General features: G+C 73.6%; 40 protein-coding genes. 24 read left to right on the top strand and 16 right to left on the bottom strand.

From position 1 onward, the window contains the following. Positions 1–92: 92 nt before the first annotated feature. Entirely contained in the window at positions 93–677 is a 585-nt protein-coding gene (locus ABD466_RS35955; protein ID WP_344661727.1) for a TetR/AcrR family transcriptional regulator, read from the bottom strand. Positions 678–797: 120 nt separating this feature from the next. Here ABD466_RS35955 and ABD466_RS35960 point away from each other — a divergent pair, with 120 nt between their 5' ends. The 3 genes from ABD466_RS35960 (at position 798) to ABD466_RS35970 (ending at position 4,808) form a co-directional block, all read left to right on the top strand. Then, on the top strand, positions 798–1,955 hold the full coding sequence (locus tag ABD466_RS35960; protein WP_344661728.1) for a PorA family protein: 1,158 nt from the start codon (positions 798–800) through the stop codon (positions 1,953–1,955). 89 nt (positions 1,956–2,044) lie between these two features. After that, entirely contained in the window at positions 2,045–2,695 is a 651-nt protein-coding gene (locus tag ABD466_RS35965; protein WP_344661729.1) for a class I SAM-dependent DNA methyltransferase, read from the top strand. Between the two features lie 10 nt (positions 2,696–2,705). Continuing rightward, the gene (locus tag ABD466_RS35970) at positions 2,706–4,808 is read left to right on the top strand and encodes a S9 family peptidase (RefSeq protein WP_344661730.1); all 2,103 of its coding nucleotides are present in this window, start codon (positions 2,706–2,708) and stop codon (positions 4,806–4,808) included. Between the two features lie 70 nt (positions 4,809–4,878). Here ABD466_RS35970 and ABD466_RS35975 read toward each other — a convergent pair whose 3' ends face one another. From ABD466_RS35975 to ABD466_RS35990, 4 genes are all read right to left on the bottom strand, one after another. Next, a complete protein-coding gene (locus ABD466_RS35975; protein WP_344661731.1) occupies positions 4,879–8,190 on the bottom strand; it encodes a trypsin-like peptidase domain-containing protein in 3,312 nt (1,103 codons plus the stop codon). A 384-nt stretch (positions 8,191–8,574) separates the two neighbouring features. Next, positions 8,575–8,835: a DUF6289 family protein gene (locus ABD466_RS35980; RefSeq protein WP_344661732.1), complete on the bottom strand. Its 261-nt coding sequence runs from the start codon at positions 8,833–8,835 to the stop codon at positions 8,575–8,577. A 197-nt stretch (positions 8,836–9,032) separates the two neighbouring features. Continuing rightward, complete coding sequence (locus tag ABD466_RS35985) at positions 9,033–9,917, bottom strand: hypothetical protein (protein WP_344661733.1); 885 nt, start codon at positions 9,915–9,917, stop codon at positions 9,033–9,035. Between the two features lie 60 nt (positions 9,918–9,977). Further along, on the bottom strand, positions 9,978–10,505 hold the full coding sequence (locus ABD466_RS35990) for a SigE family RNA polymerase sigma factor (RefSeq protein ID WP_344661734.1): 528 nt from the start codon (positions 10,503–10,505) through the stop codon (positions 9,978–9,980). A gap of 210 nt (positions 10,506–10,715) precedes the next feature. Here ABD466_RS35990 and ABD466_RS35995 point away from each other — a divergent pair, with 210 nt between their 5' ends. After that, positions 10,716–11,678, top strand: a complete 963-nt coding sequence (locus ABD466_RS35995; protein WP_344661735.1) for a hypothetical protein — start codon at positions 10,716–10,718, stop codon at positions 11,676–11,678. 13 nt (positions 11,679–11,691) lie between these two features. Here the strand turns inward: ABD466_RS35995 and ABD466_RS36000 are convergent, their stop codons facing one another. The 7 genes from ABD466_RS36000 to ABD466_RS36030 all read right to left on the bottom strand — a co-directional run bounded on the left by ABD466_RS36000 (position 11,692) and on the right by ABD466_RS36030 (position 18,519). Then, on the bottom strand, positions 11,692–12,564 hold the full coding sequence (locus ABD466_RS36000) for a maleylpyruvate isomerase N-terminal domain-containing protein (RefSeq protein ID WP_344661736.1): 873 nt from the start codon (positions 12,562–12,564) through the stop codon (positions 11,692–11,694). 37 nt (positions 12,565–12,601) lie between these two features. After that, positions 12,602–13,519 carry an LLM class flavin-dependent oxidoreductase gene (locus ABD466_RS36005; protein WP_344661737.1) on the bottom strand — a complete coding sequence of 306 codons (918 nt, stop codon included), beginning with the start codon at positions 13,517–13,519 and terminating at the stop codon, positions 12,602–12,604. Positions 13,520–13,523: 4 nt separating this feature from the next. After that, on the bottom strand, positions 13,524–14,822 hold the full coding sequence (locus ABD466_RS36010) for an MFS transporter (protein ID WP_344661738.1): 1,299 nt from the start codon (positions 14,820–14,822) through the stop codon (positions 13,524–13,526). A gap of 91 nt (positions 14,823–14,913) precedes the next feature. Then, positions 14,914–15,486 (bottom strand): thiamine pyrophosphate-dependent enzyme, encoded by a 573-nt coding sequence (locus tag ABD466_RS36015; protein ID WP_344661739.1) that lies wholly within the window; start codon positions 15,484–15,486, stop codon positions 14,914–14,916. Beyond that, complete coding sequence (locus ABD466_RS36020) at positions 15,483–16,007, bottom strand: thiamine pyrophosphate-binding protein (protein ID WP_344661740.1); 525 nt, start codon at positions 16,005–16,007, stop codon at positions 15,483–15,485. Before ABD466_RS36020 ends, ABD466_RS36015 begins: the two co-directional genes overlap by 4 nt. After that, a complete protein-coding gene (locus ABD466_RS36025; RefSeq protein WP_344661741.1) occupies positions 16,004–17,167 on the bottom strand; it encodes a GNAT family N-acetyltransferase in 1,164 nt (387 codons plus the stop codon). Before ABD466_RS36025 ends, ABD466_RS36020 begins: the two co-directional genes overlap by 4 nt. Further along, a complete protein-coding gene (locus tag ABD466_RS36030; RefSeq protein ID WP_344661742.1) occupies positions 17,164–18,519 on the bottom strand; it encodes a DUF6002 family protein in 1,356 nt (451 codons plus the stop codon). The genes ABD466_RS36025 and ABD466_RS36030 overlap by 4 nt, the downstream gene beginning before the upstream one ends. Before the next feature lie 436 nt (positions 18,520–18,955). Between ABD466_RS36030 and ABD466_RS36035 the strand changes: the two genes are divergently transcribed. The 5 genes from ABD466_RS36035 to ABD466_RS36055 are packed head-to-tail and all read left to right on the top strand — an operon-like array spanning position 18,956 to position 28,874. After that, positions 18,956–20,944 carry an ASPIC/UnbV domain-containing protein gene (locus ABD466_RS36035; protein WP_344661743.1) on the top strand — a complete coding sequence of 663 codons (1,989 nt, stop codon included), beginning with the start codon at positions 18,956–18,958 and terminating at the stop codon, positions 20,942–20,944. Then, positions 20,941–21,969, top strand: a complete 1,029-nt coding sequence (locus ABD466_RS36040; protein ID WP_344661744.1) for an enediyne biosynthesis protein — start codon at positions 20,941–20,943, stop codon at positions 21,967–21,969. The genes ABD466_RS36035 and ABD466_RS36040 overlap by 4 nt, the downstream gene beginning before the upstream one ends. Continuing rightward, a complete protein-coding gene (locus ABD466_RS36045; protein ID WP_344661745.1) occupies positions 21,966–27,887 on the top strand; it encodes an SDR family NAD(P)-dependent oxidoreductase in 5,922 nt (1,973 codons plus the stop codon). Before ABD466_RS36040 ends, ABD466_RS36045 begins: the two co-directional genes overlap by 4 nt. Position 27,888: 1 nt before the next feature. Further along, the gene (locus ABD466_RS36050; protein ID WP_344661746.1) at positions 27,889–28,368 is read left to right on the top strand and encodes an acyl-CoA thioesterase; all 480 of its coding nucleotides are present in this window, start codon (positions 27,889–27,891) and stop codon (positions 28,366–28,368) included. Next, the gene (locus tag ABD466_RS36055; protein ID WP_344661747.1) at positions 28,365–28,874 is read left to right on the top strand and encodes a flavin reductase family protein; all 510 of its coding nucleotides are present in this window, start codon (positions 28,365–28,367) and stop codon (positions 28,872–28,874) included. The genes ABD466_RS36050 and ABD466_RS36055 overlap by 4 nt, the downstream gene beginning before the upstream one ends. Positions 28,875–29,190: 316 nt before the next feature. On the opposite strand, the gene ABD466_RS36060 is transcribed toward ABD466_RS36055, so the two are convergent. Further along, on the bottom strand, positions 29,191–29,922 hold the full coding sequence (locus ABD466_RS36060) for a maleylpyruvate isomerase family mycothiol-dependent enzyme (protein ID WP_344661748.1): 732 nt from the start codon (positions 29,920–29,922) through the stop codon (positions 29,191–29,193). 131 nt (positions 29,923–30,053) lie between these two features. On the opposite strand from ABD466_RS36060, the gene ABD466_RS36065 reads away from it, so the two are divergent. Further along, entirely contained in the window at positions 30,054–31,517 is a 1,464-nt protein-coding gene (locus tag ABD466_RS36065; RefSeq protein ID WP_344661749.1) for an MFS transporter, read from the top strand. Positions 31,518–31,639: 122 nt separating this feature from the next. Here the strand turns inward: ABD466_RS36065 and ABD466_RS36070 are convergent, their stop codons facing one another. After that, complete coding sequence (locus tag ABD466_RS36070; protein WP_344661750.1) at positions 31,640–32,758, bottom strand: carboxymuconolactone decarboxylase family protein; 1,119 nt, start codon at positions 32,756–32,758, stop codon at positions 31,640–31,642. 182 nt (positions 32,759–32,940) lie between these two features. Here ABD466_RS36070 and ABD466_RS36075 point away from each other — a divergent pair, with 182 nt between their 5' ends. Next, a complete protein-coding gene (locus ABD466_RS36075; RefSeq protein ID WP_344661751.1) occupies positions 32,941–33,738 on the top strand; it encodes a TIGR03084 family metal-binding protein in 798 nt (265 codons plus the stop codon). Positions 33,739–33,802: 64 nt separating this feature from the next. Beyond that, positions 33,803–34,003 carry a hypothetical protein gene (locus ABD466_RS36080; RefSeq protein ID WP_344661752.1) on the top strand — a complete coding sequence of 67 codons (201 nt, stop codon included), beginning with the start codon at positions 33,803–33,805 and terminating at the stop codon, positions 34,001–34,003. A gap of 210 nt (positions 34,004–34,213) precedes the next feature. Here the strand turns inward: ABD466_RS36080 and ABD466_RS36085 are convergent, their stop codons facing one another. Then, the gene (locus ABD466_RS36085; protein ID WP_344661753.1) at positions 34,214–36,415 is read right to left on the bottom strand and encodes a molybdopterin oxidoreductase family protein; all 2,202 of its coding nucleotides are present in this window, start codon (positions 36,413–36,415) and stop codon (positions 34,214–34,216) included. Then, positions 36,333–37,949 carry an MFS transporter gene (locus ABD466_RS36090; protein WP_344661754.1) on the bottom strand — a complete coding sequence of 539 codons (1,617 nt, stop codon included), beginning with the start codon at positions 37,947–37,949 and terminating at the stop codon, positions 36,333–36,335. Before ABD466_RS36090 ends, ABD466_RS36085 begins: the two co-directional genes overlap by 83 nt. Before the next feature lie 322 nt (positions 37,950–38,271). On the opposite strand from ABD466_RS36090, the gene ABD466_RS36095 reads away from it, so the two are divergent. The 12 genes from ABD466_RS36095 (at position 38,272) to ABD466_RS36150 (ending at position 53,477) form a co-directional block, all read left to right on the top strand. Then, positions 38,272–39,057, top strand: a complete 786-nt coding sequence (locus ABD466_RS36095) for an FkbM family methyltransferase (RefSeq protein WP_344661755.1) — start codon at positions 38,272–38,274, stop codon at positions 39,055–39,057. After that, positions 39,054–40,406, top strand: a complete 1,353-nt coding sequence (locus tag ABD466_RS36100) for a cytochrome P450 family protein (protein ID WP_344661756.1) — start codon at positions 39,054–39,056, stop codon at positions 40,404–40,406. The genes ABD466_RS36095 and ABD466_RS36100 overlap by 4 nt, the downstream gene beginning before the upstream one ends. Positions 40,407–40,461: 55 nt before the next feature. Then, on the top strand, positions 40,462–41,832 hold the full coding sequence (locus ABD466_RS36105; RefSeq protein WP_344661757.1) for a condensation domain-containing protein: 1,371 nt from the start codon (positions 40,462–40,464) through the stop codon (positions 41,830–41,832). A gap of 19 nt (positions 41,833–41,851) precedes the next feature. Further along, a complete protein-coding gene (locus ABD466_RS36110; RefSeq protein WP_344661758.1) occupies positions 41,852–42,121 on the top strand; it encodes a phosphopantetheine-binding protein in 270 nt (89 codons plus the stop codon). Next, positions 42,118–42,978, top strand: a complete 861-nt coding sequence (locus tag ABD466_RS36115) for a phytanoyl-CoA dioxygenase family protein (RefSeq protein ID WP_344661759.1) — start codon at positions 42,118–42,120, stop codon at positions 42,976–42,978. Before ABD466_RS36110 ends, ABD466_RS36115 begins: the two co-directional genes overlap by 4 nt. A 48-nt stretch (positions 42,979–43,026) precedes the next feature. After that, the gene (locus ABD466_RS36120; RefSeq protein ID WP_344661760.1) at positions 43,027–43,440 is read left to right on the top strand and encodes an SgcJ/EcaC family oxidoreductase; all 414 of its coding nucleotides are present in this window, start codon (positions 43,027–43,029) and stop codon (positions 43,438–43,440) included. A 144-nt stretch (positions 43,441–43,584) separates the two neighbouring features. Then, complete coding sequence (locus ABD466_RS36125) at positions 43,585–44,346, top strand: SDR family NAD(P)-dependent oxidoreductase (RefSeq protein ID WP_344661761.1); 762 nt, start codon at positions 43,585–43,587, stop codon at positions 44,344–44,346. Positions 44,347–44,358: 12 nt separating this feature from the next. Beyond that, positions 44,359–45,750 carry an FAD-dependent oxidoreductase gene (locus ABD466_RS36130; protein WP_344661762.1) on the top strand — a complete coding sequence of 464 codons (1,392 nt, stop codon included), beginning with the start codon at positions 44,359–44,361 and terminating at the stop codon, positions 45,748–45,750. A 117-nt stretch (positions 45,751–45,867) separates the two neighbouring features. Next, positions 45,868–48,852, top strand: coding sequence for an amino acid adenylation domain-containing protein (locus ABD466_RS36135; RefSeq protein WP_344661763.1), 2,985 nt, complete (start codon positions 45,868–45,870; stop codon positions 48,850–48,852). Between the two features lie 56 nt (positions 48,853–48,908). Next, positions 48,909–50,531, top strand: coding sequence for a tyrosine 2,3-aminomutase (gene cmdF / locus ABD466_RS36140; protein WP_344661764.1), 1,623 nt, complete (start codon positions 48,909–48,911; stop codon positions 50,529–50,531). Between the two features lie 10 nt (positions 50,532–50,541). After that, positions 50,542–52,071 (top strand): 4-hydroxyphenylacetate 3-hydroxylase family protein, encoded by a 1,530-nt coding sequence (locus tag ABD466_RS36145; RefSeq protein WP_344661765.1) that lies wholly within the window; start codon positions 50,542–50,544, stop codon positions 52,069–52,071. A 143-nt stretch (positions 52,072–52,214) separates the two neighbouring features. After that, positions 52,215–53,477: an RNA polymerase sigma factor gene (locus tag ABD466_RS36150; RefSeq protein WP_344661766.1), complete on the top strand. Its 1,263-nt coding sequence runs from the start codon at positions 52,215–52,217 to the stop codon at positions 53,475–53,477. The last annotated feature ends 349 nt before the right edge of the window (positions 53,478–53,826 follow it).

The following is a 53,826-nucleotide window of genomic DNA, read 5'->3' on the forward strand; positions in this document are numbered from 1 at the left end:
TAGGTGGTGCGGAGGTGGTGCGGAGGTGGTGCGGAGGTGGTGCGGAGGTGGTGCGGAGGTGGTGCGGCTCGGAGGTAAGGGCGGGCTCCCGGTCAGGCGAGGTTCGCGAACGCGCCGTCGACGATCGCCCGCAGCACCCCTTCGTCCGGATGGGCCTTGCCCACGACCATCAAGCCCTGGCACGTCGCGACCAGCACGCGCGCCGCGGTCGCCGGGTCCAGGTCCCCGCGGACCTCGCCCCGCCGCCGCGCGTTGTCCAGTGCCGCGGTCATGTTCCGTTCGAGGCGGGCCAGGTGCCCGCGGACGACGGCGGCCGCCTCGTCGTCTTCGGCGGCGTTCTCGATCGCGGTGTTGACCAACAGGCAGCCCTGCCGGCCCTCGGGGGTCAGCAGGTCGGCGACCAGTCCGTCGAAGTACGCGCGCACCTCGGCCAGCGAGGCGTGCGGTCCTTCCAGTTCCCCGAGCTTCTGCGGGACGACGAGCCGCGAATACCGTTCCAGCGACTTGAGGAACAGCGTGTGCTTGCCGCCCGGGAAGGCGCTGTAGATGCTGCCGGGTTTGACGCCGGTGGCCTTCACCAGGTCCTCGATGGAGGTGGCCCGGTAGCCGCTCTCCCAGAACTTGTGCATCGCCGCGTCGACGACGGTGTCGGGTTCGAACTCGCGGGGTCGGGGCATGGCACCACCATAGTTGAATAGCCATTCAAGAACAAGCGGGCGCGGTGCCGTCGTGCTCGGATTCACCCGTTAGCGCCGTTCAGTGGCCTTGGCAGTGGTTTGGCATGGAAACTGGCGTTTATGACCAAGACCAGCATCACGTGCGCCGTAGTGGGCGTGATCTCCCTTGTCGCCGCGGCGCTGATGGCCTGGCTGGTCACGCCGACGTGGGTGGCGCGGGTACCGAGCGGCCGGGCGATCGACCGCAGCTACGAGGGGACGTTCCAGACGCTGCTCGACCCGGCCGCGCTGGCGCAGGGCAATCTGGCCGCGGCGATCAAGTCGAACGTGCCGATGACGGTGGACCAGCACGTGGACGTGGAGAAGACCTCCGGGAACAAGGCCCTGGTCAGCGACGCGCGGGTCACGACGGCAGCCGGGACCAAGGTCGAGCAGACCACGTGGGACTACGCGGTGGACCGGCAGTCGCTGGAGGCGGTGAGCAGCTACCCCTCCGACTGGGTCGTGATCCCGGCGCAGGGCCTGACCGTGAGCTGGCCGTTCGGCGCCGAGAAGAAGGCGTATCAGGGGTGGACGCCGGAGACGCGGACCACCGCCACGCTGACCTACCTCCGGGAGGAGGAGAAGCAGGGCATCACGACGTACGTCTACCAGGCCAAGGCCGCCCCGGCGAAGATCGTCGACGAACAGATCCTGGGGCCCCTGCCGAAGACGCTGCCGCTGACCCTGCTCAAGCAGCTCGGCCAGATCGCCCCGCTGCCGGCCGACAAGGCGGCGCAGCTCGCGCAGATCCTGCCGCAGCTGCCGCAGACGGTGCCGATGGCGTACGCGTTCCAGGACGAGTCCACGTTCTGGGTCGACCCGTCGACCGGCCTGGTCATCGACGTGCAGCGGAACCAGCAGCGGGTCGCCGAGATCGCCCCGCCGGCCGGCGCCGCCGTCCCGCTCCTGCCGGTGGCCGCCACCACGTACCACCTGACCTTGGCGAGCTCGCAGAAGGCGGCCAGCGACGCCAAGCACGGCGCCACCGTCATCCGCTGGCTGGGCGTCTACCTGCCGATCATCCTGCTGGCGTTGGGCGTCGTGCTGCTGGTGGTCGCCGCGCTGCTGTGGCGGCGGCCGGCCGGTGGGCGGCGCGCGCGGACGGCGGACGCCGGGGCGGGTCCGGGGCCGGGCGCGGGCCCGGGTGCCGGCCCGGGGAGCGGGACCGGGACCGGGACGGGTACCGGTACCCCCGGCACGGGCGCGGGCCCCGGCGAGAGCCCGGAGCAAGTCTGACCGCACCCTCCGCGTCCTCCGCGTCCCCCGATCCGGTGATCCTTCCGCGTTCCCGCCCCTGACGGCGACAGAACTCTGATAATCGGCTCGTGGGTGGAACCGACGCATGGGCCCGACGCCAGGCCGCCCAGGCCGGCGGCTTCGACGCCATCGGCGGCCGCTACGACGAGGCCTTCCCGCACAAGGAAGGCCAGATCGCGTGCGTCGAGCGGCTGCTCGCCGACCTGCCGGACGGTGCGCGGGTCCTGGACGCCGGTGCCGGCACCGGGCTGCCCGCCGCGCGCCGGCTGCTCGACGCGGGCTGCGCGGTGACGTGCGTGGACTTCTCGCCGGTCATGCTGGAACTGGCGCGGGCGAACGTCCCGGAAGCGGCCTTCGTGTTCGGGGACCTGGCGGACCTGCCGGAGGACCCCGCGCGGTACGAGGCCGTCACCGCGTTCTTCTCGCTGCTGATGCTGCCCCGCGCGCGGATCGGGACCGTGCTGCGCTCGTTCCACCGCACCCTGACGCCGGGCGGGCTGCTGGCCGTGGCGATGGTGGAGGCGGACGTCGACGACATGCCGATCCCGTTCCTCGGCAACTGGCTGCGGGTCACCGGCTATTCACGCGAGGCGTGGCGCGGGGTCCTGGAGGAAGCCGGGTTCGCCGTCGAGTGGGAGGACACGCTGACCTACGTTCCGGAGCAAGCGGTGATGCCGGAGGTCCAAATGTTCGCGCTTTGTCGGCGACTGCCTGTCTAGACTCGCCGTCATGAAACCTCCGGTCGCACCCGTCCGCCCGCACGAACGTGTCCGCCACGGTGACGTCGTCCAGGATCCCTACTACTGGCTGATAGATCGTGAGGACCCTGAGACGCTCGCGTATCTGCGTGAGGAGAACGCCTACGCCGACGAGTCCACCGCGGATCAGGCCGAGCTGCGGGAGGAGATCTTCCAGGAGATCAAGCGCCGTACGCAGGAGACCGACCTGTCCGTGCCCTCGCGCGAAGGCGACTGGTGGTATTACTCCCGGACCGAGGAGGGGCGGCAGTACGCGGTCCACTGCCGGGTCGCGGCGGACGGCGACGACCCGCCGGCGCTGTCCGAGGACGGTTCGGCGCTGCCCGGGGAGCAGGTCCTGCTGGACGGCAACGTGCTGGCGGAGGGGCACGACTTCCTGTCGTTGGGGGTCTTCGAGGTCTCGCCGGACGGCGGGCTCCTGGCCTACTCGGTGGACTTCGCGGGCAACGAGCGCTTCACGCTGAAGGTCCGCGATCTGGCGACCGGGCAGGACCTCCCCGACGAGGTCCCGAACACCGCCTACTCCGCAGCGTGGTCCGCGGACGCCACCCAGTTGTTCTACTCCACCACGAACGACGCCTGGCGGTCCGACCGCATCCTGCGCCACACCCTGGGCACCGAGGCCTCCGAGGACGTCCTGATCGTCGAGGAGCCGGACGAGCGGTTCGCGGTGGGGATCCACCTCACGCGCAGCCAGCGGTACCTGGTCCTGACCTTCGGCTCGAACGTCACCAGCGAGGTGCGGCTGCTGGCGTCGGACGATCCTCTGGGCGACTTCCGCGTGGTGTTCCCGCGGCGGCAGGGCGTGGAGTGCCGGGTGGACCACTGGGCGCATCCCACGGACCCGGCGCAGGACCGGCTGCTGATCCTGCACAGTGGCGACGGCAAGGTGAACTTCGAGCTGGCCACGGCGTCGCTGGACGCGCCCGAGGAGCTCAGCGTTCTGATTCCACACGACGAGGCCACGCGGCTGGACGCGGCCCAGGCGTTCGCGGACCGCGTCGTCGTGTACTACCGCCGCGACGGGCTCACGCACCTGGCCTCGCATCCCGTGACCGACGGGGTGATCTCCGCGCAGGGCGTCGAGTTCGAGATGCCGGAGCACATCCACACCGTGCGTCCGGGCGCCAATCCCTCCTTCCGGGCGGCGCGCTACCGCTTCTCCTACGTCTCGATGGTCACTCCGCCGAGCGTCTACGAGTTCGACCCGGCCTCCGGCGAGATGTTCCTGTTGAAGCAGACGCCGGTCCTCGGCGGCTACGACCCCGCGGACTACGTGCAGCAGCGCATCTGGGCCACCGCGCCGGACGGCGTGCGGGTGCCGATGACGATGGTCCACCGCAAGGGCGTCACCGCGCAGAGCCCGAACCCGTGTCTGCTCTACGGGTACGGCTCCTACGAGTACTCCGTCGACCCGGGCTTCTCCATCGCCCGGCTGAGCCTGCTGGACCGCGGCTTCGTCTACGTGATCGCGCACATCCGCGGCGGCGGCGAGCTGGGCCGGCGGTGGTACGAGGACGGCAAGCTGCTGGCGAAGCGCAACACCTTCACCGACTTCGTCGCCTGCGCGCGCCACCTGATCGACCAGGGCTGGACCGCCCCGGACCGGCTGGTGGCCCGCGGCGGCTCGGCCGGCGGCCTGCTGATGGGCGCGGTCGCGAACCTGGATCCGGCGGCCTTCTGCGGGATCGTCGCGGACGTCCCGTTCGTGGACGCCGTCAACACCATCCTGGACCCGAGCCTGCCGCTGACCGTCACGGAGTGGGAGGAGTGGGGCAACCCGATCGAGTCGGCGGAGGTGTACCAGTACATGAAGTCGTACACCCCGTACGAGAACGTCGCAGCGGTCGACTACCCGGCGATCCTGGCCGTCACCAGCCTCAACGACACCCGGGTCGGCTACCACGAGCCGGCGAAGTGGATCGCCCGTCTGCGGGCCACCGCGACCGGCGGCCGGTTCCTGCTCAAGACCGAGATGGAGGCCGGACACGGCGGCCGCTCGGGCCGGTATGACTCCTGGCACCAGGAGGCGTTCCGTCTGGCGTGGGTGATCGCGGTCGCGACTGAGGCGTGACCCGCGGCGGGGTGTAACCCGGGTCCGTACCTCCTTACGACAGATGTCGCTGTCGCTCCGGCGCGTCACCTCAGGCGGCGCGCCCCAGCGCCAGCTCCGCCTGGGCCGCGACCTCCGGATCAGGATCCTCGCGCAGGTCACGCAGCAGCGTGTCGGCGCGGGGCTTGTCGACGAGGCCGATCAGCAGGGCGGCGCGGACCCGGTTCGAGAGCAGGTGGTGCGGAACTTCCTGGGCCGGGGTGTCGTCCGGGAGCGCCAGGCCGCGCTCGCACTGGCGGTCGAAGGCCTCGCGGCGGTGGTGCCATTCGCGGCGGAGGTCCGAGCGCTCGCGGTCGGCGAGGGTCGCGTCGGCCACCGGGTCGGCGCTGACGGCGGCGAGGGCGGCGGTGCCCCGGTCGACGTCGAGGCCGCTGAGTTCGAAGGCCGCCCGGACCCTGAGCTCGCCGGCGATGGCGGGGTCGGCGGCCACGGCCTCCAGCAGTTCGGCGCTGCCCGACTCGACCGCGCAGTAGAAGCGGGAGGCCTCCGGCAGCGACGCGTCGCCGACGAGGTCGGCGAAGGCCGCCGCGCCGCGGACCTCGTCGATCGCGTGGAGCTCGTCGGCGGCGGCTATCCGGTCGGGGCTCGGGACGGTCGCGTCGGCGGCGATGCCGGCGAGCGGGTCCACGGCGTCGGCGGGGCTCAGCCGGGCCAGGCGGGTCGCGGCGGCGGTGCGCTCGGGTCCTTCGACGCGGGGGTCGTCGGCGACGGCGGTCAGCGCGCCGAACAGGTCCTGGCGGTGGATCCAGTCCAGGTGGCCGGCCGCGGTCGCGCGCACCGTCCCGGGCACCGTCGCGTCCCGCACCAGGTCCAGCAGGGCCTCGGCGGCGACCGAGCCGTTGATCCAGCCCAGGGCGACCGCCGCGTCCAGCCGGGCCGTGGGCGGCAGCGCGCGGTCGTACGCGAGGGCGATGAGACCGCCGGCGGCGCTCTCGGGGTGGGACCAGGCCAGCTCGGTGCCGGCCCGGATGCGGATCGCCGGGTCGGCCGACGCGTCGGCGAGGATCGCCTCGAAGGCGGCCACCGCGAGGTCCCGGTCTCTCGGCGCCAGGGCGATCGCCGCCTGGAGCCGGGTGGGGCCGTCGACCGCCGGATCCGAGGCGATCGCCGGAATCAGGTTCCTGACACGTGGGCTCCGGTCCTCGTCCGGCGAGAGCGATTCCGCGGCCCAGAACCGGTTCAGGCCGTCGACGCTCCGGTCCTCGGCGATGCCGCAGAGCGCCTCGACGCCGGCCTCGTGGTTCCGGGCCCTGAGCCGGTCGGCGGCGTGCCGGCGCAGGTGCCCGGAGCGGGTGTCGTCCTCGGCGACCACCGCCAGCAGGCCGTCCAGGCGGTCGGCGTCCAGGTCCGCCAAGTGGTCGAAGGCCCAGTCCGCGGTCTCGCAGTCCGCCTCGGGAGCCCGTACGCAGGCGAGCAGCACCTCGACGGCCTTGTCCGTGTCGAGGCGCGCCATCTCGCCGTATGCCGTGTCCCGCAGCGGCCAGGGCTGTGCCGGATCCAGAACGATCGAACGGAACGCCTCCAGTGCGCTGCCGGGGCTGAGGCGGCCCATCCGCCACATCGCCGCCGCGCGCTCCGGCACCGGCCGCCCGCCGTCGGCGGCGCAGTCGCGCAGCGCGGCGAATCCGCGTTCCTCATCGATCCCGCCCAGGGCCTCGGCGACGTCGAAGCGGAAGGCGCCGGCGGCCAGTGCCGTCTCCAGGCCGGCCGCGGCCTGCGCGAGGATCTCGTCAGAGAAGTCGGCACCTTCGCGGTACAGCGCGGCCAGCCGCATCAGGTCGGCGACGTCACCGTGCACCAGTGTCGTCCCCACCCCTTCCGGCTGCGGCTCGCCGATGTCGTCGTCGGGATCGATCGCGATATCCGGCAGTGAGGCGACGGCTTCGTACAACTCGGCCTTGTTCCGGGGCAAGGGCTTGCCGGGCTGTTCGGCGAACACGGCACAGAGCATGCTCGCGATCAACGGGACTTCGGCCAGCCGTTCCAGTCTGGTCGCGGACAGCGCGGCCAGGAAGTCGTTCGTGGCCCGCGCGGCGTCGGGCACGCCCAGCACCCGGAAGGAGTGTTCGGCGAAGTACGGCACCTGGCTCGCCGCGAAGTTCTCCATCTCGAACACCGAAAGACTGAGCGCGCTGAGCGATCGCACGAAGTCCGGGTCCAGAGGCGGTCGTCCGGCGGTGAGGAAGATGTGGTCCGAGGAATGGGACAGCCAGTACTCGATGGTGCTCCGGATGTGCTCGCGCTGCTCCGGGTCGGCGATCTCGTCCAGCCCGTCCAGCATGACGATCCACGGGACGCCCGGGATGGGCTCGTGCTCGAAGAGCCCCGGCAGGTCCCGGTCGGCCAGCCGGGTCCCCAGGGCCGCCCGCACGCCTTCCGCCAACGCCTCGGGGAGCGATCGGTCCCTCGTCAGGGACGAGGCCGGCGTCAGGACGGGCACGCCGGTGGCCCCGGCGCCGGTCAGCCAGCCGGTGGCGAGCGAGTCGGTGAGGTGGCGCAGCATGCTCGACTTGCCCGTGCCCGGACCGCCGATCAGGGCGACGCACTCGCGGGTGCCGTCCAGGAGGCTTCCGGCGTCGAGCGGCTGGGCGTCTCCGTGTCCTGATTCGGCGCGCAGGCGGCCGATGGCCCGCGGGATGACGCGCTGGGGGAGGTAGACGGCGTGCGAGTGGTCGCGGGCGGCGTCGCGGGCGGCCTTCAGATACTTCCGCAGGCGGCGGCGCGGATGGCGCCACTCGCCGGCCGCCAGCTGCTCGTCGTCGAGGAGGTGGAACCACGGGGCGCGGTCCGGCGTCGGGGCGAACGGGCCCTTCACCCCGTCGAGGGCCAGGATCTTCTCGGCGCGGATGAGTTCCGGGCTCAGCACGCCGCAGACCCCGCCGGTCCGCGCGTTGAGGACCGGCGCGCCGCTGAAGCCCTCGCTGACGCGACCGTCTGTGGTGCGAAGGAGTTCGCTTCCGTCGTAGGTGAGACGTACGACGTCCTCATCTTCGTCCTGGCCCTGGGGATACCAGCAGGACCACAGCTCGTCGCCGGGCTCGATCGGCTCGGCGAACGCGACCACGGGATGGTCGACCACGTCCGTCGTCGCCAGAACGGCGAGGTCGAGCCCGGAGTGATGCCGACGGAAGTCCTTGACGACCTTCGCGTCGAGGACCTCGTCGCCCCAGTCCCACGGGACGATGTCCGGGGGCTCGTCTCCGGGCTCGGTGAGGATGTGCGCGCAAGTCAGAATCAGGCCGGGTGCGACGAAGAAGCCGGTCCCCGCGCGGGGGAAACCCGGCGCGGTTCGGAGAGTCGCCGAACGCAGCAGCTCAGCGAGCGCGCTGCGGCTTCCGCTCACTGCGTCGCCTCCTTCGAGGGATGCTCGCCGACGACACTCGGCATCCCTATTTTCCCACATGGGGGTGAAGGGTGCAGGTTCTCCGCCCGGCGCCGGTCGGCGCCGCAGCGGCACCAGTGTTGCCACAGCCGTCACCACCAGGGGCTCACCAGGGGCTCCACCACTGGCAGGGCCTGCGGGGCCGCGTCGCCGAGATACCCGCGGACGGTGCTTTCGACCTGCTGGTGCGGGGCGGCGGTGGCTGGCCGGAACCGTGCTTCGGTTCGGTGTCGCAGGTGACGGTTCGGCCGTCCGGGCCCACAGGCCCCCGTGGTGGGCCCGGACGGATCAACTGTCGTCGTGACAGGTCAGCGTGGTGCCCGCGGAATATGAGACTCCTGCAGATCAGTTCACAGGGCCGCCGCCGCAGGTGTCCTGCTCGTAGATGACGTACGCGGACGTGGTGCCCCAGCTGAACAGGTTGCCGTTGCAGTCGAAGCCGCGGACGCCGGTCGCGGTGGTGTGCGCGGCGTCGGTGTAGTACACCCACGAGCACTGGTAGCCCGCTGCGCACCGGGGGTACGCGCTGGCTGAGGACGTGGTGGCGAGGGTGAGGCCGCCGGCGACGGCCAGGCCCGCGAGGGCGGAGGCGAGGTGGCGTTTCATGCGGATCAGAGTACTGCGACAGATCACGTTGTCATCAGGGACATCAGGGGCTTGACCCGCGCGCTGGAAGCGCTAAAGCGCTGATGCTGGCTAAGCTCGGCAAGGCGGCGGTCCCCCGGTGCTTGACTCACCGGGGAACCGCCGTCCGCCCGTCCGGCCGCTGATCGGACGCCTCGCCGGCGCCGGTCAGGCCTGGGTCAGGCCGGCGGGTTCATGAAGTCGCCCTTGACGGTCGACTCGGCGTGCTGGACGAAGGCCTTGTCCATCTTCAGGCCGCCGAAGTCGCCGGCGCCGGCCAGGGCGAACAGCTGGTCGTCGCTGATGCGGGTGACGTCGTCGGTCGTGGCCTGGACCGACATGCCGTCCGGGCGGACCACCATGACGTAGGCGCCCTTCGGGCTCTGCCAGTCGTGCTGCAGGGTGACCAGGGTCCCGTCGGCCAGCCGGCGGGACGCGCACGATTCCGAGCAGGTGCCGCCGGCGGGGATCCCGTCGTACTTGTGGAGCGTGATCCGGAGGCCGGCCTGCCCCTTCGCGGTCGTCACGGTGAGCTTCCCGTCGACGGCCCACATGATGCGCGGATCGCCGCCGCCGTACGCGTAGTCGCCCGAGTAGTCCGAGGTCGCGGCGCCGGACGGGAGCAGCTTCTGCATCTCGGCGACGATCGCCCGCGGAGTGACCCACTCCGGGTTCGCCACCTTCGTCGCGGGCTGGACGGAGGTCCAGGTCGAGGGGATCTGGACGGTCCCCGACGATCCCGGCGCCGAGGAATGCGGGCCCGACGGCGGCGGTCCGACCGGCGCGGTGCTCGACGCGAACGTCTTCGGCGCGGCGTTCGGCGTGCCGCCGCCCGGGCCGACCGCCGAGCCGGCGTCCGATCCGAACGCGCCGGCCAGCGTGACCGAGCCGACCGCGACCACGGCGACCGCGGCCACACCGCTGACGGCGCGCGCGGTCCGCTGGCGGCGGCGCAGGCGCTGCCCGCCGTGCAGCGCGTCGGCGGCCAGGGTGCCGACCGGAGGCTGCGGCCGCTGTGCCAGGTCCTCCCGGAGCCGGGAGCGGAATTCCTCGTCTGCTTGCATGGTGGTGTCTCCTTCGGAGAGGCTTCGGGATCCGGCCGGGCCCGCGATGCGGGCCCGCTGTCAGACGGCGGCGAGGTCGGCCAGGAACTCGGCGCCGAGCATGGTGCGCAGTTCGCTGAGGGCGCGCAGGCTCGCCGACTTCACCGCGGAGGCGCTCATGCCGAGCATCTCCGCGACGGTTTCGACGCTGTGGTCCTCCCAGTAACGCAGCACCACCACCGCGCGCCGGCCCGGCGAGAGCCGCCCCAGCGCCTCCAGCAGGGTCAGGCGCAGGTCGTGCTGCTCGGTGCTCGCCGGGGTCTCCGGCAGCTCGTCCGTGATCCGCTCGGAGCTGCTGCGCCGCCGCCGGTAGCCGAGGAACTCGTTGGTGAGGACCCGCCGCGCATAGGCGTCGACCGCTTCGGCCCGCTCGATCTTCGGCCAGGCGACGTAGACCCGGGAGAGCGTGGTCTGCACCAAGTCCTGCGCCCGGTGCCAGTCCCCGCACAGCAGATACGCGGTCTCCCGCAGCCGCGCGGCGCGAGCCTGCGCGTACTCGGTGAACTCAGCATCCTGTCGTTCGCGGTCGCCGCGACCCGTCCACCCCACGATCTCCGCCTTCCTCGCCGTCTCGCTTGCCGTCTCGCTTGCCGTCTACGTTCTAGATGCGGTGGGCCGCGGGTTTCGATTCACCCGTCCGCGGGGCGGGGACACACCACCCCGAAACCGAGCATTCTCGGAGTGGCCGGGCGCCACTGTCCGCCGGACACTCATCTCGCGCGCACCCCGCCCGTCCCCGCGAGAGATATCAGAGGTCTTATGAGCACGCTCACGACGACCGAGCCGCCGCTCACCCCCAAGTCCCCGACCTCCCTGTTCGTCAACGGCTGGTTCCCCCGCCGCCGCGCCCTGATCTTCCTGATCGGCGCCGCCGGCGGGTTCCTGCTGTCCTACCTGTGGTCCGCGAAGCTCGCCGACCAGGACATCGGTTTCACCTCCGCCGACGCCATGCTCGGCCACACCGCGAGCACGACGCCGATCGGGGGCGTCGTCTCCGGCATCGTGTTCGCCTTCGTCACCGGGCTGGCCGGGTCCTTCACCGCGTGCAACGTGGCGGTGTTCGGCGCCGTGGGCCCGCTGGTGGGCCGGGCCGAGAGCCGGCGGACCCGGCTGCTGCACACGCTGCGCCCCGTCGGCTGGCTGACGGCCGGCATGATCCCGGTGTCGGCGGCGTACGGCGCGCTCGTCGGCGTCGCCGGGACCCGGATGCCGCAGTACTCGACGAAGGCCGGGCACGGCATCACGCCGCGCACCGCGCAGTCGATGATCGCCTTCGGGCTGGTCGGCGGCGTCATGATCGTCATGGGGCTGGCGGCCCTGGGCATCGTCTCGGACCCGCTGGCGAAGGTCTCGCGCCGGTACCCGAACGCGCCCCTGATCCTCATGGGCGCGCTGGTCGGCGGCTTCCTGATCGGCCGTCCCTACCCTCTGTTCCGCAAGATGTTCCAGCACGCCGCCGACAGCCACAACGCCCTCTACGGCGCCATGGCCTTCACCCTGCAGTCGGTCGGCAACATCGTGGTGATGGCGGTCCTGTTCCTGCTGCTGTCCTACGGCCTCGGCGGACGGCTCCAGCGCCGGCTGGCGGTCAACCCCACCCGCACCAGCATCCTGACCGGCGCCGCGTTCCTGGTCGCGGGCTTCTTCACGGTCTTCTACTGGGACGTCAAGGTCCTGCACCGGCTGAACTACATCTGGTTCCCCACGGCGCCCTGGAACTGACGCCCCGCGCTTGTCACGGCAGCCGCACCTTCCGCAGGAAGGGAAGCAGCAGCCACGGCCGGGGTCCCCGCACCCGCACCGCCCCGGCCAGCAGCGTGCGGATCCGGCCCAGCCGGTGGAACAGCATCAGGTCCAGCCCCACCGGGCGGAACCGGATCCGCACGTCCGGCCGGCCGGCCGCGTCCTCGACCGAGACCGCGCCGTCCCGGACCACGATCGTCACCGGTGCGGTGAACGCGGACCGGAACTCCACCGCGATCCGGCCGGGCCGCGGCGGGCCCGCCTCGTCGAGCAGCACGCCGACGTCGTTGCGGATGATCTCGACGAGGAAGAGCTCGAAGAACAGCGCCGCGTACTCCTCCGGGATCGACCACGGGACCCGCGTGCGCTCGGCGATGTCCCGGCCGTGCACCATCAGCTCGTTCGTCAGGTGTGCCAGCAGGCCGGCCAGCGGCAGCTTCGACCCGCCGAGCCAGGTGACGAGCCGCTCCGGGTCGGCGTCGGCGGTCAGCGCCAGGATCTGCCGGACCGCCTCCTTCAGCAGGACCGCCAGCCGCGCCGGGTCCCGTTCCGGGAACGTCCGCAGCAGCGTCGGGTTCAGGCCGGTGTGGATGTTCTCGACCGTCGTGCTCAGCAGGTGCTTCGTGACCTCCGGCAGCGGCCGCGGCGCGTTGTCGGCCACCACCATCGCCGTGTAGTTGCTCGCGATCCCGCACACGTGCGCGGCGGTGTCGGCGACGGTCCAGTCCTTCGTCGCCATCGCGGCCGGCGGCGCGGCCGCGACCAGGCGGCCGAACCGGCCGGTGGCGTCGAGCAGGGCGGTGCGCACCGCCGCCCACTTCGCGGCGGTGACCCGGGTCGCCGCCGCCGTTCCCGCTGTGGCCATCGGTACGCTCCCGCAGAGAGTCGGTGAATGAGAACCCTTATCCCCAGATTCGGCGCGCGCCGGCGAACGGGCCACTTCCGTCGTGCCCGAACAGGGCCCGGACGTGGGACGTCGCCTTCTCGAACGCGGTCCGGTCGCCGGCGAAGGCGCCCTCGGCCCGCGGCCAGGCCACCACCGCGTCCGTGAACCCCAGGTCGGCGCACCGGCCCACGAGGTCGGCCAGGCGTTCCGGGGAGCCGTAGGGGTCGGCGAAGATCCGGCTGAGGCTGACCAGCGCGCCCATCGCCGCCGGGCGGCCGATCGCCTCGCGCGCCGCGCGCAGCCGGCCGAGCTGGCGCCGCAGGACGCCGAAGGCCTCCTCGTCGCCGAACTGCCCCGGGACGCCGGAGGCGATCCACGCGTCGGCGCGCGCCGCGGCCACCGCCATGGCGCGCGGGCCGGTGCCGGCGACCGCCAGCGGTATCGGGTCGTCGCGGCCGCGGAAGGTCCAGACCTCGTGGGCCGAGAAGTGCGTGCCCTGATAGGAGGTGACGGTCTGGCGCCGGATCAGGTCCAGGATCGCCGCGAACTCCTCGAACCGGGTGGCGCGCTGCGCCGGTGCCAGTTCCGGGCCGGCCGTGGCGGCGCTGTCCGGGCCCGCCGCCCCGGCGCCGATCCCCAGCACGAACCGGCCCTCGCTCAACTCCGCGAGCGTGAGCGCCTCGCGGGCGGTGAGCACCGGGTGGCGGTAGTTCGGGGTGGCGACCAGCGTGCCGAGGACCAGTCGCTCGGTGCAGAACGCGGCCATCGTCAGCGTCCCCATGGCGTCGTACCAGGGACGGCCGTGCAGCGCCGGCCAGGTCAGGTGGTCGTAGGTCCACGCGTGGTCGAACCCCAGCTCCTCGGCGTCCCGCCAGAGCGCCGTCCCGCTGCGGCGGCCGTGTTCGGGCAGGATCAGGGTGCCGATGCCGGTCACGGCGTCAGGCCCGATCCGGCTGGGCGTACCGCTGCGGGGTGTCCTCGGCGTCCCCGGTGTCCCCGGAGCCCTCGGAGCCCTCGGCGGCGGCCTCGGCCGCCTTCCCGCGCCGCAGCGCGTACTCGGCGGTGCGCAGCGTGCCGATGCCGGCGAGCAGGAACACCCCGGCCAGGATGAACCAGCCGACCGTCGCGGTGTGCACGACCACCAGCGCCATGACGCTCGGCGCGACCATCTGCGCGGCGGCCTGGCCGGTGGCGAACGTGCCCTGGTACTCCCCGTGCGCGTTCGGCGGCGTCAGGCCGACCGAGATGCCGAAGCCGCTGGCCATGAACAGCAGCTCGCCGGCCACGTGCGCGGTCGCGGCCAGGGCCAGCAGCGCCACGACCGGGAAGCCGGAGCCGTGGTACGTCGCGGCGAACAGCGCGCAGGCCACGGCCAGCGTCACGCCGGCCCACAGCCCCAGCCGCCCGGCGGTGCGGACGGTGGCCCCGCGGCGGCTGGCGGCGTTCTGGAACAGCACGATCATCACCGCGTTGAAGCCGATCAGCACGCCCATCATCCACAGCGGCGCGTGCGTGTCCTTGGTCAGCCACAGCGGCACGCCGACCGTCAGCATCCCCCAGCACAGCGCCAGCAGGCCGTTGAACCCGGTGAGCGCCAGGAACGGCCGGTCGCGCAGCACCGTCGACCGCCGCCTCACCCCGCGGTCGGCCATCGACTCCACGTGCGGCACCCGCAGCAGGAGCACCGCGAACGCGACGTTGGTGGCGGCGTAGCCGGCCAGCAGCCCGGTGTACCCGGCGCGGCTGTCCAGGGCCAGCACGTACGCGCCGAGGACGGCGCCGACCACGATGCCGCCCTGCGTCATCACCCGGTTCGTGGAGATGTCCGCGATCCGTTCCTCGGGCGTGGTCAGCCCGGCGATCAGCGCGATCCGGATCCCCGGCGCGGCCCGGTCGCACGCGATCATCACGCAGGTCAGGGCCATGACCGCCCAGAACTGCCGGGTCAGGATGTACCCGGCGACGCTCAGGCCCTGCACGGTGGTGACGACGGCGAGCACCTCGCGCGCGCCGACCCGGTCGGCGAGGTAGCCCAGCGGGCCGCCGGCGGCCATGCCGAGCGCGCCGGCGACGGTGAGGCCGACGCCGTACTCCGTGACGGTCAGCCCGGCCGAGTGCAGGAAGAACATCGCCGAGCAGGTGAACCACGCGCCGCGGCCGAAGGACAGCACGAGCGCGGCCAGGTGCACCCGGCCCACCGGTCCGGGCCGCAGCGCGTGCGGCGTTCGCAGGGTCATCGCACTCCCAAAGTGCTGAGGTGGCGGGTGAGGGCGGGTGCAGCGGGGTGGCGGGTCGGGCGGACGGCACGAGCCGGACAGGGGACTCCCGTCACCCGGCCCCCAGCGTGCTGACGTGCCGGGCGAAACGCGCGGCGTGCGCCGGCAGGTCCGCGTCGATCCGCGGCGCCACCGGCGGGTCCGGCTCGCGCAGGTCGCAGCGCACGAACACCGGGCCCGGGCAGTGCGGCAGCGCGGCGTCGAGCAGCTCGGCCAGCTCCTCGACGCGGTCGGTCTCGTACACCGACCGGTAGCCGCAGGCGCCGGCCAGCGCGCCGAGGTCCACGCGGCGCGAGGGCACGGCCTGGCCCCCGGTGGAGGCGTAGCGGCCGTCGTCGAGCACCACCTGCAGCAGCGGCAGCGCGGCCAGCGCGCCGACGGTGAGCAGGCCCACCGGGTTCATCAGGACGCTGCCGTCGCCGTCCACCACGATCGCGGTCCGCCCGGTCTGCAACGCCAGCCCGGCCCCGATCGAGGAGGCCAGGCCCATCGAGCCGGTCATGTAGAAGTGGCCCGGCCGGTCGGCGATGCCGCGGGCGATGCGGCAGGCGTAGCCGGTGGTGAACACGACGGGGGCGTCCGCGGCGTGGTCCAGCACGGTGCGGATGGCCTCGACCTTGTTCATGCCCGCCATCCGAACGCCGGCGGCGGGATCAGCAGCGCGGCCGGTCGGCGGCGCTCCCGCACGGTGGCGGCGGCCCAGGCCACGGTGGCGTCGGCGGCCCCCGGATCCGGGGGAAGCCGCCGGGCGGGGATGCCGAGCTGGGCCAGCACCGGCTCGGTCAGCCGGCCCATCGCCTCGTTCTCCGGCGTCGGGTCCGGCGTGATCCCGCGCATGCTGACCACCAGCAGCATCGGCACCCGGTACGGCACCACCAGCGAGGCCAGCGCGTTGACCGACTGCCCGAGCCCGGAGTTCTGCATCAGCACCGCCGGCGAGCCGCCGGCCAGCGCCGCGCCCGCCGCGACCCCGACCGCGTTGTCCTCGCGGGCGATCGTCAGCAGGTCCGCGTGCTCCTCCAGCGCCCCGTACAGCGGCGCCAGGATCCCGCAGGGCGTCCCGAAGAAGGGCCCGAACCCCGCCTCCACCAGCGCGCGGCCCAGCCGCTCGGCCACACTGGGGGACCGCAGCCCGACGACCGTCATCTCAACACACCTTCCTTGACTTCCTTCACCGTGCCGAGGAATTCGTCCAGGTCGAGGACCTGCGTGGAGTGCACCCCGGTCCCGTCGGTCCGCACCCCGGTGCGGGCCGGGCGCGCGCCGTCCGCGAAGTGCGTGCCCACCAGCCGGCCGGCGGCGTCCACGGTCATCAGCGGTGCCCGCACGAGCAGGTCCCGCAGCGCCGGGGAGTCCTGGCCGAGGCGCAGGTAGACGCGGCGGCCGCCGAAGTGGTCGCGCGGCTGGGCGATGGTGGGGCGGAAGCGGCGCTTGAACTGGAACACGCCCTGCGCCGGGAAGGGGTCGCCGCCGGAGAAGTCGATGCGGCGCACGCCGTTGTCGGCGGCCCACTCCGCGGCCAGGTAGTAGACCGCCTTCACGGCGCCGCTCTGGTAATGGGTCTCGTCGCCGTCCAGGACGCCGAGCAACCGCATCCGCAGCAGCGTGCCGCCTTCGTCGAGCCGGCACAGGACGCCGGCCACGCGCACGCCGGCTTCGCGGACGAACAGCAGCACGCCGCGGTGGAACAGGGAGTGACGGGCGATCGCGCGGTCGACGCTGCGGGCGCGCTCGCCGTGCCGGAGCTCCATCGTCGGGCGGTGCATGCGCTGGTAGAAGAAGTCGAAGTCGGCCTCGGTGGTGCCGACCTCGCAGTCCCATTCGTGTTCGCGGCGCATCTTGGCGAACTGGCGGCGCTCGTTGGGGGAGACCGACTTGTGGGTCTTGGTCCCCTCGTCGACGTCGAGCAGCATGTGCACGCGGAACGGGAGCATCAGGGCCCGGTCCGCCGGGAGCGCATGGGCCCGTTCGCGGGAGCAGCCGACGACGAGCAGGCCGGCGTCGGCGGCGGGCTGCCGGACCCGCTCGCGGATCCAGCTCCAGGACACCGGTGCGTGCTCGCGCACCGACACCTCGCCCGGGAGGGAGGCGAGGAGTTCGGTGAGGTAGGGCACGACGTAGGTGCGGCCTTCGGGGAACCCGGCGTAGGTGACGCGGACACTGCCGTCGCCGGCGACCATCTCGGTGTGGACGAAGCGCCGGCCCGGCAGGCTCGAACATCGCGCGCGCAGCGTGGCCCACCAGCCCTCGCCGCTGCGCCACTGGTACCGGGCCTCGGTCCAGCGCCGGACCAGGGGCCCGTTCACGCCGGCTCCCCGGCGGCGGCGGTGATGACCTCGGCGAGGCCGGCGGCGTCGGCGACCGGACGCAGCGCCTCGTCCGGGATCGGGGTGTAGTCGGCGGCGGTGTACGAGCCGGAGGCGTGCACGACCACCTCGTCGGCCTTGATCAGGCCCCGGTCCAGGGCGTTCAGGACACCGGTCATCGCCATCACCAGCGACCACTCGCGCAGCGCGCGCGGATCGGCCGGGAGCTCCACGCCGGCGTTCAGCAGCAGGCCCCGCACCTCGGGGTAGCGGCTCAGGCACTCGTGCAGCGAGACCACGATGCCGCCGCCGCCCTGCCGGTTGATGATCTCGTTCATCTCCGGCGAGGTGGCGGGGGAGCGGGTGTAGAAGGTCGGCTCCAGGTCCTCGTCGACGGCGAACGTGGTCGCCGGGAAGCGGGGGTCGTCCTGCTGGTGGTAGAGCCCGGAGACGGGATCGTGGCGGTACTCCGGGATCGCGGCCCCGTGCAGGCTCAGGACCATGTCCGGGGTGGCGAGGTGCTGGACCAGGAAGTACTGCCCGGGCTCGGGCGCGTCCTCCAGCAGCGTGCCGCCGTAGGCGTGGCCGAGCAGCCCGAACGCCGAGGAGACGGCGTGCGCGTGGGCGCGGGTGCGGCCGGGGACCGGGGGCGCCATGACGTTCTCGGCCCACGCCCGCACGGCGTCGGCGCACCGGTAGTTGCCCAGATCGAGCGTGTGCCACAGACGGAAGCCGGTCTGCGCGAACACCGCGTCGCGGCAGGCGGTGACGGCGTCGAGCGCCACGGACTTCACATGGGCCGGCTGGCTCGGGTCGAGCACGCACATCGGGTTGCGGCGCAGCAGCCCGGGCCGGGCGGTGAGCTCCGAGGACCAGAGCTTGGGCCGGGAGGCGTCGGGGACCAGCGTCGTGATCCGCAGCTGGTCGGGGTCGGCGAGCTGGAGCGCGTAGGCGCGCGCCACGGCGTCCCGCAGGGCGGTGGCCTTGTTGGCCGAGGACGGCGTCACGATCATCACCGGCTCACCGGTGGCGCGCACGTGCCGCACGGCGCGCGCGACGATGACATGCGAGGCCAGGGTCTTGACGGTCCGGGTGCCGGGGTGGCTCATCAGGTCGAGCAGGATCAGGCGGGTGCCGCGGACCTCGCCCATGCCGGCGAAGCGCAGGCTCGCGGCGGACAGGAAGCGGGCGAGCTCCGGCCCCGGGGCGGGCAGCTCGAACAAGGGCTCGAAGTCGGCGGCCGGGGTCCGCGTGCGCGCGACCCCGGACATGGCCAGTCGCAGGAATCGGTCGTAGTCGGGCAGACCGCAGTGCGCGGACTGCGCAGCGCTCGTCGTCACTTCGGCGGTCATGGTGCTCCTTCTGCGGATGTGGCGGGAAACCGGCGGGGGAGGAGCGATGGATGGCGCGAAGACGTGGTTTTCCCCCGTCTGGTCCGGATGACCGGCATTCGAGCCGGAGTCTAGGAGTGCTTCGGGGCCCGAAGGAATGTCACCGGCCGAACACCGCACGTTGGAAGATGGCCGGTCGGCGGGGCTACGGGCACGACGGAATTTTCGCGTACACCGAGGCAGAACCCTGTATAAGGCACGAGCAACTTGGGAGAAGCATCCCGTATCAGCCTGAAGCAGGCTGACATTCAACGGCCCCTCCCTGATCAAGAGAGTCCGCCGACACGGATGCGCCGGAGCCCCGGGCCTCCTCGCGGCTGCCATCCGTCATTCCGCCCCCGAAGCGCTGCGGCGCGGTGGCGCAAAGGAATACGGCAAGCAACGAAAGGAGTCTCCGATGTCCGTCGGAGAACGGATTCGCCGGCTCGTCCCCGCCGCGCTCGCGGTGCTGCTCGCGACCGTGCTGGCATTCGTCGCGGAGTACCCGGTGAGCGCCGCCGGTGCCGAGGCGACGGCCAAGCAGTTCTCGTTCACCGAGGAGCCGATCGCGCTCCCGCCGGGCTACGACCAGCAGCCCATGAAGACGCTGCGGCAGGTGAACCCGGCCTACTACAAGATCCGCTCGTGGATCTCCTCGGTGGGCGCCGGTGTCGCGCTCAACGATCTGGTCGGCCACGGCCGCGGCGACGGGATGTGCATCGTCGACACGCGTACCGACGAGGTGGTCGTGACCTACGCGCCGACCGCGCCCGAGCAGGACCGGTTCACGCCGTTCACGCTGGACCCCGCGCCGCTGCCGGTGGACGCCACGATGGCGCCGATGGGCTGCACGCCCGGCGACTACAACGGTGACGGGCGGATGGACCTGCTGGTCACGTACTGGGGCCGCACGCCGGTGCTGTTCCTGGCCACCTCTGGCGCGACCACCCCGGCGCGGGCGGCCTACAAGCCGGTCGAGCTGATCCCGAACGCCACGCCGGACGGCCGCTACCACGGTCCCCAGTGGAACACCAACGCCGTCGCGGTCGGCGACTTCGCCGGGTGCGGCCACCCCGACCTGATCATCGGCAACTACTTCCCGGACTCGGCCGTGCTGGACCCGCACGGGCCGAAGAACGTCCAGATGCCCAACAGCCTGTCCAGTGCCAACAACGGCGGCGGTGTGCACGTGCTGCGCTGGGTCGGCGCCACCTCCGGCGCGGACCCGAGCGCCACCTACGTCGAGGACAAGAACGCCGTCCCGTTCCCCAACTCCGCGGGCTGGACCCTGGCGATCGCCTCGGCCGACCTGACCGGGACCGGGCTGCCGGACGTCTACGTCGCCAACGACTTCGGCCACGCCTTCATGCTCCACAACGTCTCCGCCGGCGGCGTCATCAAGTTCGACACCGTCTTCGGCGAGCGCACCCCCACCACGCCGAAGTCGTTCGTGCTCGGCAACGGCTCGTTCAAGGGCATGGGCGTCGACTTCGGCGACCTCGCCGGCAACGGCCGCTTCGACATGATGGTCAGCAACATCACCACCGCGTGGGGCCTGGAGGAGAGCAACTTCGTCTGGATCAACCAGGCGAAGGACGGCGCCGCGATGAAGAAGGACGAGGACGCCGGCGACGCGCCGTTCGTGCAGCGGGCGCAGCAGCTCGGCCTGGCCTGGACCGGCTGGTGCTGGGACGTGAAGATGGCCGACTTCCGCAACGACGGCCACCAGGAGGTCGTGCAGACCGACGGCTTCGTCAAGGGCGACATCGACCGGTGGCCGTGGCTGCAGGAGATGGCCATGATGAACGACGACCTGCTGTCCAACCCCGCGATGTGGCCCAACGTCGGCCCCGGCGACGACATCGCCGGCGACCAGAGCGCCGCGTTCTACGCCCGCAACGCCGACGGCAAGTACGTGAACATCGGCAAGAAGATCGGCCTCGGGGTGCAGATCCCGACCCGCGGCGTGGCCATCGCCGACACCACCGGCACCGGCCGGCTGGACTTCGCGCTGTCCCGCCAGTGGGGGCCGCCGGCCTTCTACGCCAACACCGCGCAGGACCTCGGCAAGTCCCTGGACCTCACCCTGGTCCGCCCCTCCGCCGACAGCCAGGCCCAGCCCGGCACCGGCCTGGAGATGGCGGGCACCCCCGCGTACGGCACCACCGTCACCATCCGCACCGCCGACGGCCGCACCCAGGTCTCCCAGCTCGACGGCGGCAGCGGCCACACCGGCAAGCGCAGCTTCGGCGTGCACTTCGGCCTCGGCGCCGCCGCCGGCCCGGTCGCCGTCCACCTCACCTGGCACGACTCCCAAGGCGCGTTCCACACCCAGGACACCCAACTGTCGCCGGGCAGCCACACGCTGACCCTGACCGACGGCATCCAGGAGGCTCCGGTCCGATGACCGCCACCATCCAGCAAGCCAGCGCCGCCGGCCCCGCCGCCGCGCCGGCCGCCAAGAAGGGCAACACCGATCCGCGCTACCTGGCGCTGCGCAACTTCGCGATCTCGATCAGCATCTTCAACATCTTCGGCTACACCCTGCTCGGCTTCGAGCAGCCGTGGCTGTGGCCCTTCCTCGCCGTGTTCTGGGCCTACGGCCTGGAACTGTCCTTCGAGATGGTCAGCGCCTGGGCCCAGCGCCGCGAGGTCCGCTTCCGCGGCCGCGGGATGCGCGGCCTGTACGAGTTCCTGCTCCCGTCCCACATCACCGCGCTGGCCTGCAACATGCTGCTGTACGCCAACAACCAGATCTGGCCGATCCTGTTCGCCGTCGCGGTCGGCGTCACCGGCAAGCACGCGCTCCAGGCGCCGGTGCAGGGCCGGATGCGGCACTTCATGAACCCGTCGAACTTCGGCATCACCATGACGCTGCTGGTGTTCGGCGGCCGCTGGATGAGCATCGCGCCGCCGTACGAGTTCACCGAGAAGGCCAACACCTTCTTCCGCGTGATGATCATCGTCATCATCGCCACCGCCGGCACCGTCATCAACGCCCTGCTGACCAAGAAGACGCTGCTCATCGTGGGCTGGATGGGCGGGTTCTTCATCCAGGCCTTCGTGCGGCACTGGATCTGGCACGTCGGCCTGTTCAACGCCCTGGGCGCGATGACCGGCGTCGCCTTCATCCTGTTCAGCAACTACATGATCAGCGACCCCGGCACCACGCCGTCCCGGCCGCGCAACGGCTTCATGTTCGGCGCGTCCGTGGCCACGGTCTACGGGATCATGATGGTCTTCAACATCGTCTACACCCTGTTCTTCGCGACCTCCTTCGTCTGCGCCGCCCGCGGCGCCGGCTGGTGGATCGCGCACCTGCGGGCCAAGCGCCGTGCCGCGCGCGCCGCGACCCCGCTCACCCCGCTGCCCTACGGACGCCCGACCGACGGCGGCCGAACACAGCCGGACCCAGGGGCGGTGGCGGCGTGAGCATCCCGCGCGTCGCGGTCGTCGGGATCGCCTGCCGCTACCCCGACGCCGCCTCACCGAAGGACCTCTGGGAGAACGTGCTGGCCGGCCGCCGCGCCTTCCGGCGCCTGCCGGACGAGCGGATGCGCGCCGAGGACTACTACTCGCCCGACCCCGCCGCCCCGGACCGGTTCTACTCGCCCAAGGCGGCCGTGATCGACGGGTTCGCCTTCGACCGCGTCGAGTACCGGGTCGCCGGCAGCACCTTCCGCTCCACCGACATGACGCACTGGCTGGCGCTGGACACCGCCGCCCGGGCCCTGGCCGACGCCGGGTTCCCCGAGGGGCGGGGCCTGCCCGCGCGCACCACCGGCGTGATCGTCGGCAACAGCCTCACCGGCGAGTTCACCCGCGCCAACCTGATGCGGCTGCGCTGGCCGTACGTGCGGCGCACCGTCAGCGCCGCGCTGCGCGAGCACGGCCTGCCGGACGCCGAGATCGGCCCGCTGCTGTCCCGGCTGGAGCAGCGCTACAAGGCGCCGTTCCCGGCGATCGACGAGGACACTCTGGCCGGCGGCCTGGCCAACACCATCGCCGGCCGCATCTGCAACCACTTCGACCTGGCCGGCGGCGGCTACACCGTCGACGGGGCCTGCTCCTCGTCCCTGCTGTCGGTCGCCACCGCCTGCGAGGGCCTGGTCTCCGGCCGCCTGGACGCGGCCCTGGCCGGCGGCGTGGACCTGAGCATCGACCCGTTCGAGGTCATCGGCTTCGCCAAGACCGGGGCCCTGGCCACCGGCGAGATGCGGGTGTACGACAAGCACTCCAACGGCTTCTGGCCCGGCGAGGGCTGCGGGATGCTGGTCCTGATGCGCGACGAGGACGCCCGCGAGCGCGGCCTGTTCCGCTACGCCACCATCGCCGGCTGGGGCACCTCCTCCGACGGCCGCGGCGGCATCACCCGCCCCGAGGCCTCCGGCCACCGGCTGGCCATCGAGCGCGCGTACGCGATGGCCGGCTTCGGCTTCGAGACCGTGTCCTACCTGGAGGGCCACGGCACCGGCACCGCCGTCGGCGACGCCACCGAGCTGCGGGCCTTCACCGAGGCCCGCCGCGCCGCCGCCGCGGACGCCCCGCCGGCCGCCATCAGCACCGTCAAGGGCAACTTCGGGCACACCAAGGCCGCCGCCGGCGTGGCCGGCCTGATCAAGGCCGTGCTCGCGGTGCGGCACCAGGTCATCCCGCCGGCCACCGGGCACGTCGAGCCGCACCCGCAGCTGCTGCCGGACGCCGACGGGCGGCCGCCGGCGCTGCACGTCCCGGACACCGCGCGGCTGTGGCCCGCCGGCGCGCCGATCCGCGCGGCCGTGTCGTCGATGGGGTTCGGCGGGATCAACGCGCACGTCGTGGTGGAACACGCCGACGGCGCGCGCCGGGACCGGATCGGCCCGACCGTCAGCGCCCTGGTGCGCTCCCGGCAGGACGCCGAGGTGCTCCTGGTCGACGCCCCCGGGATCGCCGAGCTGCGCGGGAAGCTGGCCCAGCTGGCGGCGCTCACGGCGAAGCTGTCGTACGCCGAGCTCGGCGACCTGGCCGCGACGCTGAGCGCGCAGGCCCGGGACGGTGCGGCGGACCAGGCCGGCCGAGCCGGTTCGGCCGGCCCGGTGCGGGCCGCGGTCGTCGCCTCCTCGCCGGAGGAGGCCGCCCGCAAGGTCGGACGCCTGCTGTCCCTGCTCGACGCCGGCACCCGGCGCGTCGTGGACGTCGCCGACGGCGTCTTCCTCGGCGGCGCCGGCACCCGGCCGAGGATCGGGTTCCTGTTCCCGGGCCAGGGCGCGGGCCGCCGCGGCGACGGCGGGGCGCTGCGCCGCCGCTTCGCCGAGGTCGACGAGCTCTACCGGGAGCTGGCGCTGCCGGAGGGCGGCGACCTGGTCGCGACCGAGGTCGCGCAGCCGCGGATCGTCACCTCCTCGGTGGCCGGGCTGCGCATCCTGGCCCGGCTCGGCATCGAGGCCGACGGCGCGGTCGGGCACAGCCTCGGCGAGATCACCGCGCTGCACTGGGCCGGCGCCATGGACGAGGACGCGCTGCTGGAGATCGCCGCCGCCCGCGGGGCGATCATGGCCGCCGCCAGCGCCGGCGACGGCGCGATGGCCGGACTCGGCGGACCGCCGGAGGCCGTCGAGCCGCTGCTGGCCGGCGAACCGGTCGTGATCGCCGGCTACAACAGCCCCCGCCAGACCGTGGTCTCCGGGCCCGCCGAGGCCGTGGCGCGCGTCGGACGGCGGGCCGAGGACGCGGGCCTGACCGTCACCCCGGTCGCGGTCTCGCACGCCTTCCACTCCGCCGCCGTGGCGCCGGCCGCGTCCGAGTTCCAGAAGTACCTGGTCGCCCGGCACTTCGAGACTCCGCGAGGCAGGGTGCTGTCGACCGTCACCGCCGGGCCGCTCGCGCCCGACGCCGACCTGCCGGAACTGCTCGGGCGGCAGATGCGCCAGCCGGTCCGGTTCAGCGCCGCCGCCGCGGCCCTGGCCGCCGACGCCGACCTGCTGCTGGAGGTCGGCCCGGGCCGGGTGCTGAACCACCTGGCGGCCGAGATCGCGCCGGACACGCCGGTGGTCAGCCTGCAGACCGACAGCACCTCGCTGGCCGGGCTGCTGCGGGCCGTCGGGGCCGCGTTCGTGCTCGGCGCGCCGGTGCGGCACCGGGAACTGTTCGCCGAGCGGTTCGTGCGGCCGCTGCCGCTGGACAAGGAGTTCGCGTTCTTCGCCAGCCCCTGCGAGGCCGTCCCGGGCGACGAGTTCTCGGCGGTGACGGCGGGCGCCGTGGCCGCCGGCGAGGGCACCGCCTCCGGGTCCGGGTCCGGGTCCACCGCCGGCGGTTCCGCCGGCGACGGCTCCGGCGGCGCCCTGGAGCTGCTGCTGCGCCTGTCCGCCGAACGCGCCGAGCTGCCCATCGAGGCGGTCCGGCCGGACAGCAACCCGGTGGACGAGCTGCACCTGAGCTCGATCACCGTCGGCCAGATCGTCAACCAGGCGGCGCGCGAGCTCGGGATCACCGCCCCGCTGGCCCCGTCGGCCTTCGCCACCGCGACGCTGTCCGAGCTGGCCGGCGAGCTGGAGACGCTGCGCGATACCGCACAGCCGGCCGACGACGGCCAGTGGCGGCTCCCGGCCGGCGTCGGCCCGTGGATCCGCGCCTTCGCCGTGGACCTGGTGCCGGCCAAGGCCGGAGCGCCGGTCGCGCGTACGGAGCCGTCCACATCAGGGGCCGAAGGACGCTGGCGGGTGTTCGCTCCCGACGGCCACCCCTTCGCCGCCGAGCTGGCCGCGGAACTGCGGCGCGCCGACGTCGGCGACGGAGTGCTGCTGTGCACGCCGTCTCCGGCGGGTACCGGCATCGTCCCCGGTGGCGACCTCGCTCCCGGCTCCAGCTCCGGGCTCATGCTCCGAGCGGCCCGCGAGGCACTGTCGGCGAGCGGCCCGGTCCGTTTCGTCGCGGTCGGGGACCGGCGCACCGCCGCGGGGCTGGCCAAGACCCTGCACCTGGAGGCGCCGCACATCCCGACCACGGTCGTCACGCTGCCCGAGGGCACGCCGGCCGACCAGGCCGTGGCGTCGATCGTCGACGACGTCGCCGCGACCGAGGCCTTCAGCGAGGTCTGCTACGACCTCACCGGAGTCCGCAAGGTCCCCCAGCTGCGCGCGCTCCCGCCCGAGGCCCCGGCCGCCGCGCACCACCCGCTCGGCCCCGGCGACGTGCTGCTGGTCACCGGCGGCGGCAAGGGCATCACGGCCGAGGCGGCGCTCGCCGTCGGCCGCGGCACCGGCGCCGCCGTGGCGATCCTCGGGCGCTCGGACCCGGCGCGCGACCAGGAGCTCACCGCGAACCTGGAGCGCATGGCGGCGGCGGGCGTCGTGGTCCACTACGCGCGCGCCGACGTCACCGCACCGCAGGAGGTGCGCGCCGCGGTCGCCGAGATCCAGCACGCGCTGGGCCCGGTCACCGGTGTGCTGCACGGCGCGGGACGCAACGTCCCGGTGGCCTTGGCGGCGCTCGAGGAGAAGGCGTTCGACGCGACGCTGGCCCCGAAGATCACGGGCCTGCGGACCGTGCTGGAGGCCGTCGACGCCGAGCGGCTGAAGCTGCTGGTGACCTTCGGCAGCATCATCGGCCGCGCCGGCCTGCGCGGGCAGGCCGACTACGCCGTCGCCAACGACTGGATGACCGAGGTCACCCGGGAGTTCCAGGCCGCGCACCCGGACTGCCGGTGCCTGGCGCTGGAGTGGTCGGTGTGGTCCGGGACCGGCATGGGCGAGCGGCTCGGCGTGCTGGAGGCGCTGACCCGCGAGGGCATCGAGCCGATTCCGGCCGCCGACGGCGTGGCGCTGCTCGGCCGGATGCTCGCCGACCCGGGCGCGCCGACCGCGGCCGTGGTCATGGGGCGCGCCGGCACGCTGCCGACGATCACCCTGCCCGCGACCGAGCCCGAGCTGCTGCGGTTCCTGGACCGCGTGCGGGTGCACTACGCGGGCGTCGAGATCGTCGTCGACTCCGACCTGTCCGCCGACGCCGACCCGTACCTGGCCGACCACGAGCTCGACGGGGACCTGCTGTACCCGGCGGTGCTCGGGATGGAGGCGATGGCCCAGGCGGCCTCGGCCCTGACCGGCCGGCGGGACACGCCGGTGCTGGAGGACGTGGAGTTCCTGCGGCCGATCGTGGTCCCGCCCCGGGAGACCACCACGATCCGGGTCGCGGCGCTCGTCGGCGCCGACGGCGCGGTGCGCGCGGTGATCCGCAGCGGGGAGACCGGGTTCCAGGCCGACCACTTCCGCGCGACCCTGCGTTACGACGGCCCGGTCCCGGCGGCGCTGCCGGGGGCCGACCGTGGGGCCGGGGTGGCGCTGCCGCTGGATCCCGGCGCGGAGCTGTACGGACCGGTGCTGTTCCAGGGGGCGCGGTTCCAGCGGTTGCGCGGGTACCGTTACCTGCGGGCCACCGAGTGCGTCGCCGACCTGGACCCGACGGCGGCCGAGCCCTGGTTCGGCCCGTACCTGCCGTCGGAGCTGGTGCTCGCCGATCCCGGGACGCGGGACGCGGTCATGCACGCCCTCCAGTGCTGCGTGCCGGACGCGACGCTGCTGCCGTCCGGGATCGAGCGGCTGCGGCCCGCCGATCCGGAGGCGGTGCGGGATCTGCGGGCCCTGACGCTGCACGCGATCGAGCGCCACCGCGACGGCGACACGTACGTCTACGACATCGACGTGCGCGGCGCCGACGGCGTGGTGGTCGAGCGCTGGCGCGGGCTGACGCTGCAAGCGGTGCGCAAGCAGGACGGCTCGGGCCCGTGGGCGCCGGTGCTGCTCGGCCCCTTCCTGGAGCGGCTCATGGAGAACACCACGGGCGTGCTGCTGCGCGCCGCGGTCCTCCCGGGCGCCGGGGTGGGGACCGCCGGGCGCCGCGGGCGGACCGCGGAGTCCGTCACCGGGCTGCTGGGCGACGAAGTCGTGGTCCGGTACCGGCCCGACGGCATGCCCGAGACCGACACCGGCTACCAGGTCTCCGCCTCGCACGGCGCGGGGCTGACGTTCGCCGTGGCCGGTCCGCTCAAGGCGGTCAGCTGCGACGTCGAGAGCGCGGTGCCGCGGTCCGACACGGAGTGGTCGGACCTGCTCGGCCGGCCGGCCTTCGAGCTGGCGCGGCTGGTGGCCCGGGAAGCGAAGGAGGACCCCGCGGTGGCGGCGACGCGGCTGTGGGGCGCGTCCGAGGCGGTGCGCAAGGCCGGGCGGGCCCGCGTCGACCTGGTGGTCGACGGCTACGGCCCGGGCGGCGCGGTCCGGTTCCGGTCCGGCGCGGCGCGGATCACGACGTTCGCCACCGCGGTGCGCGGCACCGCCGGGCCGGTGGTGTTCACCATGCTCGCCGAGGAGGAGTGAGATGGAGCCCTACTACGAGTACCGCCACCTGGTCGGCTTCGAGGAGACCAACCTGGTCGGCAACGTGTATTACGTGAACTACCTGCGGTGGCAGGGCCGGTGCCGCGAGATGTTCCTGCTGGAGCACGCGCCGGAGGTCCTGGAGGACATCCGCGGCGACCTGAAGCTGTTCACGCTGAAGGTGGAGTGCGAGTTCCTGGCCGAGATCTCGGCGTTCGACGAGCTGTCGATCCGGATGCGCCTGGAGGACCTGACGCAGACGCAGATCGGGTTCGCGTTCGACTACGTGCGGGTCACCGGCGGCGTCGAGGTGCTGGTGGCCCGGGGCCGGCAGCGGATCGCGTGCATGCGCGGCCCGAACACCGACACCCGGCCGGCCCGCATCCCCGAACAGCTCCGCAGGGCCCTGTCCCACTACGCGGTCGCCCCGGCGGGCGTGGTGCGGGAGCTGGCCGGCGCCGTCGGAAAGCCGCAGCGGTGAACGGCCTGGACCCGGCCGTGCTGCGCGGGTGCTTCGGAACCTTCGCCACCGGCGTGACCGTCGTGACGGCCGGCTCCGAGACCCCGCGCGGCATGACCGCCAACTCCTTCGCCTCGGTGTCCCTGGACCCGCCCCTGGTCCTGGTCTGCGTCCTGAAATCGGCGGCCATGCACGAGGCGGTCCTGGCCGAGAACGCCTTCGCGGTGTCGGTCCTGTCGGCCGAGCAGGAGAAGCTGGCCCGCTACTTCGCCGACCGCGGCCGGCCCCGCGGCGACCGCGAGTTCGCCTCGGTGGACTGGCTTCCCGGCCCGCACACCGGCGCCCCGATCATCGAGGACTGTCTGGCCTGGATCGAATGCGACCTGGCCCAGACGTACGACGGCGGCGACCACTCGATCTTCCTCGGAGCGGTGCTCGGCCAAGGCCGCGGCCCCGCGGACGACGCCCTGCTGTTCCACGGCGGCGGGTTCCACCGGCTGGCGACGGTGGCCGCGCGCTTCTCGTAGCGAGGGGCGGGGGAGGGGCGGCGAGGAGCTTCCCCTCCCTTCCTCTGCCCTGCCGCGGGTGTCGGGAGTGGGTTGCTCGGCGGCCGAGCGCCGGGGAACGCTGGGTGGTCGGTCGGACGGGTGGCTCGGCCGGAAGCTTCGGACCGGGCGGGCGCGGCGGGGTGGGTGGGCTGATCACCCAGGGCCGCGGTCCGGAGCCCGGTGGGACCGATGGCGGGACCGATGGTGGGACCGATGGTCTGGAGCCCGGTGCCACCGGCGGCTCGAAGCTCGGCCGGACCGTCTGGCCGGTCTCCGGCCCGGCCGTGCCCTCACGTCACGGCCGCTGCGGGGCCTCCGTGTCGCGGAACCGGCGTTCCGAGGGGCGGGTCAGGGTCCTGACCATCTTCCGCAGCCGCTGTCCGACCGGGATCGTCCGGTCGGCGTCCAGGCGTGCGGCCAGCAGCGGGACGCCGTCGCCGGTGAGTCCGGCCAGGCCGGCCGGGCGGCCGCTCATCGCGAGGACCAGGTCGCGGGCCGAGCCGCGGACCGGTTCGCCGTCGCCGCCGCTCCAGCCGGTGTCGACGGCTTCGAAGCGCAGGGCCGTCAGGCGGCCGCCCACGGCGAAGCCGGCGCTGGGCACCGTCGCGAGGTGGTGGAAGGCCACCGCGAGGCGCTCCTCGTCGACGGTGCGGGGCAGGCCGAGGGGGATGCGGACGTCGTAGTCGTGCAGCACCAGGTCGGTCAGGACCGGGTCGTAGCCGGAGCGGGGCACCGTGGTGCGGGCGCCGGCGTGGCGGCGCAGGGTGTCCACGAGGTCGGCGCTCGGGCGGCGGGCGTACCAGCGGGCCAGGCGCTCGTTGCCGGGGCCGAAGTCGCCGGCGCCGGCCAGCATGCAGGCGTAGATCTTCAGCTGGCCCAGGCGCAGGTACGTCGCCAGGTGCGCGGCGACCTCGTGGACGGTCCAGGCACCGCACAGGCTCGGGGTCGCGAGCTGCTCCGGGGACAGGCCGGCGAGCAGCTCCGCGAGCTGCCCGCGCTCCTCGACGATCATGTCGTATACCCGCATGCCACCACGGTACGCAAGGGGTGATCGTCCGAGTTCTCTCAGAATGCTCATAAGGTGCCTGACCCGCGCCTTGTCCCGCGGAGTGCTGATTGACTGCACTCCCACATCCCGGTTTACGGAAGGGGGACTCCATGACCTCGGCTGCACGGCGGTCCTCGGGCCTGGGCGGGGTGACGACGTTCCTGGCGGCCTGGAACAGCCAGGCCGTGCTGGTGCTGTTCGGCCCGCTGCGCGCGGATCTGCGGGCCTCGGGCGCGCAGCTGGTCTGGATCGCGGCGGCGTTCGACGTGGCGGCCGCGACCGCCCTGCGCGGGGGCGCGATGTGGAGCCGGCGGTCGGGCGGCCGGACCGTGCTGGCGGTCGGCGCGGCCGTGTTCGCCGTGGCGTCGGCCGGCTGCGCGCTGTCCGGCGGCTGGACGTACCTGGTCATCGCGCGCGCGGCGCAGGGAGCGGCCGCGGCCGCGGTGGTCGCGGCGGCGTTCGATCAGCTGACGGTGCTCGGTCCCGGAGGTGGAAACGGAGCGCGGAGGATGGCGCGCACCGTTGCCGAGAACGGAGCCGGGAAGAGCGGAGCCGGCCTCGGAGCTGAGGACGGGAGCACGGCCCGGACGTCGGGCATCCGCGGCATCCGGACCGGCGGCCTCGGCGCCGCCCTCGCCGGCGGACCGCTGCTCGCGTGCGCGGTCGCGATCCACGACTGGCGTCTGGTGTTCTGGTCCGACGCGGCCGTCGGCGTCGCGGTCTGCGCCGCGGCCCTGCTCCGCGGCGGAGAATGGCGGCCCGGCACGGCGGCCGTCACCCCCCGCGAGCCCTTCGACATCGCTACCATGCTCCTGATCGGCACCGCCCTGGCCGGGCCGGTCGGCGCCCTCGCCGAGGCCGGCACCGTGGGCTGGGGCAGCGTCCGGACCCTGGCCCTGCTCGCGGTCGGCGCGGCGGCACTGGTGCCGCTCCTGGCCTGGGAGACCCCGATCGGCGGACTGCACGGCCGCGCGTTCGCCGCTTCGCAGGTCGCCGACCTGTGCCTGTTCGCCTCCATGTCCGGGGTCCTGCTCCTGCTCGCCGGCTACTTCCACGACGTCGACGGAGCCGGCCCCCTCGGCGTGGGACTCAGGCTGCTGCCGTGGAGCGCGGCGGTGGCCGTGGCCATGCCGCTGGCCCTGTCGGTGGACGCGCGCGGGATGCGCAGCGTGATCGCCGCGGGCATGTCCCTGCACGCGTTCTCACTGCTGGCCCTGGCCGCGGCGGTCCACGCCCGGGGGTCGGGGCTCTGGCTGGCCGTGCCGCTGTCGCTGAGCGGGGTCGGGGTGTCCTTGGCACTGCCCGCCGCCCGGCACGCCGCGGTCACCGTCGCGGGACTGCGACGGCCCACCGGCGCTGTCAGCGGCCTGGGAGCGGTACGGCTGGCCGGTGTCGCCTTGGGAACCGCCTTGTTCGCGGGGGTGTTCGCCACCGGAGGGGGATACCTGCCCGGCCAGCGGCTCGTCGACGGGATGGTCCCGGCGGTGACGGTGGCCGGACTGGTCGCGGCCATCGGGGCGGCGGCAGCCTTCGCCCTGCCCGGACGGGAGCGGCTGAAGGCCAGGAACGGCTGAAGGCCAGAACGGTCTGGAGGCCGGGCGCAGCTGAAGGCCGGACCGGTCTGGAGGTCGGCCCCGAATGATCAGGCACCTGCTGAGTCCAGCAGGTGCCCGATCGGCGGCGCAGCGGCCCCGGCTCAGGACTCCGGAACCGTCGGAGTCCACGCCGCCGGGCTCCACGCCACCACCGCTCGCGCCGCCGTCAGCGCGGCCCACGCCGTCAGCTCGACCAGTGTCTTGTCGGCCGGCGCGGCCACCCGGTAGTCCTCCACGACCGCGGCGTCGATCTGCCACGACGCCAGCGCGACCAGCAGCGCCAGCCGCCCCGCCGGACGGTCCGCCGCCGGCAGCACCTCGACCGCTTTGTGCAGCCACGAACGGTCCAGACCGGGCGGCCGCCCGTCCCAGTCCCGCAGGCGCGCGTGGACCAGCGTCCGCACCGACTCCGGCACCGCGGCCTCCCCGGCCTTGTCGATCGTCGCCGCGGCGCGGGCAAGGGCGCCGGCCACCGTCGGGTTGTCGCCGGCCCACGCCAGGTCCGCGGGCAGCGGTGCGTCCGGCAGGAGGCTGAGAGAGACGCCGGCGGGGTGCGAGCGGTCGGCGGCACTGCGGATCCGGCCGCCGAGCACGTGGGCCACCAGCCGCAGCATGCCGCGGGGCGCCCGGTCCGGCATGGGGACCTCGGGCAGGAAGACGTTGACCACACGGTTCAGGTAGTGGAACACCAGCGCCACGCCCAGCAGCTCAGGGACTTGTTCAGGCGGAAAGGGCGGTTGCGCATGATGGCCGGTGCGGTGATCGGCTGTCTCCCGCACCGCCGCGGCGCGGCCCCACTCGGCGGTCGCGCGGATCCCCGGATCCCCGATCCGCTCGAACTCCCCGTCGGCGATCGCCGCGGAGTCCTTGCCGCGGCCACGGCTGCGGATCAGGCTGTCCAGCGCCGCGCCGTGCACGGTGACGCAGTACGGACACGTGTTCGCCCCCGACACCGCCGCCGCCAGCGCCTCCTTCGTGGCCCGCGCCGCCCGGCCGTCGGCGACCGCGCTCTCGCGCAGCACCAGCCACACCGCCGCCATCAGCTCCGGCGCGGGGGAGTGCAGCGCCACCGGCGGGGCCAGGACGCCGAAGTCACGCTCGACGTCCGCGTAGACCTGGGCGACCAGGTGGCGGGCCGCGCCCGGGGCGACCGGGCGGATGTAGCGGATCTGGGCCAGCGCCGTGGAGCGCAGGGCTCGGCGCCACAGGTTCACGTCCATCGTCTGCTCCCTCGGCGTAGCGGGTCCGCACCTGGTCACATCGTGCCGCGCGCGCGGCGTCCCGGCTTGTCCGAGATTGCGGCATGGGTTCGGCACGTACGGAGATGTCGCGCGGGCCGGGGCGGCGGACACTTCCCGGGACTGGACGGGCACAGCAGCTCGCCGCGCGAAAGGACAGTCTCGTGACCGCAGCAGACAACGTATTCACCGCCCTGGCCGAGGAGGCCGACGACTTCGACCTCCTGCTCGGCGGGCTGGACGACGCCGGCTGGGACCGGGCCACGCCCGCGCCCGGCTGGACGATCGCGCACCAGGTCGCCCACCTGGCGTTCGTCTCCGACCTGGCCGGTGCGGCCGCGGCCGACCCGCGGGCGTTCGCCGAGCGCACCGCCGCGGCCAAGGGCGACTTCCAGGGCGCGGTCGACAAGGCCCTGCAGGCGTACCTGGCCGGCACCCCGGCGGACATCCGCAAGCGCTGGCGGACCGCGCACGACACCGCCACCGCCGCCCTGGCCGCGGTGCCCGCCGACCAGACGGTGCCGTGGCTGGTCAACCCGCTGCCGCCGACCGTGCTGGCCGCCGCCGGCCTGATGGAGCTGTACGCCCACGGCCAGGACGTCCGCGACGCCCTCGGCGTGACGCGCGAACACGACGACCGCATCGGCCACATCGCCTTCTTCGGCACCCGCACCCGCGACTTCGGCTACCTGGCGCACGGCCTGACGCCGCCGGCCGAGGAGTTCCGCTTCGAGCTGACCGCCCCGTCCGGCACGCTCTGGGCCTTCGGCCCACAGGACGCCGTGAACCGCGTCGTCGGCCCCGCCGTCGACTTCTGCCTGCTGATCACCCGCCGCCGCCACTACGCCGACCTGGCCATCACGGCGATCGGCACCGAGGCGCGGCGCTGGCTGGAGATCGCCCAGGCCTACCGCGGTCCGGCCGGCGAGGGGCGCAGGCCGGGCCAGTTCGCCGGCCGCTGATCATCGAACCCTGATACCGTTCGGGGCGGGGATACCGGAGGCCCCGGACGGGCAGAGGTGAGACGTGAACTACTTCGACCTCATCAAGGACGACCCCGCGCTGGCCACGGCGCCGCCGTCGGACCTGCCGGCGCAGACCGACGGCCCGTACGCCGAGGCCAAGGAACTGCTGGCCGGGGAGCTCGTGATCGGCTGCGCGTGCGCCGCCAAGGCGGCCGCCGCCGCCGAGAAGGCGAAGGCGCAGCGCTCCGCCGCCGCGCAGTAGCGGGGCGGCGGGCGGGTCGCCGGGTTCGTGAGCGAACCGGCGGGCGGGAGATCGAGGCGACCGACCGATCAAGCGAAGCCACCGTGCGTGCGTGCGCGCGGCCGAGCAACAGCGAACAAGAATCCGGCTCCGGCCCCGAAGCGTCAGCATCGCTTCGTGGGCCGGAGCCGCATCCGGTCCGTTCTCAGCGCTGGGAACCAACCCCCGTCTTCAGCTCCGTGCCGCCCCCTCCACCAGCGCGCGCACCGTCACCGGCACCCCGTTGAACACCGCGTTGCCCGACACCCGGTCCACCACCGTGTCGTCGGTCAAGGCGTTGGCGTTCACCCCGCCGTCCTCCCGGGCGACCCGCTGCGTCGAATCCTGGTGTCCCCAGCCGTGCGGCAGGCTCACCACGCCGGGCATGATCGTGTCCGTGACCTCCACCGGGACCGTCACGTCGCCGACCGCCGAGGCGACCACCGCGGGTGTCGCGTCGTCCAGTCCCAGGCGTTCGGCGTCCCCGGGGTGGACCTGCAGCGTGCAGCGGTTGGTGCCGCCGCGTAGCTCCTCGACGTTGTGCAGCCAGCTGTTGTTCGACCGCAGATGCCGCCGGCCGATCAGCAGGAACTCCGGTGGTGCGGCGGTCAGCTGCTCCCGCAGCCGGGCGACGTCGGCCGCGATCGGCTCCGGTGCCAGGTCGACCCGGCTGTCGGGGGTGCGCAGCAGGGCGGGCAGCCGGGGCTGGAGCGGGCCGAGGTCCAGGCCGTGCGGGGCGTCGAGCATCGCCTTCAGCGACAGCCCGTAGCCGCCGGCCCGCAGCAGGGCGTCGAGGATCTTCTCGGTGCCGTCGGCGCCGTCCAGGGCGCCGATCGCGTCGCCGGTGACGCCGAGCTGCCCGAGGATCATCTCCTCGGCGCGTGCCGGGTCGGTGCCCGCGCCCAGTCCGGCGGCGATCAGCATCAGCCGGGCCAGGATCTCGGCCTCGGAGCGTTGGCCGGGCTCCAGCGGCAGCACCGCGGGGGAGTAGCGCGCGTAGTTGCGCACCATGATGATCTGCACCAGGAAGTCGAAGTGCGGCGTCTGGAGCATCCGCGGCGGTGGCAGGACCACGTCGGCCAGGCGTGTCGTCTCGTTCAGGTAGGGGTCGACGCACACCATGAAGTCGAGTCCGCCCAGGGCCCGGGCCAGCCGCGGGGCGTTCGGTGCGGACAGCGCGGGGTTGCCCGCGACCGCCAGCAGGGCCCTGACCTGGCCGGGGCCCGGGGTCTCGATCTCGTCGGCCAGGGTCGCGACCGGGAACTCGCCGAGCACCTCGGGCAGGCCGCGGACCCGGCTGTGCCGGTTCCCGGTGCTGAACGGCGGGCCGGCGCGGAAGATCTCCAGCGCCGCCGTCTCGGCGAACATCACGCCGCCGCGCCGGTCGAGGTTGCCGGTCAGGGTGTTGAGGACGTCGACCTGCCACTGCGCGACGGTCCCGAACTCCGCGGTGCAGGTCCCGATGCGCGCGTAGACCGCCGCCGACCGGGCCGCCGCCAGCTCGCGGGTCAGGCGCGCGATCGTCTCCGCCGGCACGCCGCACACCGGCGCGACCGCCTCCGGGGTGAAGTCCCGCACCAGCTCGCGCAGCCGGTCCAGCCCGGCGACCGGCAGGCCGATCCGCACCAACCCCTCGCCCAGAACGGTGTGCACCATCGCCATCAGCAGCAGCGGGTCGGTGCCCGGACGGACGAACAGGTGCTCGTCGGCCAGCGCGGCGGTGCGGGTGCGCCGGGGGTCGACGACCACCAGCCGCCCGCCGCGCCCCCGCAGGGCCTTGAGCCGCCCGGCGAAGTCCGGGGCCACACACAGCGACCCGTTGGACTCCACCGGGTTCGCGCCCAGCACCAGCAGGAAGTCGGTGTGGTCCAGGTCCGGCACCGCCACCGCCATCGGGTCGCCGAACATCAGGCCGCTGGCGACGTGCTTCGGCATCTGGTCCACGGTGCTCGCCGAGTACACGTTCGCCGAGCCGAGCGCCTGGGTGATCGCCTGCCGGTAGAGGTACCCGGCCATGGTGTGGAACGTCGGGTTGCCGAAGTACAGCGCCACCGCGTCGCGGCCGTGGCGGCGGATCACCTCGCCGAGCCCGGCGTCCACCGCGGCGAACGCCTCGTCCCAGCCGACCTCCCGCAACCCGCCGCCCTGGCGGAGCAGCGGCCTGCGGAGCCGGTCGGGGTCCTCGTCCAGGCGCCCCAGAACAGCGCCCTTGGGGCACAGGTAGCCCCTCGAGAACGGGTCCTTCTCGTCCCCGGAGACCCGGACGACGCGGTCGGCGCCGTCCAGGTCGATCCGCAGGGCGCAGGCGGCCTCACAGAGCGGACAGGTCCGATGCGCGGTCCGTGTTCTGGTCCCGGCCGTCCGGTCCGTCCGGTCCGGCTTGCTGATGGTCACTGCCACTCCCGGCGGGTTGGGCCTGTTCCCCGGTGCGCCGCAGGGCCACCGAGGTCAGGGCGATGAGCAGGACGAACACCGCCACGCCGGTGACGGCGACGACCGCCACGCCGGAGGAGAACGCGTCCCGGGCGTCGCGCAGCAGCTGCGACCCGGGTCCCTCGGCCATGGTCTTCGACGAGGCCACGGCCCCGGCGACGGTCTGGCGGGCCGCCGCGTCGGTGGTGTGCCCGTCGACGCGGTGGTGGTACACGAACGCCCCGAGGCTGCCCAGCAGGGCCAGGCCCAGGGTGGAACCGAGGATGTTGCTGGTCTCCGACATCGAGGCCGCCGAACCCGCCTTGGCCGGCGGGGCCGACCCCATCACCAGGCCGGTGCCCAGGGCGAACAGCGGGCCGACGCCGAGCGCGGCCAGGAACATGCCGACGGCCATCACCCACGGGTGCCCGTCGGTGCGCAGCGTCGTCAGCACGAACAGCCCGGCCAGCGAGGCCACCAGCCCGGTGCGGATCAGCAGCGCCGGCGCGGCCCGCTTCACCAGGCCCGGCGTCATCAGCACGCCCGCGGCGATGCCGATCCCGGCCGGCGCCTGCCACAGCCCCGCGCGCGCCGGCGAAAGGCCCAGCACGCTCTGCGAGTACTGGCTCGTCATCAGGCTCACCCCGGCCAGCACCCCGGAGGCCAGCAGCATCGCCACCAGCGCGCTGCTGAACGACCGGGACCGGAACAGGTGCAGATCCAGCAGCGGGTTCGCCAGGTGCAGCTGCCGGCGCACGAACACCACGCCGACCAGCACGCCGAACGCCAGAGCCGCCCACGGCAGCGCGACCGACGTCCCCGGCCCGGCCGCCACCAGCTGCTTGACGCCGTAGACCGCCGGCAGGATGGCCGCCAGCGACAGCAGCACGCTGACCGGGTCCAGCTTCGGCGCCTCCGGGCTCCGGTACTCCGGCAGGAAGCGCGGCCCGAGGATCATCAGCAGCACCATCGCGGGCACTCCGAGCAGGAACACCGACCCCCACCAGAAGTGCTCCAGCATCAGGCCGCCGACGACCGGCCCGAGCGCCGCGCCGCCGAACTGGCAGCCGGCCCACAGCGAGATCGCCAGGCCCATCTGCCGCGGGTCCCGGAACATGTTGCTGATCAGCGCCAGCGTCGAGGGGCTCAGCGTGGCGCCGGCCACGCCGAGCAGCGCCCGGGCCGCGATCAGCATCCCCGGGCTGGTCGAGAAGGCGCTGAGCACCGAGGCCAGCCCGAAGCCGGCGGCCCCGATCATCAGCAGCCGGCGGCGCCCGATCCGGTCGCCCAGCGAGCCCATGGTGATCAGGAAGCCGGCGATCATGAACCCGTAGAGGTCCGTGATCCACAGTTGCTCGGTGGCGTCGGCGTGCAGGTCGGCGCTCATCCGCGGCAGCGCGAGATAGAGCACGCCGATGTCCAGCGCGGCCATCAGGGTCGGCAGTGCCAACACCGCCATCCCGATCCACTCGCGACGTCCGGCGCGCGGCGGCGCCTGCGTTTCCAGGTCAGGCATGCGGTGACCTCCGGGGTCCTCGGTTCCTCGTTCGGCGTGGCGCCCGTGGGGAGGCGCCTTCGTAGGGGAGACGGAGACCTGTCGGATTTCTCGACACGGGTCCTCGGCGGGCCCGCCGCACGGCTCCTCGGCACGGGTTTCGACAGGGTCTTTGTGAACCCGCGGCGGCGCCGTCACACGCCGCGGCGGCCGCACGTTGGGAGATGCGTCCGCGGCCCCGGCCTCCGGCGGCACGTTCGAAGATGCGGCCTCCGGCGGCCCCGCACGACGCTGGCTCCGGGACGGCGGCGAGCGATCACCGGCCCGGAGTGAGGAGCCCGACATGGTGTCCAGACGGCGGTTGCCGGACGGCCGGCCGATCGCGCAGGTCGATCCCGGCGAGGCCGCGCTGTTGTACCGGGAGATCTTCCAGGAGCATTCCTACCGGCGCCCGGGATGGCCGGCCGGGCCGGTCGACGTGGTGTTCGACATCGGCGCGAACATCGGCCTGGCCTCGATGTACTTCAAGCAGGAGCACCCCGGGGCGTTCGTGGTGGCCGTCGAGCCCGGCCCCGACACCTTCGCGGCCCTGACCGAGAACATCGCGCAGCACGTCCCGGGCGGGCTGGCCCTGGAGGTCGCGGTGGCCGGGCGGTCCGGGACCGCGCGGTTCGGCTACTACCCGGGGGCGCCGGCCGAGTCCGGGTTCTACGCCGACCCGGCCGGCGACACCGCCCTGGCCGCCCGGCTGCTGGTCGAGGCCGGACTGCCCGGCGCCGACGCCGAGCGCCTGGCCGGGGCCCGGCACCGGGTGCGCTACGTGGAGTGCCGCACGGTCACGCTCTCGGACCTGATCGCGCAGACCGCCGTGGACCGCGTGGACCTGGTGAAGATCGACGTGGAGAAGGCGGAGCACGAGGTGCTGGCCGGCATCGCCGAGGCCGACTGGCCGCGCATCGGCGCGGTGGTGGCGGAGGTCCACGACCTCGACGGGCGCCTCGGCCGGGTCGTCCGGGAGCTGCGCGACCGCGGGTTCGCCGTGGCCGTGGACCAGGAGGCCCGGCTCGCCGGGACGGACATGCACATGGTGTTCGCCGACCGGGGCCGCCGGAGCGGAGGCCGGGCATGAGCCGGCGCCCCGGCCCCGACGCCGCGGACGCGGTCGCCGTGGATCCGATCGCCCCGGATCCGATCGCCCCGGACCCGATCGCCCCGGACCCGATCGCCGCGGACCCGGTCGCCACGCCCCTGCCCGCCGCGGACCTCGAAGCCGAGGCCCCCATCGCCCTCGACGCCACCGGCCGCGACCTGCACGCCGAAGCCGACCGCCTCCGCGCCCGCTGCCCCGTCGCCCGCGTCGAGCTCCCCGGCGGCGTCCCCGGCTGGTCGGTGACCGGCTACGACGCCGCGCGCCGGGTCCTGGCCGACCCGCGCTTCTCCAAGAACGCCCGCGCGCACTGGCCAGCCTTCAGCTCCGGAGACCTCGGCCCCGGTTTCCCCCTCGCCGCCTGGGCCCGCATGGACAACCTCGCCACCGCGCACGGCCCCGACCACGAGCGGCAGCGCCGCCTGGTCGCCAAGGCCTTCACCGCGCGCAACGTCGAGCTGATGCGGCCGGCGGTCCAGAAGATCGTCGACGGCCGGCTCGACGCGCTGGCGGCCCTCGGCCCCGGCACGACCGTCGAGCTCAAGAGCGGCTACGCGCACCCGGTCGCGGCGAACGTCATCGGCGAACTGCTCGGCGTCCCCGAACAGGACCGGCTCACAGCCCTCGGCGCCGGGTACTCCGGCCAGGGCCGCGCCACACCGCAGGAGATGGCCGCCGCCTTCACCGCGCAGCGCCGCGCCGTCGTCGAGCTCATCGACGCCAAGCGCCGCGACCCCGGCGAGGACCTCACCTCGGCGCTGCTCGCCGCCCGCGAGGACGACGCCGGGCTCACCGGCGCCGAACTCGTCGCCACGGTCCTGCTGCTGCTCAACACCGGCACCGAACCGGCCATGAACCTCATCGCCAACGCCGCCGCCGCGCTGCTGGCCGACCCCGCTCAGCGCGCCCTGGCCGAGGCCGGCCGGGTGAGCTGGGCCGCGGTCGTCGACGAAGCCCTGCGCGTCGAGGCGCCCGTGGCGAGCATGCCGTTCCGGTTCGCGGTCGAGGACGTCGACGTCGCCGGCGTCCGCGTCCCGGCCGGCGAACCCGTCCTGGTGAACTTCGCCGCCCCCGGCCGGGACCCCGCCCTGCACGGTCCCGACGCCGGCCGCTTCGACGCCGCCCGGCCCGACAAGCGCCATCTCGCCTTCGGCCACGGGGTCCACCGCTGCCTCGGCTCCGCGCTCGCCCGGCTGGAGGCCGAGACCGCGCTGGCCGGCCTGTTCGGCAGGTTCCCCGGCCTGCGGCTCGCCGTCGACCCCGCCGACCTCGTGCCGCAGGAGACGTTCATCATGAACGGCCGCCGCGAACTGCCCGTCCGTCTCGGCTAGCCGAGAACCGACCGCCGAGCCAGACCTCTGAACGGACCCGAACGGAGAAGACGCCGTGACCCTGTCCGACACCGCCCGCCCCGCCGCGGCGGCCGTCCGCCACCCGCTGTCCCCGCAGCAGGAGTTCCTCCGGCTGTTCGACGCCGGCGACCAGACCGGCCCCTTCGGACCGCGCTACATCATCGTCGACGGCTGGCGGATCCGCGGGCCGGTCGACCCCGGCGTGCTGCGCGCCGCGCTCGCCGACGTGGTGGCCCGGCACGAGTCCCTGCGCACCACGGTGGTGCGCGACGCCGAGCGGCCCGGACAGCTGGTCGCCGCGCCGACCGCCCCGAACCTCGTGGTCCGCATGCTTCCCGGCGTCGACCCCGCCGACCGCGACCGGCGCGCCGAGGAACTGCTGAACCAGCTGGAGGCCGGCACCTTCGCCGCCTCCCAGTCGCCGCTGCTGCGCGCCGTGCTGGGCCGGTTCGACGAGGACGACGCCGTCCTGGCCCTCACCACCCACCACACCGCCGGCGACGCCTGGTCGATGCAGGTCATCGTCGCGGACCTGGCCGAGTGCTACGCGGCGCGCGCCGCGGGGCGCGTCCCGGAGCTGGAACCGGTGCCGCAGTACCGCGACTACGCCGTCGCCGAGCGCGAGCGCGGCCCGTTGCCCGCCACGCTGGACTACTGGCGGCGGACGCTGGACGGCGCGCGGATCCTCACCGTGCCGGTCGACACGTCCCTCGACCCCGCCGCCCCGCCGCGCACCTCGTGGTACCGCTTCGTCGTCGAGCCCCGGCTGCGCACCGCGGTCCTCGGCCTGGCCGAGCAGACCCGCAGCACCCCGTTCATGGTGCTGCTGGCCGCGTTCAGCCTCCTGAGAGCCGGACGCGACGGCCTCGGCGACGTCACCGTGCCGACCTTCACCCCGGGACGCCGCGACGGCCGCTTCCAGCGCACGGTCGGCTCGTTCTTCAACTTCGTGCCGGTGCGCACCGACCTGGCAGGCTGCACCAGCTTCCGCGAGGCGATCCTCCGGACCCGCGCCGCCTGCCTGGGCGCCTACCGCCACGAGACCCCGTTCATCCACGTCCTGGGCCAGGCCCCGGCGCTGATGGCGCCCGCCGCCCCCGGCGGCGGCGCGGCGCCGTGCCTGTTCCAGGTGATCCAGCCCCCGTACGTCATGGAGGCCGAGCGCCACGGCGACCTGGAGTACTCGGCCATCTGGCGCCGCGTCGTCTCCCAGCCCGAGGGCTCCGACATCCCCGACGGCATGCTGTGGTCGCTGCACGTCGGCCCGTCCGACGACATCGTCGGCGCCATCGGCTACAGCAGCCACCTGTTCACCCGGTCCGCCGTCGCGGCGGCCGCCGCGGAGTACATCAGTGCCCTGAAGGGCTTCACCACCCGGCCGGACGAGGCTCCGGCCGTGGCCTGACCCGCTTGTGGAGGTTGTCATGCAGACCCCGCCGACGGCGCCCAGCGCCGACGCCATCAGCACCCAGGTCGCCGCGATCTGGAACGACGTGCTGCGGGTCCCGGACGGAGCCCCGGCCGGGGCGACGTTCTTCGAGCTGGGCGGGCAGTCGATCTCCGCGGTGCGGATCACCGCGCGGATCGAGGAGGAGCTCGGCGTCGAAGTGGACATGGGCGACCTGTTCGAGGACCCGGACCTGGCCACCTTCATCCGGGACATCACGGCCAGGTCCGGAGCCGGTGCCGCATGAACGGCGCCGAGCTGCCGCGGGTCAGCGTCAAGGCCGAGCTGGACGACGTGGTCGAGATCCTGGAGCGCGACGGCTGTGTGATCATCGAGGACTTCGCCGAACCGGACACGCTGGCCGGACTGCGCGCCGACCTGGAGCCGATCCTGGACGACGCCCGCTACTGCGCCAAGGGCTACGACGGCCACCTGACCCGCCGCGTGTCCTCGCTGTTCCGCCGCACCTCGCACCTGGTGCCGGTGGTCACGCAGCCGCTGTACCTGGGAGCGGCGCGCGCCGTGATGCAGAAGCCCGGCCACATGTGGGTGGGCCGGGCCCGGATCGAGGTCACGCCGAACATCCAGCTCTCGGCCACCCAGGCCATCCGGATCGATCCCGGCCAGGGCCGGCAGCCGCTGCACCGCGACGACTCGCTGCACCTGCGCCGCCATCCCGGGCCGACCAGCCGGGTGCAGCTGATGCTGGCGCTGAGCGACTTCACCGCCGAGAACGGCGCCACGCTGGTGGTGCCCGGCAGCCACCACTGGGACGACGAGACGCCCCCGGCGTACTCCGGCGCCGCGCCGGCCGCGATGCCCGCCGGCTCGGCGCTGATCTGGCTCGGCGGCGTCTACCACGGCGGCGGCGCCAACCGCACCGACCGGCCGCGCGTCAGCCTGACCGTGTCGCTGGACCTGGCCAACCTGCGCGCGGAGGAGAACAGCTTCCTGGCGCTGCCGCGGGAGACCGTGCTGGCGCTGCCGGAGGAGGTGCAGCGCCTGCTCGGCTACGACATCTGCCCGCCGGGTGTCGGCTGGTACGAGATGGAGGACCCGCGGCTGGCCCTGGTCGAGCCGGGGGTCGAGCCGGCGCTGCGCTGAGGCGCGGTGCGCCGGAACCGATCAGAACCCCTATATCAGGAGGCATTCATGACCACTGCCACCCTCACACCCCAGGACCAGGCCGCCGTGGCCGCCGTGCCGGGCCGCATCGTCCAGGCCTGGGCCGACCACGACGCCGACGCGTTCGCCGCCGTCTTCACCGAGGACGCCACGATGATCCTGCCGGGCGTGTTCCGGCAGGGCCGGCAGGAGATCGGCGGGTTCATGGCCGCCGCGTTCGACGGGTTCCTGAAGGGGACCCGCGTGACCGGCACACCGATCGCGGTGAAGCCGCTGGGCGCCGACTCCGTGCTGCTCATCACCGCCGGCGGCGTGCTGCAGCCGGGCCAGACCGAGGTCTCGGCCGAGGCCGAGATCCGGGCCTCCTGGCTGCTGGCGCGCCAGGACGGCGAGTGGCTGCTGACGGCGTACCAGAACAGCCCCGCCAACCTCCCGTCCTGACGGCGGGCCCTTCCGGACCGACCGCCGCCGGCGTGGCCCCACGCGCCGGCGGCCGTCGGGCTGCCCGGAAACCCTGACAGAACTCTGCGATACGGCGCATTTCTGGAGATGCCCGCCCATATCCCGCGCCGCCATGGTGCAGGTATGGGAGACTTCGACAACCGCACGGTCCTGATAACCGGGGGCGGCAGCGGCATCGGCCTGGCGACCGCGCGGCTGCTGCTGGCCGCCGGCGCGTCCGTGGTGCTGGCCGGCCGCAGCGCCGAGCGCCTGCAGAGCGCCGCCAAGAACCTCGACGCCGGCAACCGGGTGCTGACGGTGCCCACGGACGTGTCGGTCCCGGCGCAGCTGGACGACCTGGCGGCCGCCGTCCGGGACCGGTTCGGCGGCCTGGACGGCGTCGTGGCCAACGCCGGCGCCGGGATGCTGAACCGGCTGCCCGGCTACACCGAGCAGGACTTCGACCAGCTGGTCGGCGTGAACTTCAAGGGCGCGTTCTTCACCGTGCAGAAGGCGGTGCCGCTGCTGGGTCACGGCGGCTCGGTGGTGCTGGTGTCGTCCTGGACCGCGCACCGCGGCGTCGCGCTCGGCGCGCTCTACGCGGCCACCAAGGCCGCCGTCCGCAACCTGGCCGGCACGCTGGCCGCCGACCTGGCCGGCGCCGGAATCCGGGTCAACACCGTGACCCCCGGCCACATCGGCACCGAGATGTTCGACGCGGTCACCGGCTCCGACCAGGTGCGGAGCATGTTCCGCTCGGAGGTGGCGCTGGACCGGATCGGGCGCCCCGAGGAGGTCGCCGAGGCCGTGGCCTTCCTGCTGTCCCGCCGGGCGGCCTACATCACCGGCCAGGAGCTGGTCGTCGACGGCGGCCTGACCCGGTCGGTCCCCTTCCCTGCCAGCTGAGGAGGTGGCGCGGTGGTCGCCGAGGAGCGAACGCGCGCAGTGGTCCTGGGCGGCAGCATCGCGGGGCTGTTCGCGGCCCGCGTGCTGGCCGACGCCTACGACGAGGTCCTGGTGGTGGACCGCGACGCCCTGGTCGGCGTCGCCGGCCCCCGCCGCGGCCGGCCCCAGGGCCGGCACATCAACGCGATGCACGTCCGCGGCCGGGTGGTGATGGAGGAGCTGTATCCGGGCATCACCGACCAGCTGATCGCCGACGGCACGCCCTACGGCGACTTCTCCGGCTCGGTCCGCTGGTACTTCCGCGGCCGTCCCGTCAAGCGCGCCGACATCGGCTACATCGCGGTGCCCGCCACCGCTCCCCTGATGGAGCGGCGCATCCGCGAGCACACGGCCAAGCAGTCCGCCGTCCGGTTCGTCGAACGCTGCGACATCCTCGGCCTGGTCACCTCGCCCGACCACAGCCGCGTCACCGGCGTGCGGGTCCAGCACCCCGGCGAACCGGACGAGGTCCTGACCGCCGACCTGGTGGTCGACGCCACCGGCCGCGGCTCCCGCACCCCCGTGTGGCTGGAGGAGCTCGGCTATCCGCGGGTCGAGGAGGAGCGGACGAACATCGGCCTGGGCTACGTCACCCAGCACTACCGCATGACCGCCGACCCCTACGCCGGCGACCTGGCCATCATCCCCGTCGCCTCCCCGGACGTCCCGCGCGGCGCCATCTTCACCAAGACCGACGGCGACCGCACGCTGCTCACGGTGTACGGGATCCTCGGCGACCACCCCCCGACGGACCAGCAGGGCCTGTACGAGTTCGTCAAGAAGCTGCCGGTCCCGGACATCCACGCCGCCCTCCAGCACGCCGAACCCCTGGACGAGCCGGTCGCCTTCCGCTTCCCGACCACCCAGCGGCGGCGGTACGAGCGCATGTCGCGCTTCCCGTCCGGCCTGCTGGTCATCGGCGACGCGGTGTCCTGCTTCAACCCGGTCTACGCGCAGGGGATGACCGTGGCGGCGCTCTCGGCGCTCACGCTGCGGCAGCACCTGCACTCGGGCGCGACGCCGGACCCGCGGCGGTTCTTCGCGGACCTCGCCAAGGACGTCCTCGACCCGCCGTGGGAGATGACGCAGACCGTCGACCTGAGCTTCCCGGGCGTGAAGGGCGAGCGGAGCCTGAAGATCCGGATGGGGCAGCGGTACCTCGCCATGGTGCAGACCGCCGCGACCCGCAGCAGCGCGGTGACCGAGGCGTATATGCGGGCCGCCGGGATGCTGGAGCGCCCCGAGTCGCTGATGCGGCCGCGGATGGTGCTCAAGGTGCTGTTCCACGCGCTGCGCGGGCCGGCCGGCGAGCCGGCGCGGCCGGTGGTGGAGCGGGCGAAGGAGAGCGCCGCGGTGCCGGAGTGAGTTCGGGCGGCGGGCGGATGGGACGCAGGGTCCGCCGCGCCGCCTGACCGAACGGCCCGTACCGCTGCCGGACCGAACCGCGGACCGCCCGGTCCGGCGAGCCGATGGAGGCTGTCCATGAGTGAAGCACCCCAGTTCCGGCACGCGCCGGCGACCGAGGCCCAGCAAGGGCAGTGGCTGTTGCGGGAGCTGGGCCGCGAGCCGGCGCCGCTGTGCCGGGCGTGGCACGTGACCGGCGCGCTCGACGTCCCCCGGCTGGCGGCGGCCTGGCGGGCGCTGGTGGAGCGGCACGAGGCCCTGCGGTCGGCACTCGTGACGCGCGAAGGGACACCGGAACGGCGGACCCGGGTGGACGCCGGGCCCGAAGCGTTCCGGTTCCGGGGCCTGGACGACGCCCCGGCCGGCTTCGCGACGCTGGGACTGGCCGGCGTCGCGGGGCCGGGGGACGCGGCCGAACCGGCACCGTCCGAGCATGCGCAGCTGGCGGTGATCCGGCACGGCGAGGGGGAGTACCGGGTCCGGCTGTCGGTACCGCGGGCGTTCGGGGACGAGGCGTTCCTCGACACCCTGGTGTCAGAACTCTCCCTGCTGTGCGACGAGGACAACCCGGACCTGGCCTGGTGGCGGTCCACTCTGACCCCTTTGCCGTCCGACCTCCAGCTCCCCGCCGACCGCCCGCGACCCGCGCAACCGCTCGCCGGTGCGGGGCTCGTCGTCGGCACGGTCGATCCGCAGCCCTTCGCCGTGATGCTCGCCGCCCTCCAGGCTTTGTTGCACCGCTACACCGGCGCTGACCGGGTCGCCGTGGCGGTCCTGGCCAGGAACCTCCTGGTGCTGCCTGCCGACTTCGCCGAGGGGTCGACCTTCCGCGAGGTGCTGGAAGCCTCGCGAGCCGATGAGGCGCTGCGGCACGACGTCCCGCTGGCGCGCGTCCTGGCCACCTTGCCGGTTCCCCGCGACGCGCGGCGCGTCCCGCTCTGCGACGTCGTCTTCACCTACCGCACCACCCCCGCACCCGCTCTGGCACTCGCCGGCGCCGTCGCCGAGCCGTGCCGGGAACCCGGGCCGGCCGATGCCGACCTCCTCTTCTCCGTCGACGGATCGGTCGTCTCCCTGTCCTACGACGCCGACCAGTTCGACCAGCAGACCGCTGAGATGATCCTGCGCCACTACCGCACTCTGCTCCGCCACGCGTCCGAGGCTCCGGACACCGCCATCGCAGACCTCGTTCTGGAAACCGCCGAGGAGACCGAGCGCGCTGTCAGCGACGCGGACCGGCGGATCGGCGACGGTCTCACCCACACCGCCGTCGAGCTGATCCGCCGCCAGGCGCTCGCCGATCCGGAAGCGATCGCCGTCGACGCGGCGGACGGTCCGATGAGCTACCAGACCCTGCGCCGCACGGCCGCGCACGTGGCCCAGGGCCTCCGCGCCGCCGGAGTCCGCCCCGGTGACCCCGTCGTGGTCCGCCTCCCCGTCGGCGCGCTCCCATACGCCGCCCTCCTCGGAGTCCTGGAAGCCGGCGCCCACCTGTGCTGGTTCGGCGTCGGCGACGCGGGCGACCGCGGACGCGCGGTCGTCTCCGACCTCAAGCCGGCGGCCCTGCTCGTCGCGTCTGACTCGGGCCCCGACGACCTCGCCGAGTGGTACCGCACTGAAACCGGCGGCCCGGTCATCGCCGTGGAGGCCAAGAGCGCCGCGGACGCGTCCTTCCCTGAACCGCCCTCGTCCGCGCCTCCGCCCCCGCCCCCGACCCTCGACGATCTCGCCTACGTCGCCTACACCTCCGGCTCCACCGGCGCCCCCAAAGGCATCGCCCAAACCCACGCCGCCCTCGCCCAGTTCGCCGGCTGGCTCGCCGCCGAGTTCGACCTCGGCCCCGCCGTCCGCGTCGCCCAGTGGGTCACGCCCGAACACGACCCGGCCCTGGCCGAGACCTTCGCCGCGCTGGTCTCCGGCGCGACGCTGTGCCCGGTGCCCGACCGCATCCGCGCCAACCCCGAGCGCTTCGTCGACTGGCTGGCGCAGGAGCGGATCAGCGTCCTGCAAACCGTTCCCAGCTTCGCCCGCGAACTCTTCCACGTCATCACCGAACGCCGCGCCACCGAGCGCCTGGCCGAGCTGCGCGTCCTGCTGCTCATGGGCGAGGCCCTCCCCGGCGACCTCGCCGCCGGACTCCGCTCCGCCCTGCCTCTGGCCCGCGTCGCGAACCTCTACGGCCCCACCGAGACCGTTGCCGCGACCTGGCACGAGATCACCGGCCCCCTCGCCGGGCCGGCGCCCATCGGCCGCTCCATCCCCGGCCGCCTGGTCCTCGTCCTCGACGCCGAGGACCGCCCTTGTCCGGCCGGCGTCACCGGCGAGCTCGTCATCGCCGGCCGCTACGTCGCCGACGGCTATCTCGGCTCCCGCGCCCAGGACCATCCCGCCTTCGCCGCCGTCCCCGGTATCGAAGGACCCTGCTACCGCACCGGAGACCTCGCCCGCCGCCGCGCCGACGGCGCGCTCGAGTACCGCGGGCGCAAGGACAGCCAGGTCAAGCTCCTCGGCAGCCGGCTGGAGCTGGCCGATGTCGAGGCCGCGCTGGCCGGGCACGAGAGCGTCGCGGAGTGCGCCGTCGTCGCCGTCGCCGACCAGGACGGCCTCGCCGTCCGCCTCGTGGTCTGCGTCGTCCCCCGCCGCGGACCCGACGGCGCTCCCCTCGGCGCCCCGGACGCGTGGCGCTCGCACCTGCGCCGCCGCTTCGGCCGCGCCCTGCTGCCGGCGCTCTACCGCACCATGGACCGCCTGCCGCGGACGCCCACCGGCAAGGTCGACCGCCGGCGGCTGAACGCACAGGTCGCCGCGGCCACCAGGTCCGCCGTCGCCCGCGCGCCCGCGACCGTCACCGAGAAGGAGCTCGCCGCGGTCTGGGCCGGGCTGCTCGGCGCCGTGCCCGAACACGTCGACGAGTCCTTCTTCGCCCTCGGCGGCTCCTCGCTCCAGATCCCGGTGCTGCTGCGGCGGGTCCGCGAGCGGCTGGCCGTTCCGGTGAGCGCCGCCGACGTCTACACCCACCAGACCCTGGCCGCGCTGGCGGCCCTGATCGACCGATCCCGCTGAACCACCCGAGCCCCCTGAGCCCCCGAACCACCAGATCCAGACGAAGGAGTGAGGCCATGCCCACCCACCCCAGCGCGCCGGTCGTCTTCGACGGCGAGCGCCTCGACGTCGCCGCGGTGCGCCGCGTGGCCGAGGACCGGGCCGCGTGCTCGGTGGCGCCGCAGGCGCTGGCCAAGGCCGGCAAGAGCCGGGCCGTGTTCGAGGACGTGGTCCGCGCCGGGATCCCGGTCTACGGGGTCACCACCGGCTACGGCGAGATGATCTACATGCTGGTCGACACCGACCGGGAGACCGAGCTGCAGACCAACCTGGTGCGCAGCCACAGTGCCGGCGTCGGCCCGTTCTTCGCCCTGGACGAGGCGCGCGCCGTGGTCGCGGCCCGTCTCAACGCCCTGTCGAAGGGCTACTCGGCGGTGCGGCCGGAGATCCTGGAGCGGCTCGCGCTCTACCTCAATCGGGGCCTGATCCCCGCCATCCCGGAGATCGGCTCGCTCGGCGCCAGCGGCGACCTGGCCCCGCTGTCGCACATCGCCAGCACGGTCATCGGCGAGGGCTACTTCCTCGGCGCCGACGGCTCGAACGCCCCCGGCGACGTCCGTCCGGCCGGGCCGGTGCTGAAGGAGCTCGGCATCGCGCCGCTGGAGCTGAAGTTCAAGGAGGGCCTGGCGCTGATCAACGGCACCTCCGCGATGACCGGCCTCGGGGCCCTGGTCGTGGGCCGGGCCTGGGAGCAGGTGCGGCAGGCCGAGATCGTCTCGGCGCTGCTGGTGGAGGCGGTGCGCGGTTCCATGGGCCCGTTCCAGCCCGAGGGCCACGACGTCGCGCGCCCGCATCCCGGCCAGATCGACACCGCCGCGAACATGCGGGCCCTGCTGCGCGGCAGCCGCCTCACCGTCGAGCACGCCGACCTGCGCCGCCAGGTCGCCGCCGCCAAGCGCGACGGGCAGGACGTCACCCGCACCGAGATCTACCTGCAGAAGGCGTACTCGCTGCGGGCCATGCCGCAGGTGCTCGGCAGCGTCCGCGACACGCTGGCGCACGTCACGAACAAGGTGCAGACCGAGCTGAACTCCGCCAACGACAACCCGCTGTTCTTCGAGGACCACGAGGTCTTCCACGGCGCCAACTTCCACGGCCAGCCGGTGGCGTTCGCGATGGACTTCACCACCATCGCCCTGACCCAGCTCGGGGTGCTGGCCGAGCGGCAGCTCAACCGGGTGCTGAACCGGCACCTGAGCTACGGCCTGCCGGAGTTCCTGGTGGCCGGCGATCCCGGGCTGAGCAGCGGCTACGCCGGGGCCCAGTATCCCGCGACGGCGCTGGTGGCCGAGAACCGGACCATCGGCCCGGCCAGCACCCAGAGCGTGCCGTCCAACGGCGACAACCAGGACATCGTCAGCATGGGCCTGATCGCCGCCCGCAACGCCCGCCGGGTGCTGCGCAACAACCAGTACATCCTGGCCGTGGAGTACCTGGCGGCGGCCTCGGCGGTGGACGTCTCAGGACGCTACGACGGCCTCGGCCCGGCCGGCCGCGCCGCCTACGACGCGGTGCGCTCGCTGGTGCCGCCGCTGGAGCGGGACCGGTACATGGCCGACGACATCGAGACCGTGGCCGCGGCCCTGGCGCGCGGCGAGTTCATCGCCGCCGTCGAGAACTGCGGCGTCGAGCTGCGCTGAGGAGGCAGGCATGGCCACCCGCCCGATGACCGGCGAGGAGTACGTCGACAGCCTCCGGGACGGTCGCGAGGTCTACGTGTACGGCGAGCGCGTCAAGGACGTCACCTCGCACCCCGCGTTCCACAACCCGGTGCGCATGACGGCCCGGCTCTACGACGCGCTGCACGATCCCGCGCACCGCGACGTCCTGACCTGCCCGGTCGACGGCGGTGGCGACGGCTACACGCACCGGTTCTTCACCACGCCGCGGTCCGCCGAGGACCTGGTCGCCGACCAGGCGGCGATCGCGGCGTGGGCCCGGATGAGCTACGGCTGGATGGGCCGCAGCCCCGACTACAAGGCGTCCTTCCTCGGCACGCTCGGCGCGAACGCCGATTTCTACGGGGACTTCGCCGAAAACGCCCGGAGCTGGTACCGCACGTCGCAGGAGCGGGTGCTGTTCTGGAACCACGCGATCGTGCACCCGCCGGTGGACCGCGACCGGCCGCCGGACGAGGTGGCGGACGTGTTCATCCACGCCGAGGCCGAGACCGACGCGGGTCTGGTGGTCAGCGGCGCCAAGGTCGTGGCGACCGGCTCGGCGCTGACCCACTACAACTTCATCGCGCACTACGGACTGCCGATCCGGAAACGCGAGTACGCCCTGGTGGCCACGGTGCCGATGGACGCGCCCGGCGTGAAGCTGATCTGCCGGCCGTCCTACACCGCGACCGCCGCCGTGGCCGGGAGCCCGTTCGACTATCCGCTGTCGTCACGGCTGGACGAGAACGACACGATCCTCGTGCTCGACAAGGTCGTGATTCCCTGGGAGAACGTCTTCATCTACGGGGACCTGGGCAAGGTGCAGATGTTCACCGCGCGCTCGGGCTTCCCGGAGCGGTTCACGTTCCACGGCTGCGTCCGGCTGGCGGTGAAGCTGGAGTTCCTGGCGGGGCTGCTCGCGAAGGCCCTGGAGGTGACCGGGACCCGGGACTTCCGGGGCGTGCAGAGCCGGCTGGGGGAGGTGCTGGCGTGGCGGAACCTGTTCTGGGGGCTGTCGGACGCGGCGGCGCGGAACCCGGTGCCGTGGAAGAACGGGGCGGTGCTGCCGAACCCGGACTACGGCATGGCGTATCGCTGGTTCATGCAGATCGGCTATCCGCGGATCCGCGAGATCATCCTGCAGGACGTCGCCAGCGGGCTGATCTACATGCCCTCCAGCGCCGAGGACTTCCGCAACCCGGATATCAGGCCGTACCTCGACAAGTACGTGCGCGGCTCCGGCGGGACCACGGCGGTGGAGCGCGTGAAGCTCATGAAGCTGCTGTGGGACGCGGTCGGCACCGAGTTCGGGGGCCGGCACGAGCTCTACGAGCGGAACTACTCGGGCAACCACGAGAACACCCGGGTGGAGCTGTACTTCTCGCAGCTCGCCTCGGGCCAGCTCGATGGTTACCGGGCCTTCGCCGAGGAGTGCATGGCGGAGTACGACCTCGATGGGTGGACGGTGCCGGATCTGGCTTCCTTTCCGGAGTTGAACGCGCTGTACCGGCGGCCCTGAACGTGCTGTGCCGTCGGCGCTGAACGTACTGTGCCGAAGGTCCTGAACGCGGTGTATCGGCCGCCCTGAACACGGCGGGCACCTTCCGCGGCCGGACGTGTCGCCGGTGATCGACGGCCGCGGGGGCCCGTAGAATCAGGGCCGTGACTTCGGAGCCGGGCCTGGAGACGCTGCTGCGCGAGCACGCGCCCCGGGTCCTGGCCACGCTCGTGCGGCGCTACGGGCAGCAGCACTTCAGCACGTGCGAGGACGCGGTGCAGGAGGCGCTGCTGGCCGCCGCGACGCACTGGCCGGCCGGCGGCGTGCCCGACCACCCCTCGGCGTGGCTGGTGACGGTCGCCGCGAACCGCGTGACCGACGGCCTGCGCAGCGACCGCGCCCGCCGCGAGCGCGAAGCGGCAGTGGCCGCGTCCACCACCCCCGACGTCCTCATGGCGCCGGCCGCGGACGAAGACCCGGCACCCGGCGACGACACGCTGAAACTCCTGTTCCTCTGCTGCCACACCGCCCTGACCCCGGCCTCCCAGGTCGCCCTGACCCTCCGGGCGGTCGCCGGCCTGACCACCGCCGAGATCGCCCACGCCTTCCTGGTCCCCGAGGCGACGATGGCGCAGCGGATCAGCCGCGCCAAGCGTCAGGTGTCCCGGTCCGGACGCATGTTCCGCCCCCCGACCGCCGCCGAACGCCCCGAGCGCGTGCGAGCGGTACTGCACGTGGTGTATCTGATCTTCAGCGAGGGCCACACCGCGACAGCCGGCCAGCGCGTGTACCGCGCGGAACTCATCGACGCCGCGATCCGCCTGGCGCGCCAGGCCCACGTGCTCCTGCCCGACGACGGCGAGGCCGCCGGCCTGCTCGCCCTGATGCTCCTGACCGACGCCCGCCGCCCGGCGCGCACAGCGCCCGACGGCACCGCGATCCCCCTGGCCGAGCAGGACCGCACCCTGTGGAACCGGGACTACGTGACCGAGGGCGTGGACCTGGTTCGCCGCACCCTGGGCCGCTTCCCAGTCGGCCCCTACCAGATCCAAGCCGCCATCGCCGCCGTCCACGCCGAGGCCTCCGGCGCCCCGGACACCGACTGGCCGCAGGTGCTGGCCCTCTACGAGCTGCTCGACCGACTGGCCCCGAGCCCGATGGCGACACTGAACCGGATCGTCGCCACCGCGATGGTCGACGGGGCACCGGAGGCGCTGCGGCTGCTGGCGGTACTGGAGGACGACCCGCGCATGAGCGGCCACCACCGGCTGGACGCGGTCCGTGCGCACCTGCTGGAGATGGCGGGTGACGCGGCCGGGGCCGTCGCCGGGTATGAGGGTGCGGCGCTGCGGGCGGTCAATGATTTGGACCGGGCTTATCTGGCCGCGCAGGCTGATCGGCTGCGGGAGGAGATGGGGCGCTCTTGAGGGTGGGGTGGGGGATGCGGGGTGGGTGTGGGATGTGGGATGTGGGGTGTGGGGTGGAGTTGGGGCGCGGGAGTTGTGGCGCGGGCTGCGGTTGGTCTGTGGGTGAAAAGGCTCGATACGACCTTCGGCCAGGGTGGTGATGGTGCGGGGTTGGTCGGCTGGCGCTGTGGTCTGCGGCTGGCGGTCGCGGTGTCCACGACCCCACCCCGCCTGGGGCTTCTTCGGCCGCCGGTCGGTGAGGTGGGCAACCGCGCCTCGGGGGTGGCTGGTCTCGGGGGCGGCTGGTCTCGGCTGGGTGGTCTCGGGGTGTTGCTGGTCTCGTGAGGTGGTGATGGATCCACCTGGACGG

The organism is Catenulispora subtropica (genome assembly GCF_039531675.1).
Lineage (GTDB): Bacteria > Actinomycetota > Actinomycetes > Streptomycetales > Catenulisporaceae > Catenulispora > Catenulispora subtropica.

Coding starts and splice junctions, on each gene's coding strand:
- ABD466_RS35955 (WP_344661727.1), bottom strand. CDS start 677: ATGCCCCGACCCCGCGAGTTCGAACCCGACACCGTCGTCGACGCGGCG.
- ABD466_RS35960 (WP_344661728.1), top strand. CDS start 798: ATGACCAAGACCAGCATCACGTGCGCCGTAGTGGGCGTGATCTCCCTT.
- ABD466_RS35970 (WP_344661730.1), top strand. CDS start 2,706: ATGAAACCTCCGGTCGCACCCGTCCGCCCGCACGAACGTGTCCGCCAC.
- ABD466_RS35980 (WP_344661732.1), bottom strand. CDS start 8,835: ATGAAACGCCACCTCGCCTCCGCCCTCGCGGGCCTGGCCGTCGCCGGC.
- ABD466_RS35985 (WP_344661733.1), bottom strand. CDS start 9,917: ATGCAAGCAGACGAGGAATTCCGCTCCCGGCTCCGGGAGGACCTGGCA.
- ABD466_RS35995 (WP_344661735.1), top strand. CDS start 10,716: ATGAGCACGCTCACGACGACCGAGCCGCCGCTCACCCCCAAGTCCCCG.
- ABD466_RS36000 (WP_344661736.1), bottom strand. CDS start 12,564: ATGGCCACAGCGGGAACGGCGGCGGCGACCCGGGTCACCGCCGCGAAG.
- ABD466_RS36010 (WP_344661738.1), bottom strand. CDS start 14,822: ATGACCCTGCGAACGCCGCACGCGCTGCGGCCCGGACCGGTGGGCCGG.
- ABD466_RS36015 (WP_344661739.1), bottom strand. CDS start 15,486: ATGAACAAGGTCGAGGCCATCCGCACCGTGCTGGACCACGCCGCGGAC.
- ABD466_RS36020 (WP_344661740.1), bottom strand. CDS start 16,007: ATGACGGTCGTCGGGCTGCGGTCCCCCAGTGTGGCCGAGCGGCTGGGC.
- ABD466_RS36030 (WP_344661742.1), bottom strand. CDS start 18,519: ATGACCGCCGAAGTGACGACGAGCGCTGCGCAGTCCGCGCACTGCGGT.
- ABD466_RS36035 (WP_344661743.1), top strand. CDS start 18,956: ATGTCCGTCGGAGAACGGATTCGCCGGCTCGTCCCCGCCGCGCTCGCG.
- ABD466_RS36040 (WP_344661744.1), top strand. CDS start 20,941: ATGACCGCCACCATCCAGCAAGCCAGCGCCGCCGGCCCCGCCGCCGCG.
- ABD466_RS36050 (WP_344661746.1), top strand. CDS start 27,889: ATGGAGCCCTACTACGAGTACCGCCACCTGGTCGGCTTCGAGGAGACC.
- ABD466_RS36060 (WP_344661748.1), bottom strand. CDS start 29,922: ATGCGGGTATACGACATGATCGTCGAGGAGCGCGGGCAGCTCGCGGAG.
- ABD466_RS36065 (WP_344661749.1), top strand. CDS start 30,054: ATGACCTCGGCTGCACGGCGGTCCTCGGGCCTGGGCGGGGTGACGACG.
- ABD466_RS36070 (WP_344661750.1), bottom strand. CDS start 32,758: ATGGACGTGAACCTGTGGCGCCGAGCCCTGCGCTCCACGGCGCTGGCC.
- ABD466_RS36090 (WP_344661754.1), bottom strand. CDS start 37,949: ATGCCTGACCTGGAAACGCAGGCGCCGCCGCGCGCCGGACGTCGCGAG.
- ABD466_RS36095 (WP_344661755.1), top strand. CDS start 38,272: ATGGTGTCCAGACGGCGGTTGCCGGACGGCCGGCCGATCGCGCAGGTC.
- ABD466_RS36100 (WP_344661756.1), top strand. CDS start 39,054: ATGAGCCGGCGCCCCGGCCCCGACGCCGCGGACGCGGTCGCCGTGGAT.
- ABD466_RS36110 (WP_344661758.1), top strand. CDS start 41,852: ATGCAGACCCCGCCGACGGCGCCCAGCGCCGACGCCATCAGCACCCAG.
- ABD466_RS36115 (WP_344661759.1), top strand. CDS start 42,118: ATGAACGGCGCCGAGCTGCCGCGGGTCAGCGTCAAGGCCGAGCTGGAC.
- ABD466_RS36120 (WP_344661760.1), top strand. CDS start 43,027: ATGACCACTGCCACCCTCACACCCCAGGACCAGGCCGCCGTGGCCGCC.
- ABD466_RS36125 (WP_344661761.1), top strand. CDS start 43,585: ATGGGAGACTTCGACAACCGCACGGTCCTGATAACCGGGGGCGGCAGC.
- ABD466_RS36135 (WP_344661763.1), top strand. CDS start 45,868: ATGAGTGAAGCACCCCAGTTCCGGCACGCGCCGGCGACCGAGGCCCAG.
- cmdF (WP_344661764.1), top strand. CDS start 48,909: ATGCCCACCCACCCCAGCGCGCCGGTCGTCTTCGACGGCGAGCGCCTC.
- ABD466_RS36145 (WP_344661765.1), top strand. CDS start 50,542: ATGGCCACCCGCCCGATGACCGGCGAGGAGTACGTCGACAGCCTCCGG.